The organism is Neisseria sp. MVDL19-042950, from assembly GCF_030504625.1.
GTDB lineage: Bacteria > Pseudomonadota > Gammaproteobacteria > Burkholderiales > Neisseriaceae > Neisseria.
On sequence record NZ_JAUKWH010000013.1, the window covers coordinates 1 to 57,671 of the forward strand.

Genomic DNA, 57,671 nt, shown 5'->3' on the forward strand with positions numbered 1-57,671 from the left:
TCGCTGGTGGAACTGGTGGAATTAAACCGCATAAAAACCGACAGGCCATCTGAAAATATTTCAACTTGCTTTTTTTGCCTTATCCTCATCAAACTGATAAACTACTGATTCTATTTAACTTGAGGCATACATCTTACTATGAAAGACGCGGAGCAGAGCATTTTTACCCGATGCCTTTCGTGTATGTGCCCCATTCAGGCAGCCTGACTTTTGTCGGGTTGCCTTTTGTTATGATGAAAAAAGGACAATAAGCATTATGGATTTCAGTTGGTTAGCCGAACCGAATACATGGTTGGGCTTTGCAACGCTGCTGGTTCTCGAAGTCGTGCTCGGCATCGATAATCTGGTTTTCGTGGCGATTTTGGCTAATAAAGTCAAGCCCGCCCTGCGCGATAAAGCGCGGATTACCGGCCTGATATTGGCCGTACTGATGCGTTTGGTAATGCTGGGTTTTATGGCGCACATCATCACGCTGACCAAACCGTGGTTTCACATCAACAACATGAGTGTGTCGGGCAAAGACTTGATTATGCTTATCGGCGGTTTGTTCCTGCTGTACAAAGCCACCACCGAGCTGCACGAGCGGATTGAAGGCCATAATCAGTTTACGATTGCCGACACCCATAAAAAACATTCGCTGTTTTGGGGTGTTGTCTTACAAATAATTGTTTTAGATGCCGTTTTCTCCATTGATGCCGTGATTACCGCCGTGGCGATGGTTGACCATATCATTGTGGCGATGGCTGCGGTTGTTGTGGCGATGACCATCATGATTATGGCCAGCAAACCGCTTACCGATTTTGTGGCCAAGCATCCTACCGTCGTAATGCTGTGTTTGGGCTTCCTGCTGATGATCGGTTTCAGCCTGATTGCCGAAGCCTTCCACTTCCAGATTCCCAAAGGCTATCTCTATGCCGCTATCGGTTTTTCCATCCTTATCGAAGCGTTCAACCAAATTTCGCAGCGCAATGCCCGCAAAAACGACTACATCAGCAGTTCGTGGCGCAAACGCACGGCCGATAACGTGCTGGGTATGATGGGCATCCGCGAAACCGTTTTGGCGCAGTCCGGCAACAAAGCCGAAGACGTTTCCCACTTTGAGGAAAACGAAAAATCCATGATACGCAGCGTGCTCACGCTGGCAGAGCGTCCGATTTTAGGCGTGATGATTCCGCGCCGCGACATCGAACGCTTGGACATTTCGCAAAGCAAAGAAGAGCAATACGCCCAACTGCAAAACACGCCATACAGCCGCCTGCTGGTGGTCGGCAAAGCGGGCGTGGACGAGCCGCTGGGTTATATCAATAAAAAAGACCTGCTCGCCCAATTGCTTGACGAAGGCGAAATGAACATTCAGGCGGCCCTGCGGCAACCGTTGGTATTGCCAGACAGCACTACCGCACTGGCCGCTATCGAGCTTTTCCGTAAAAACAGTGCCGATTATGCACTGGTGGTAGATGAATTCGGCGCAGTACTCGGCATGGCAACCATGAAAGACATGCTGGAAACCATCGCCGGCGAATTCCCCGAAGAATTCGAACGCGAAGAAGAACCCACCCTGCAAGCGCATGCAGACGAAAGCCTGACGGTAGACGGTGCGCTGGAATATGTCGAATTGGCTCCGCAACTGAATTTGCCGCCACAGGAAGAAGATGCCGATTTCCACACCGTTGCCGGTTTGATTATGGAAGAGTTGCAAAGCATTCCCGACGTCGGCGATTTTGCCGACTTCCACGGCTGGCGTTTTGAAGTGATTGAAAAAGAAGGGCAGCGCATCGAACGGGTAAAGATTACCAAGCTGCCGGAAGAATAGGTTTCTACATATTTAAAAGGCCGTCTGAAATATATTCAGACGGCCTTTCTTACTTACATAAACAAATTTGCCACCGAGCCTACCAGCACGATAATGCCCCGTACAAAAGGCATCATGATGGAGCCCAACACGCCCGTCATCAACAGCAGCAAAATCACCCAAGTGCCGTAAGGTTCGATTTTACGAAACTGCATGGATGCACGCGCAGAGAGGAAGCTGTCGACAAAACGCCCGCCGTCCAACGGCAGAATCGGAATCATGTTCAACACAAACAGCACGGCATTAATCAGCACGCCATATTTGGCCATTTCCGTCAACGGATATTGGAACGCCTCGGGCACATGCGGTGCCAATGCCACCGCCAGACCCCAACCGAAAGCCATGGCCAGATTGGACAAGGGGCCGGCAATCGCCACTGTTCTCATGCCCATACGCAAATCGCGGAAATTACGCGCCATAATCGGCACCGGCTTTGCCCAGCCGAACAAAAACGGTGTAAACAAAAACATCAACAGCGGCACAACAACCGTGCCCAGCAGATCGATATGTGCAATCGGATTAAGCGTGAGTCTGCCGAGTTGCTCGGCGGTGTGGTCGCCCCAATAGCGCGCTGCATAACCGTGTGCCGCTTCATGAACGGTAATCGCCAGCAACACCGGCAACAAGGCCAATAAAAATACGCCTAAATCAAAATTTTGAAACATGTTTTTCCTTTTTGAGTGTGGTGTGAAGCCGTTTGAAAATTTCAGACGGCCTGAGTGTTCATAACAGGCTTATCGCCATTTATTAATAATGCTTGTGAATTGGTAAGCGGGCAAAGAGGCAAATGTGCATATTGCTTCTTAATGATTCGGGTGATTTCCGCAAAAGGTTCTTCCCCGTCATGCGGCAGCGGGCAAACATCCAATACGCCCAAACCATGCTGTGTATCGTATTCGGCTTTGCCCACTTCATCCATTTCTCGCACGTAAGACAAATTACCCGCCAAAATCATGCTGCCTGCCGATTCGCCGATATAAGGCTTGCCGGAAGCAATCAAAGCCGCCAACACCTTATCTGCCTGCTTCAGCCGCAACTGTGCCAACAAATAAAAAGTATTGCCGCCGCTTACATAGATATAGTGGTTATGTTGCAATTTTCGAGCAATTTCTTCCGCTCTTAATGCCGCTATATCAATTTCGTCAATTTCTACGCCCCAAGCGCGCCAAACCTGACGGGCTTCTTCTACATAGAAATCCACGGTTTCCACATCCGCAGCCGTCGAGATGAAACTGACCGTTTTTCCTTGCATCGGTTCACTGAGAAACGGCGGTAACAAGGAAAACGTTTGTGCAAAATAAGAAGTTAAAAATAATTTCATGGTCTGTCTTTCTATCCGTTACCTGACTTAGTAGCCGGAAAACAGATACCGGTTCAGTCCTATTGCACAATAATTACAACTTCGTAGGGCGGGCATCTCTACCCGCCATCCAACTTATTTTATTAAGTTCTCGGCGGGCGGGAATGCCCGCCCTACATTTTCAGACGGCCTCGTTATAAACCGAACAACGCTATATCGCCTTTTCCTTCGCGAATCAGTTCCACGCCGTCGGTCATGTCGATGACTGAGGTCGGTTCGGTACCGCACCAACCGCCGTCGATCACTAAGTCTACGGAATGCTCCAAACGGTCGCGGATTTCATACGGATCGGTCAGAGGTTCGTCGTCTTCCGGCAGCATCAGTGTACAGCTCAACAGCGGTTCGCCCAATTCTGCCAGCAACGCCAACGCGATTTTGTTGTCGGGTACGCGCAGGCCGATGGTTTTGCGTTTGGGGTGCAACGTGCGGTTCGGCACTTCTTTGGTGGCCTGCAAAATAAAGGTGTAGCTGCCCGGTGTAGCGGCTTTAAGTTGGCGGAACTGGCCGTTATCCACTTTGGCATAAGTGCCCAGCTCGCTTAAATCGGCACACATCAGGGTTAGATGGTGCTTCAGATCAATTTGGCGGATACGCAGAATGCGCTCCATAGCTTCTTTGTCACCCAAATGGCAACCAAGCGCGTAACAAGAATCGGTAGGGTAAGCAACTACGCCTCCTTTTCTGATGATTTCCACCGCCTGCTTAATCAACCGCTCCTGCGGGTTGTCGGGGTGGATGACGAAAAACTGTGCCATATAGTGTTCCTTACTCGTTTTTATATTCGAATATATTTTATAAATTAGAATTATATAATGAATAAAGGCCGTCTGAATGCATTCAGACGGCCTTTATTATGTGTCAGCCCGAATTTTAATGGCGGCGGGGATTACAGCCTTTGAAAACAATTTCCTGACCGGGTGAAGTAATCATGATTGATTTAGAGCGGTGGTTGGCCCGAGTCATGTAGTCGGTGCTCAATTTGAAGTTGTCTTCATCACCGAAAATGGTATCTACATTGTCCGAGCGGTCCAAGTTAATTGGCATGTAGCGGGTTTTACCGTTTACATAAGCCGAAGCATACACAGGCAGGTTTTGTTTGTTGAAGCCGTAAGTTACTTTAACTCTTTTACCTTGTTGGCAGGTATAGTTGACTGAAGATTTTCTCACTGCAGGACCGGCATCAGCATGAGCAACACCGGCAACCAATGTAGCAGCCACCAATAACGCAGTAGATAAGATTTTCATATTTTTTCTTTCATTAAATTAAGATATCCGGCACAGCCTACTGTCTCAAAAAACAGACAGCGCATGCACAAAACGCATTATAAGTTTGTTCGGTTTTATAGAAAGACGGCCAAGTGTAATATTAAGTAAGATAAAAACAAGCTATTGATATTAATAATAAATTTTAAAAATCCCACTGTATTGGAAGCTGTTTTTATGTTGCAAACCGCCCTCATCAACGCCGTTTTCAAACCTTCCGAAAAGAGGCCGTAAAACAGCAAAACGGCTACACCGGTTTGAATTGCAGCCACACCGGCCGGCAGATTTCCGGCAACTCGGGGCACACACCCAATATCCCACCGCTGTAATCGTTGGCACGGTGGAAATCACTGCCTGCGCTGGACAACAAACTGTAGCGTTGCGCCAACAGAGCATAATTCAAACGGTCGTTTTTATCGCAATTGCCGCTGTGTACTTCAATGCCCTGCCCGCCCAACGCTTTGAATTCTTCAAACAAATTGCGCTTGGCCGTGGCCGAAAAGCCGTAGCGCATCGGATGGGCAATCACCGCGATACCGCCTGCGCCGTTAATCATGTTCACACAATCTGCCAACGTCGCCCATTCGTGCGGCACGGAAGCGGGTTTGCCATCGCCCAGATATTTGGTAAATGCCTGTTGCTTGTTGCGCACATGACCTTCGTTAATCAAAAATTCGGCAACATGGGTACGGCTGACCATTTCGGGATTTACTGCCAATGCCAACGCACCTTCATACGCGCCGCCTATACCCTTCTTTTCCAGCTTCGCAGCGATAGCCTCCAAACGTTTCAGACGGCCTTTGCGTACTTCCGCCAGCAGGTTTTGCAGCGGTTCGTTGTGTTCATCGAAATCCAGCCCAACGATATGTATCGTACGCTTGCGCCATGTTACGGAAACTTCCACGCCATTAATAAAACGCATGCCGAGCTTTTCCGCTTCGGCACGCGCTTCGGCCAATCCACCGGTATGGTCGTGGTCGGTCAACGCCAGCATGATGCAGCCGTTGGCATGCGCCAAACGCACAACTTCGGCGGGGCTTAACAGGCCGTCTGAAATATTGGAGTGGCAATGGAGGTCTATCATGACAATACTTTCAGACGGCCTCATCTTCAGAACCTTCTTTCAGGCCGTCTGAAAAGGTATCGGCTTTTGCGGCCGATTGTTCCCGACGGATTTTCTGCTGCTCGTCGTATTTGGCTTTTTCATTCCAATAAATGGTTTGGATGCAGGCATCGCCGCAATCGCTGCCGCAGCATTCCCATGATTCGGGGCGCACCGGCTCGGGGAGCAGGTCTTCCGGTTTAAGCTTCGGGGTCATAGCCGTCTACCACTTCGAGAATGGCACCGTTGAATTCGATGATGTCGCCGCCGCGGATTTTGGCCGTTTTGCGGGTTTCGGTTGCGCCGTTGCGCAACACTTCTCCTGCGGCAATGGCTGTTTTCGCCTGCCCGCCGCTGTCGGTAAGGCCGGCGAGTTTCAAGAGATCGCATAAGGCGATGTATTCGTTGTCTTCCAAATAAACAGTTGCTTGCATGGTTTTTATGTTATGGTGTGAAGGGCGTATATTTTACGCTAAAACAAGATGTTCTAAACAATTTTAAAATAAACTATCAATTTTTTATTTTCAATTTAAAATAACTAAAATCTATCGGAATCATAGTTTTAATAGCTTAAATCTTAGTGTATAGTCCGCTCCATAGATTAAAGCAAATGAACGGGAGGGTTGCTGCAATACCCGATTGAACCGAGATTCGCTGCTTCACGCTAACAAACACATACACATCATTTTTCAATAACCGCTGACATTACTTAAGGAGCACAAACCATGTCCAAATGTCCCGTAACCCATTTAACCATGAATAACGGCGCGCCCGTTGTCGATAACCAAAACAGCCTCACCGCCGGCCCGCGCGGCCCCTTGTTGGCGCAAGATTTGTGGCTGAACGAAAAACTGGCCAACTTCGTGCGCGAAGTGATTCCTGAGCGTCGTATGCACGCCAAAGGTTCCGGCGCGTTCGGTACGTTCACCGTAACCAACGACATCACCAAATACACCCGCGCGGCCATTTTCAGCAAAGTCGGCAAAAAAACCGAAATGTTTGCCCGCTTCACTACCGTAGCCGGTGAGCGCGGCGCGGCCGATGCCGAGCGCGACATCCGCGGTTTCGCCTTGAAGTTCTACACCGAAGAAGGCAACTGGGATATGGTGGGTAACAACACGCCGGTATTCTTCCTGCGCGACCCGCGTAAATTCCCCGATTTGAACAAAGCGGTTAAACGCGACCCGCGCACCAATATGCGTTCCGCCACCAACAACTGGGATTTCTGGACGCTGCTGCCCGAAGCCTTCCACCAAGTAACCGTTGTGATGAGCGACCGCGGTATTCCTGCTTCTTACCGCCACATGCACGGCTTCGGTTCGCACACTTACAGCTTCTGGAACGAAGCGGGCGAGCGTTTCTGGGTGAAATTCCACTTCCGCACCCAACAAGGCATTAAAAACCTGACCAACGAAGAAGCCGCCGCCATCATCGCCAACGACCGCGAAAGCCATCAGCGCGACCTGTACGAGTCTATCGAGAAAGGCGATTTCCCGAAATGGACCATGTATGTACAAATCATGCCCGAAGCCGATGCCGAAAAAGTGCCTTACCATCCGTTTGACCTGACCAAAGTATGGCCGAAAAAAGACTATCCGCTGATCGAAGTGGGCGAGTTCGAGTTGAACCGCAACCCTGAAAACTTCTTCGCCGATGTCGAGCAGTCTGCCTTCGCACCGAGCAACTTGGTTCCCGGCATCAGCGTATCGCCCGACCGCATGTTGCAAGCCCGCTTGTTCAACTATGCCGATGCACAACGCTACCGCTTGGGCGTAAACCACAACCAAATTCCGGTAAACGCACCGCGCTGCCCCGTACACAGCAACGCCCGCGACGGTTACGGCCGCGTTGACGGCAACTACGGCAGCACCCTGCACTACGAGCCGAACAGCTTCGGCCAATGGCAAGAGCAAGCCCAATACGCCGAACCGCCTTTGAAAATCAACGGTGATGCGGCACATTGGAACTACCGTGAAGACGACGCGGATTACTTCAGCCAACCGCGCGCGCTGTTCAACCTGATGAGCTGCGAACAAAAAGAAACCTTGTTCAAAAACACCGCCGCCGGCATGGGTGATGCGCTGGACTTCATCAAATACCGCCACATCCGCAACTGCTACGCTTGCGACCCGGCTTACGGCGAAGGCGTTGCCAACGCTCTGGGCATGACTGTGGCCGACGCGATGGCTGCCTACAAAACCGACCCGGCCATGGGCCAACCCGGTTTGCTGGACTTCAGCGACTACAAAGCATAAGCCGTTGCACAGTTTGAAACCTTATTGAGTTAAGGTTGATTGGAAAGGCCGTCTGAAAAGTATATTTTCAGACGGCCTTTGGTTTTTGAATATCAATTAAGTAGGGCGGGCATCCTTGCCCGCCTTTCTCCTCAACAATGCCCAACGGCGGGCAAGGATGCCCGCCCTACGCAGGCCGTCTGAAAACTTGCCGACAGGCTTTTCAGACGGCCTCTGTTTCTGCATTCGCGAATATTTGGATTCCGTGCCGGTTGGCAAATGCAGATGATGCATCCGCTCTGTTACAAATCAAACCGTTGCACACCAGTCCAAGCAAACCCCAACCGTAGGGCGGGCATCCCTGCCCGTCTTTCTCCCCAACAATGCCCAACGGCGGGCAAGGATGCCCGCCCTACGCAGGCCGTCTGAAAATATACTTTTCAGACGGCCTCTTTGTATACATTGGTTTTAGACAATGAGATTTAGGGCGTTATCAGACATTCATCATAAATATGGAAGCAAATAAGTGTGTTTGCGTGATAAAGGCATAAGTTTCCGGCATATATGATTATGCCTGATAGATGGTAGAGGTTGTGTAAGCCCCGTGTTTTCAAGCGAGATGACATTGCTCACATTTTTAAGAAGTTTGTGTAATTTCTTTTCATTTGTTAAACAATGCTTGAAATTTATTTTCATATAACTAATTTTGAGCTAAATTTTCCCTAATAAAATTCTCTCCCTGTCGGAAATAACGGTTTTATTCATTGCTTCCGATACGTCTTTTCTCATAGCGATATATAAAAATAAAAGCTTATATAGCAAGCAATTCAATGTTCAGCTGTTGTCGGCTGTAAAAATCAAATATCAAAAAACAATAAATACAAATCATGTTATGGCTCGGGGAGCTGAAATCGGCAGACCCCGCTAATCTTTACTCAATAGATTTAAAGTAGTTTTATTTTATCAATCCGCCCGGGTAAGTAGTTTTATTAGAAACGGTGATGGTTTCTATATCGACGGCTTGGAGCGGCGGACCACATTCGATTTTTTATCGTGAAGTGTTTTCAGACGGCCTCGTCTGGCGGCATTTCTTTTGCTCCGGCTTGTTGCGCCCGCGCGTTTGGCAGACCGGCCGGGGAGCTGTTACTTATATTTTTAATATTTTCATACCAACACAGAAAAAAGAGAGGTTTAAGATGAATACATCCTATCAAGTGATTTTTGAAAACAACGAGCGCTGGGCTGAAGAGAAAAAACGCCAAGACCCGCATTATTTTGAAAAGTTGGCAGAAACACAAATGCCCGAATATCTGTATATCGGCTGTTCCGACAGCCGTGTGGCCGCCGAAGAACTGATGGGCTTGGAGCCGGGTAAAGTATTTGTGCACCGCAACGTGGCCAATCTGGTTAACGGCATTGATTTGAATGCTTCTTCTGCCATTCAATATGCCGTTACCCATTTGAAAGTGAAGCATATTATTGTGTGCGGCCACTACAACTGCGGCGGTGTCCGTGCGGCCATGCTGCCTCAAGATTACGGTTTGATGAACCCGTGGTTACGCGGTATCCGTGATGTGTACCGTATCCATCAGGAAGAGCTGGATCAAATTGAAAACGAAGACGACCGCTACAACCGTTTGGTTGAGTTGAACATTCAGGAACAATGCCTCAACGTGATCAAAATGCCCTGCGTGCAAGAGCGTTATGCCGAAGGCGGTTTGCCTGTCGTACACGGTTGGGTGTTTGATTTGCGTACAGGCCGTCTGAAAGATTTGAACATCGATTTGACTTCTATTGTGAACGACATCCATAAAATTTACGACTTGACCGACAGTCAATGGGCAGTCAATTCGGAAATCGAAAATATGAAAAAAGTAGCCAACGGCTGATAATCATTTCATCACACAACACACACTGATAGTACAAATAAACTTATTTTTGATGCAAGGCGGCAGCCGCAGGGCCGTATGGGCGGTGCCGCAAGGCGCAGCAACGAGGCAGCAGAAATAAAGCTGATTTGCACCAGTTAGGAATATTGGGAGTATTTTTATTTATGGATTCTATTAACAAACAAGGGGCGGGCGGCCTGCTGAAATCCAATTTTGCATCCGGCCTTGTGGTTTTTTTGGTCGCTTTGCCGTTGTGTATGGGCATCGCCCTGGCTTCCGGAGCGCCGCCTTTGTCGGGCATCATTTCCGGTATCGTCGGCGGTATCGTAGTCGGCTTTTTAAGTACATCGCACATCAGCGTATCCGGCCCCGCCGCCGGTTTGGCCGCCATCATTTTGGCCGCCGTAACACAACTCGGTTCGTTTGAACTCTTTCTCTGCGCCGCTTTGGTAGCCGGCATTCTGCAACTGGCTTTGGGCTTTTTACGGGCGGGCAGTATCGCCGAATATATTCCGGCATCGGTCATCGAAGGCATGCTGGCAGGTATCGGCATCATCATTATTGCCAAGCAGCTGCCTTATGCGCTCGGCACCGGCGGCAGCATTACGGATGCGGACATTTTCAGCAACATCCACATGGGTTCCCTGTTGGTAGCGGCGGTGTCTATGGCCATTCTTATCGGCTGGGACAGCGTATCTGCACTGAAAAAAATCAAAGTATTGCCTGCCGCCCTGATTGCCGTGGCTGCCGGTATTGTGATGAACCAGATTTTTATCGCCACCGGAAGCAGCTTGGCAATTCCGGCCGGCCAATTGGTACAGCTGCCCATTCCGCAAACTGCCGCCGAATTTGCCAATCTGATTACTTTCCCTGATTTTTCGGGTTTTACCAACAGTTATGTATGGATAACCGGTATTACCATTGCCATCGTAGCTTCTATCGAAACCTTGTTGTGTATCGAAGCATCAGACCGCTTGGACACCCGCCGCCGTATCACCGACACCAATCAGGAACTGCGCGCCCAAGGCATAGGCAATATCGCCTGCGCGTTAATCGGCGGCTTACCGATGACTTCCGTTATCGTGCGTTCTTCAGCCAATGCCGATGCAGGTGCCACGCATAAATTGTCTGCGATTATCCACGGTGTTTTACTGCTGGTGTGCGTGCTGGCGATTCCGGTTGTGCTGAACAAAATTCCGCTGGCTACGCTGGCCGCCGTATTGCTGCTGGTAGGTTACAAACTTGCCAAGCCCGCTACCATCATGCATTTCTGGCACAAAGGGCTGTATCAGTTTATTCCGTTTATCGCCACCATGATTGCCGTGGTATCGCTCGACCTGCTCAAAGGTGTGGGCATCGGCTTGGCTATCAGCGTATTCTTCATTTTGCAGGCCAACATGAAACGCGCCTACTACCTCAACCGCGAGGAATTGGCCAATGCCGAAGAAATCACGCTGGATTTGGCTGAAGAAGTGTCGTTCCTCAATAAGGCGGCCATTAAGAAAACCCTGAAAAACGTGCGCCCGCATTCGAAGATTACAATTAATGCCGAACGCTCTTCCTATATCGCCAGCGACGTTTTGGAGCTGATTGAAGACTTTGCCAACATCTTCGCCAAAGAACACGACATCGACGTGATTCTGAAAGGTTTCAAACCGCAATACGACGAAGAAGGCAGCAACTACCATTCACATGTGCGTGTCGCCCATAGAAGCACGATTTAAACATGAAAAGCCGTAAGCTGCTTGACGTTTGAAGAGGCCGTCTGAAAAGCATTTTTCAGACGGCCTCTTCCCATTCACTTCATTCTGCTAAACAGCTATAAACTCTCCCGCAATTTGGAATACCCCAACGCACACAAAAACAGCGCCGCCTGCAACAAAATAATCACCGGCCCTGTGGCGGCATCGAGGTGGTAGCTCAGTATCGTGCCGGCCAAACCGGTGATAACGGAGCACGCCACCACGATAACCATCATGCGGTCGAAACGGTGGGTCAGCAGGGAGGCGGTGATGCCGGGCGAAATCAGCATGGCAATCACCAACACCACGCCCGCCACCTGTATCGCGCTGATGATGGTCAGCGCCAGCAGAATCAGCAGCCCGTAGTGGAGAACGCGGGGCGGCAAGCCGACGATGCGTGCTTGTACGGGGTCGAAACAATACAGCATCAAATCCCTTTTTTTCAGCATCACCACCACGAAGACGATGGTGCAGATAATCAGCGTGCGGATCAGCTCTTCATAGCTCACGCCGAGGATGTTGCCGAACAAAATATGCGTAAGGTGCTGATCGGTTTCCACTTTGGTAAACAAAACCAAACCGAAAGCAAACATGCCCGAAAACACGATGCCCATCACCGTATCTTCTTTCAGACGGCTGTTGTTTTTCAGATAGCCCACACCCACGGCGCAGGCCAGCCCGGAAACGAATGCGCCCACCACCAGCGGAATGCCGGTAACGAAGGCAACAATGATGCCGGGCAGCACGGCATGGGAAATGGCATCACCCATCAGCGACCAGCCTTTCAGCACCAGATAGCAGGACAAAATGCCGCACACCACCGATACGATCAGCGCGGTAAACAGCGCATATTGCATAAAAGGCAGAGACAGCGGCTCGACAAACCAATTGATGATGTCAGACATGTTCCGCTTCTCCTTGTGCCGCAACGGCTTGTTTCTGTTTCAGCAATCCGTATTTGGGCGCGAAGATAAAGGCCAGCAGAAAGAGCGCCGTTTGCAGGCAGACGATGATGCCGCCGGTGGCACCGTCGAGAAAATAGCTGGCATACGCGCCGATGCCGCCGGTAAAAAAGCCCAACGCTACGGCGATGCCCACCAGCTTGCTGAATTTGTCGGTGAGCAGATAAGCGGTGGCACCCGGGGTAATCACCATGGCAATCACCAGCACCGCGCCCACGGTTTGCAGCGCGGCCACCACGCAGGCGCTGAGCAGGGTGAAAAACAGGATTTTATAGCGCAGCGGCGACAAACCCACGGCAACGGCCTGTGTTTCGTCGAAAAACACCAGCAGCAGGTTTTTCCAAAACAGCAATAAAAAAGCCAAACACACCGCCATGATGATGCCTACCTGAAAAACATCTTCGTCGGCAATCCCTAAAATATTGCCCAACACGATTTCCTGCACGTTGACGGCGGTGGGATTGATGGAAACGATAAACAGGCCGAGCGCGAAAAACGTGGTGAAAATAAAGCCGATGATGGCATCTTCCTTCAATTTGCTTACCGCTTTGATCCACAAAATCGCCAAGGCCGCCAAGATGCCCGAGATAAAAGCCCCCACCGAATAAGGCAGGGAGAGCGAATAAGTGATGGCCACGCCGGGCACCACCGAATGCGACAAGGCATCGCCGATTAACGACCAGCCTTTGAGCATCAGATAAGCCGACAAAAACGCACATATCCCACCCACGGCGGCGCTGATGACCACGGCTTTGACCATATACTCGTAAGCGAGCGGCTCCAGTAATACGTCCAGCATGGTTCAGCCCTCTTTGCCGTTTTCCGTCGGCGTTTGCCCGGCTTCTTCGTCGCGGCTGCCGGCATATTTCGCCGCCGACGCGGGCGGGTCGATTTTGGTTTTGCCGTAGAACACGGCCGGACGCTCGTCGTCGGTCAATACCGTTACGGCGCGTTTGTCTTCATCTTCATGCAGATCGCTGCCGGCAAGCTGGAAGTGGCGCAACACGCCGCCGAAAGCATGTTCGAGATTATGTTGGTTGAACGTCGATTCGGTTGTGCCCGCTGCCAGCACGGTGCGGTTGATCATCACTACGCGGTCGCAAAAGTCGGGCACAACGCCCAGATTGTGTGTCGATACCAAAATCAGACGGCCTTCCGCACGCAACTGGCCGAGAAGATCCATAATCATGTTTTCGGTTTTTACGTCCACGCCCGTAAACGGTTCGTCCAGCAGAATCACCTTACTGTCTTGCGCCAACGCGCGGGCAAGGAAAACGCGTTTTTTCTGGCCGCCGGAAAGTTCGCCAATTTGCCGTTCGGCAAGATGGGCGATGTCGACGCGTTCCATGGCCGTCTGAACTTGCTGCTTATCCGTTTTACTCGGAATGCGCAGCATATTCATATAGCCGTAACGCCCCTGCATCACCACATCGTAAACCGAAACGGGAAACTGCCAATCCACTTCTTCACTCTGCGGCACATAAGATACGAGATTGCTTTGCAGCGCCTTGGCGATGGGCAGCCCGCACAGGCGGATATCGCCTTTGCGCGGCTTGAGCAAACCCATCAGGCTTTTGAACAAAGTGGATTTGCCGCTGCCGTTCACGCCCACCAGCGCACAGGTCATGCCGCCTTCCAAATCCAGCGAAAAGTCATAAATGGCCGTGTGGCCGTTGTTGTAGCGCACGGTAACGTCGTTAACGTGAATCGAAGCAGCGTTGGCAAGCATCATTATTTTCCGAATCCTTTGACAATCGTTGATACCGTCGTATTCAGCAGGTCGGCATAAGTCGGCACCGGGCCGTTTTTGGCGGAAAGCGAATCCACATACAATACGCCGCCGTATTTGGCACCGGTTTCCTTAGCCACCTGCTGCATCGGCTTGGGCGAAATGGTACTTTCGCTAAACACTACCGGAATTTTGTTTTTGCGCACCACCTCGATTACTTTGCGCACTTGCTGCGGCGTGCCTTGCTGCTCGGCATTAATCGGCCACAAATACACTTCTTTGAAGCCATAGTCCTTCGCCAGATAGCTGAACGCACCTTCGCTGCTTACCAAGAAACGCTGGTTTTGCGGCACCTGCATCAGTTTGGCGCGCAAAGGTTTGTCGAGCTGTTTGATTTTGCTGCTGTATGCCGCCGCATTTTTGGCGTACACCGCCGCATTTTTCGGGTCGTGTTTCGCCAAAGCGTTTTTGATGTTTTCGATATAAACCAAAGCATTGCTGGTCGACATCCAAGCATGGGGATTGGGCGTATCTTTATAAGGCCCTTCGTGAATCGACATCGGCGTGATGCCTTTGGTTACCACCACCGCCGGTTTGTTTTTCACATTTTGGAAGAAGCGTTCAAACCAGCGTTCCAGATTCAAACCGTTCCACAACACCAAATCGGCCGACTGCGCTTTAGCGATATCCTGCGGCGTGGGCTGATAATCGTGAATTTCCGCTCCCGGTTTGGTAATCGACTCCACCGTGGCCGCATCGCCTGCTACGTTTTGCGCGATGTCCTGAATCACGGTAAACGTAGTTACTACTTTAAATTTCGCATAAGCGGGTGATACTGCCAAAACGGTTAAAAACAAACATGTTGCTGTAACTAAACGACGCATAATAGATTCTCCTGCCAATATGAATAGAATAATTAAGCAGCAGACGGATAAAGCGTATCTGCCAACCGTTTTCATATTATCAATAATGAGAACTATTTTCAACAATAGCATAAATCATACAGCTATCCGATTAACAAAAGCTATCAACTGATTAGCCGTATGTTCTCCGCTTCGCACTCAAACCGCATAAACAAACCGCTAAACCGTTATTCCCCATACAGAAAAACAGCAGGCAGGGTTATAATCCTTTTCATCTCGATATAAAAAAGGAACCCTGCCATGCAATTCTCCGCTTTCGGCCAAAAATTCACCCGCAACAGCGGCATTCTGCAATTGATGGACGATTTGGGCAAAGCGCTCAACAGCGACAAACCCGTCAACATGCTCGGCGGCGGCAATCCTGCGCGTATCGGCGAAATCAACCGCGTTTACAGGCAAGTGCTGCAAGAGTTGGTCGATAACGAAGCCGCCGTAGAAAGCATAGGAAACTATTCCACCCCGCAGGGCGATGCCGGTTTGATCAATACGCTGGTCGAGTTTTTCAACCGCGAATACGGCTGGGGCATCACGGCCGACAATATCGTCTTAACCAACGGTTCGCAAAACGCCTTTTTCTATCTCTTCAACCTCTTCGGCGGACGCTTCGACGAAAACGGCGGCAGCACCGACAAATCCATCCTGCTGCCGCTCGCGCCCGAATACGTCGGCTATGCCGATGCACATGTAGAAGGCAAACATTTCATCTCCGTCGCGCCGCATATCGAAGAAGTCGAGCACGAAGGCGAGAGCGGCTTCTACAAATACCGCGTCGATTTCGAAGCACTGGAAAACCTGCCCGAACTGAAAGCCGGCAAAATCGGCGCCATCTGCTGCTCGCGCCCCACCAACCCCACCGGCAACGTCCTCACCGACGACGAAATGGCGCGTCTCGACAAGCTGGCGCAAGAGCACAGCATTCCGTTGATTATCGACAACGCTTACGGCATGCCTTTCCCCAACATCATTTACAGCAAAGCCACCCTGACTTGGCACGACAATATCATTCTCTGCTTCAGCTTATCCAAAATCGGCCTGCCCGGCGTGCGCACCGGCATCATCGTCGCCAGCCCTGAAGTCGTGAAAGCCGTTACCGCCTTGAACGCAATTGTGAACCTTGCGCCTACCCGCTTCGGTGCCGCCGTCGCCACGCCGCTGCTGCGCGACGGCCGTCTGAAAACCCTCTCCGATACCGTGGTGCAGCCGTTTTACCGCAAGCAGGCCGCCCTCGCCGTGTCGCTGCTGAAAAAAGAGCTGGCCGGCTATCCGATGAAAATCCACAAACCCGAAGGCGCGATTTTCCTGTGGCTGTGGTTTGAAGGGCTGCCGGTTTCCTCGCAAACCCTCTACGAACGCCTGAAAGCCGCCGGCACGCTGATTATTCCGAGCGAACACTTCTTCGTCGGCCTCGATACCGCCAACTACCGCCATGCCCACGAATGTATCCGCATGAGCATCGCGCAAGACGAAGAAACCCTGCGCAAAGGCATCGCCGCCATCGGCGAAACCGTGCGGGCGGTTTACGACGAAGCACGCTGAAATTTTTTTGCGCATAGGTGGGAGGCCGTCTGAAAAATATTGTTCAGACGGCCTTTTTCCGTTTCCTAATTTTCCACTAACTCTTTGCTTTTAATATATAGTCGGAAAACCGGCCGGCGGCACACAGCAAGAAACCGCAAACGGCGCGGATATCCGGTTTTCCGGCCATGCACCGCCTCTCGGCGAAATTCCATTTAAGGAGTAACCATGATCACCACACGCAAAATTTTCAACGGCATAGCGTTTCTCGCCGCTTTGTCGGTTGTCGGCGGTGCGCTTATCGCCGCCTTCTCTTTCGGCTTGTTCGCCCCCGTTTCAGGTAAAGAAGCGGCTGCCAACGCCGTGGCGCAAACCGGCGGTTACGCCAAAGAAGTGGAGTTTGAATACGACTACCACACCGGCGGCCGTTACGAAGTGGAAGTGTTGGCCGACGGTTTGAAGCACAAAGTTATCGTTGATGCCGACGACGGCAAAGTCTTAGGCGTTCACACCAAAGGCCACAAAAAATACCACTATCACAGCAATAATATGCCGGTGCAAATGTAAGCCCGCATAAGCGGCACCACACCTTAGAGGCCGTCTGAAAAACCGTTTGCCGTTTTTCAGACGGCCTCAAGACCTTTTCAAAACCCTCAGATGTGGATGCAGTTCAAGGCGTAGCAGCACAGCGAGTGCAGACATATCACACGATAGGCAAACGAGCGAGCAGCGCACAACGCAGAAATGCGCCGCAGATGAGGGTTTTGCAAAGGTCTCGGCCTAATTCTTGCCCCAAACCCTGCTACAATACGCCTTTATTTCCGCCGCACATTTTCCCGCCATGACCGATCCCATCTACATCCCCCTGCGCCTGCACACCGAATTTTCGATTACCGACGGCACGGTGCGCATCAAAGATGCCGTGAAAAAAGCCGTTTCAGACGGCCTGCCTGCGCTGGGCGTGAGCGATTTGATGAACATGTTCGGCTTGGTGAAATTCTACAAAGCCTGCCGCGGCGCGGGCATCAAGCCGGTAGCGGCGGCGGACGTGTGGATTGAAAACCCCGCCGCGCCCGACAAACCTTTCCGCGCCATGCTGATTGTAAAAAACGACAGCGGCTACCTGCGCCTGAGCGAACTGCTCACCGCCGCCTATGTGGGCAAAGACCGCAACGTCGATCATGCCGAACTGCGGCAGGCGTGGCTGGCCGAGGGCGACAACAGCGGCCTGATTTGCTTATCGGGCGCGCATTACGGCGAAGTGGGTGTCAACCTGATCAACGGCCACCCCGACGCAGCCAAAGCGGCGGCGCAGAAATACGCGGCGTGGTTTCCCAATGCGTTTTATCTCGAACTGCAACGCCTGCCCGAACGCCCGCAATGGGAAACTTCGGTATCCGGCAGCTTGGAAATCGCCGCGGAATTGGATTTGCCCGTAGTCGCCACCCATCCGACCCAGTTTCTCAACCAAGAAGACTTCAGCGCCCACGAAGCGCGGGTGTGCATTGCCGGCGGCTGGGTGCTGGCCGACAAAAAACGCCCGCACGAATTCACGCCGAGCCAATATTTCGCCTCGCCGGAGCAGATGGCGGAGCGGTTCGCCGACCTGCCCGAAGCGCTGCAAAACACGGTGGAAATCGCCAAACGCTGCAACCTCACGCTCACGCTGGGCAAAAACTTTTTGCCGCTGTTCCCCACGCCTGACGGCATGTCGCTCGACGATTATCTGACCCAACTTTCCAACGAGGGCCTGCAAGAGCGCATGATGCAGCTTTACCCCGACGAAGCGGAACGCGCCGAAAAAATGCCCGAATATCAGGCGCGTTTGGATTTTGAATTGGGCATCATCATCCAAATGGGCTTTCCGGGCTATTTCCTCATCGTACAAGACTTCATCAACTGGGCGAAAAACAACGGCTGCCCCGTGGGGCCGGGGCGCGGTTCGGGCGCAGGCTCGCTGGTGGCCTACGCGCTGAAAATCACCGACCTCGACCCGCTGAAATACGCGCTGCTGTTCGAGCGGTTCTTAAACCCCGAACGCGTTTCCATGCCCGACTTCGATATCGACTTCTGCCAAAGCAACCGCGGCCGCGTGATTGAATATGTGCGCGAAAAATACGGTGCCGATGCCGTGAGCCAGATTGTTACCTTCGGCACCATGTCGTCGAAAGCCGTCATCCGCGACGTGGGCCGCGTGCTGGAACTGCCGTTCGGCCTGTGCGACCGCTTGTCGAAACTGATTCCGCTCGAAGCCAACCGCCCCGTGAGCTTGGACAAAGCGATGGAAATGGAGCCGGAAATCAAAGAGCTGATTGAAAGCGAAGGTGCGGAAGATTTGATGGTGCTGGCGAAAAAGCTGGAAGACCTCACGCGCGGCCTCGGCATGCACGCGGGCGGCGTGTTGATCGCGCCGGGCAAAATTTCCGACTTCAGCCCCGTGTATCAGGCCGACGAATCCGCCTCGCCCGTGTCGATGTACGACAAAGGCGACGTAGAAGACGTGGGCTTGGTGAAATTCGACTTCTTGGGCTTGCGCAACCTCACCATTATCGAAATGGCGCAGGAAAACATTAAAAACACCGTCGGCGAAGAAATCGACGTGAACACCATTCCGCTCGACGACCAAGCCGCCTACAAAATTTTCCGCGATGCCAACACCACCGCCGTTTTCCAGTTTGAATCGACCGGCATGAAAAAAATGCTGAAAACGGCGCACACCACCAAATTTGAAGAGTTGATCGCCTTCGTATCGCTCTACCGCCCCGGCCCGATGGACAACATTCCCGATTTCGTCGCCCGTATGAAAGGGCAGGCGTTTGAATACATCCACCCGTTGCTGGAGCCGGTGCTGGAGCCTACTTACGGCATCATGGTTTACCAAGAGCAGGTGATGCAGGCCGCGCAGGTGATCGGCGGCTACTCGCTCGGCGGTGCGGACTTGCTGCGCCGCGCCATGGGTAAGAAAAAACCCGAAGAAATGGTGAAACACCGCGAAATCTTCGCCAAAGGCGCGGAAGAAAAAAACATTTCCCGCGAAAAAGCCGACGAAATTTTCGACTACATGGAAAAATTCGCCGGCTACGGCTTCAACAAATCGCACGCCGCCGCCTACGCGCTGATTTCCTACCAAACCGCATGGCTGAAAGCCCATTATCCCGCCGAATTCATGGCCGCCACCATGTCGAGCGAGTTGGACAACACCGACCAGCTCAAACATTTCTACGACGACGCACGCGCCAACGGCATTTCGTTCCTGCCGCCCGACATCAACGAATCGGATTACCTGTTCACGCCGAATAACCAAAAACAAATCCGCTACGCCCTCGGTGCCGTCAAAGGCGTGGGCGAAGGCGCGGTCGAAGCCATCATGCAGGCACGCAAAGAGAGCGGCAAATTCAAAGACCTGCTCGATTTCTGCGAACGCGTCGACAAAGCCCACCTCAACAAACGCACGGTGGAATCGCTGATACGCGCCGGCGCGTTCGACAACCTCAACCCCAACCGCGCCATGCTGATCGCCAATATCGACTTAGCCATCAGCAACGCCGAACAAAAAGCCGCCAACGCCAATCAGGGCGGGCTGTTCGACTTCGTAGAAGATGCCATCGAACCCGTGCAGATGGAAGAAACCCCCGCGTGGAGCGAATCGGAAAAACTCGCCGAAGAAAAACAAGTGCTCGGCTTCTACCTTTCCGGCCACCCCTTCGGCCCCTACGCCGAAGAAGTGCGCCAAATCGCCCCCACCCGCCTAAGCCGTCTGAAACCGCAAGACAACGTGCGCGTGGCCGGCTTTACCACCGCCGTGCGCACCATGATGGGCAAACGCGGCAAAATCGCCTTTGCCACGCTCGAAGACCAAAGCGGCCAAGTGGAAGTGATGATTACCGGCCCCGTGCTGGAAGAAAGCGCAGGCCGTCTGAAAGCCGACCAAGTGCTGATTATGGAATGCAAAATCAGCCGTGACGATTACAGCGGCGGCGATGCCCTGCGCATCATGGCCAATCAAGTGATGACCCTGCAAACCGCCCGCGAACGCTACGCCCGCAGCCTGAGCCTGAGCCTCAAACCCGAACACGACATCCCCGCCTTAGTGGCACTGCTGAACGCCCACCGCCTGCCCGACACCGGCCACATCCCGTTGCGCCTCTCATACAGCAACGCCGCAGCCGCCGGCGACTTGCAGATTCCGCCCAAATGGACGGTAACGCCGAGCGCGGAACTCTTCGGCAAACTGGAAACCCTTTTAGGCGGACGCTCCGTGCGGGTGAATTGGTAAGATTTGGGGGGGAAGATGGAGAAGGCCGTCTGAAAAACCGTTTGTAGTGATAAAATGGTTTTTCAGACGGCCTTTTATTGACGACAGCCCCGTAGGATGGGCATCCCTGCCCGCCTCTCCCTCCCAACAATGCCCAACGGCGGGCAAGGATGCCGCCCTACGCAGGCCGTCTGAAAACTTGCCGACAAACCTTTCAGACGGCCTCTGTTTCTGCATTCGCGAATATTTAGATTCCCTGCCGGTCGGCAAATTCAAATGATGAATCCGCTCTGTTCCAAACCAAACCGTTTCACACCAGCCCAAGCAAACCCCAACCGTAGGGCGGGCATCCCTGCCCGCCTCTCCCTCCCAACAATGCCTAACGGCGGGCAAGGATGCCCGCCCTACGCAGGCCGTCTGAAAACTTGCCGACAAGCCTTTCAGACGGCCTCTGTTTCTGTATGCACGAACATTTGGATTCCGTGCCGGTTGACAAATGCAGATGATGCACCCGCCCTGTTTCAAACCGAACCGTTTCAGACCAACCAAGCAAACCCCAACCGTAGGGCGGGCATCCCTGCCCGCCTTTCCTCCCAACAATGCCTAACGGCGGGCAGGGATGCGCGCCCTACCCGTGAAGAGGCCGTCTGAAAATCTACCAACGTGCTTTTCAGACGGCCTCTTTACATATTCGCCATGTCTATTCGGCATTCAAGTTCTGCAACAAAGGCCGCAGCAAGTCTTCAATCAGATTCAAAAACAGCGGCGTTTCTATGGGGTCGGTGCCGCCGAACACCAGCGCCACTTCGGTATAGCTTTTCTGGCCGGTGTTTTCTTTATTGCCGAGATATTCTTTATAGGCTCTGGAAAGGGCTTTTCCGCCCTCTCCGGTTTTATGCCATTCTTCGGCGGCGGCAAGGCTGGTTTTGGCGAAAAAGGGCAGCGGGCGGGCTTGGCCGAGCCGGTAGTATTCGAGCCACTTTTCCAAGAGTTCGCAAGCGGTTTGTCGGGGGATTTCGGGTAAGGTTTGGGGGTTGCCGGGCAGAAGCAGATGGGTGGCGCGGCAGTCGGTTTCAGACGGCCCCACGGCGCAGAAAATGAGGTGCTCGAGCATGCGGGCGATGCGGTCGGGGGCGGAGGGTGTTTTGTTTAAAAAATAAATCTGCCCGTGCCGGTAGAGGTTGTTGAGGCTGCCTTCGAGCGTGCCGTTTTCCAAAACGAGGGTGTAGGCGCGGGCAGGCAGTTTGGGGCTGCATACGAGTTCGCCGTCCAGCGATTTGGCATCGGTTTGATATCGGTTTTGCCACAATGTGCCGAGCTCGCCCGCGGGGAAAAGGCTGGCGGCTTGCAGGCGGCGGGCGGTTTGCCGGAAATCTTCGCGGTTGCGGCGGGCGGCGGTGTAGGCGGCGACGATGGCTTCCGGCTGCTGCGGTTCGAAAGGTTCGGCGGATTCCCATGCGCCGTCGCGGTAGGGTTCGCGCCAGCCGAGGGTGTGTTGCAGCCATGCGCGCACGGGGTTGCGCCAGAAAGCGATGAATTCGTGGTGGCCGATCATTTGCGGCCCGGTGGGGTCGGAGGCGTTGCCGAGCGGTTCGCTGAAAAACGGGGCGGTTTCGGCGGCGGGGGCGTTGAGGGCGGCGGCATAGTCTTTGCGGGAACTGATAAGGCCGTCTGAAAAGGCTTGCAGGGTGAAATAGCGGTGCGAGAAGGCTTGCAGGGGCTGCTGTTTCACCCATTGTTGGTGCAGGTCTTTGCTGCGCGTGCCGGTCATGGCGGCAACGGTGTCGATGAGTTCGTTGAGCAGGGCGGAAGGGGCGAGCGGTTCGTCGCTGTGGATGCTGCGCCCTACATAAGACAGATAGAGGATTTCGCGCGCGCTGATGATGGCTTCGAGGAAAAGGTAGCGGTCGTCGTCGCGGCGGGCGCGGTCGCCTTTTTGCGGGTGTTTGGCAATCAGGTCGAAGGCGGCGGCTTTGGTGTTGCGCGGGAAATTGCCGTCGTTCAGCCCGAGCAGGCAGATCACTTTGAACGGCAGGCTGCGCATGGGCACCATGCTGCAAAAGGTGATGCCGCCGCGTAGAAATCCGGCTTGGCTTTCGCTGTCGAGAAAGCGGCCGAGATGGCGGATAACGGTGTGTCGGGGCAGTTTGCCGCCGAAGCGGGCGAGCGCGGCTTCTTCCTGCCAGCGGGCAAGTGCCTGTTCGAGCTGTTGCAGGGCGTGTTGGTCGTCGCTGCCCGTGGCGAAAAGGTCGGCGAGCAGCCGGCGCACGCGTTCCGTCCATTCTTCTATGCCTGCGGGCTGCTGCCAGCGGCGGGCGGTGTCGGCCAGCGTGCGCACGAATGCGGCGAAGCGGCTGAACACGGCGGTTTGGTTGGGGTCGCCGTGCCATGCGCTGATGTTGCGCCACAAGGGGTTGCCGCTTTCGGGCAGCAGCCAGCCGAGCACGAGGCGTTCCAAGCCTTGCTGCCATGTGAAGAGGTTGTCGCTGCGGCCGCGCATGGTGCCGTCCAAGCCCCAATGTACGTTGAGTTGGGCGATGGTGTCGTGCAACAGCGGCAAGTCTTCGCGGCTGAGGCTGAAGCGGTCGAGCACGAGGCCGTTGTCCAACAGCGGCAGCAGGCGGTTTACTTCAAAGCGGCTTTCGAGCAGTGCGAGGGTTTGTTCGAGCGCATAGAGCAAGGGCTGGCGGCGGCTGAGTTTCACGTCGGAAACGGAATACGGCAATGCCTGCACGCCGTCTTGCGCCTGCCCGAACACAGCTTCGAGAAAGGGACTGTAAGGTTCGATGTTCGGGGTGAGTACGGCGATGTCGTGCGGCTGCCAATCGGGGTGTTCGGCAAGAATGTTCAGCAGTTGGTCTTTCAACACCTGCAATTCGCGCAAAGGGCTGTGGGCGGAAACCACGCGGACGGAGCCGTCGTCCAACATGGCTTTGTTTGTTTTTTCAGACGGCAGGGTCAGGGTTTGGATGTCGTACTGCAAACGGTGCAGCAAAGTAGGCTCGGAGGCCGTCTGAACGCTGTCCATGTCGGTGAAATAGTTGCGCTCTTCGGCGATCTGCGCTTCGGCAAGCGCGTCGAAAAAATCGCGCCCTTGTTTGCCCAGCGAGGCAAGCAGCGGGTGGCCGCTTTGCGAAAGGTCGATGTCGTCTTCGCTTTGCAGAATCTGCGCGGCTTCGATAACGTTGCCCCAGTATTCGCTGCTGGGATTGAGGGCGAAAATGTGTACGTCGCAATGCTCTGCCAGCGCCTGCAACAGTTGCAGATACATCGGTGCCATGGTTGCGATGCCGAACACGAAAAAGCGTTCGGGCAGTTTGTCGGCGCTCAATGCGTCGAGCAGTTGCCGCCACAAGGCCACGCGGTGGGGGGCGGTTTGCCGGCCGTCGTCGAGATAACGCCACAACTGCGCCTGCCAGATTTCGTCGCCGCCCAATCCCGCCAGCCCGCCGGCCTGCCAAGTGTTGATCCATTGCGGGCGGTAAACCAGATATTGGTCGAAAATATCGGCAAGCTGCCCCGCCAACTGATAGGCCGCCGATTCGCCGCTGCCGAGATAGCCGTGCAGCGCCGAGCGTGCCGCTTCGTATTCGGAGGCCGTCTGAAAAACGGGGCTTTGAAACAAATCGAGCAGCCGCCAGCGCATCACTTCGGGCGCAAACGGGCTGAGGGCGGGAATATCGGGAATCAGCCCGCACATCAGCCGCCAAGTCAAACCGGCGGGCAGGCTGAAATGCAGGTTGGCCGCCACGCCTAATTCGCGCGCGAGATACGTGTTCAGATAACGGCGCATGCCTTGGCTTTGCACCACAATCTGCTCTGCTGCCAGCGGGTTTTGCAGCGGGGCGAGTTGTTGCAGTCGGGTGAAAATGGCGGCGAGGTTTTCAAGGCGGTTGGATTGGTAAAGATAAAGCATGGTGGCTTTGGCGGTGTGGACGGATAGCGGGATTATGAATGAAGAGAGGCCGTCTGAAAACCGCAACGGCAGTTTGTGCAACCGTTTTTTCAGACGGCCTGCCGAACATACGGGAGGCCGTCTGAAAGGCGGAAAGATATGGCCGATAAACTTGCCTTGCTACAGCGTTGCCGCGCCCCAGCTTGAGGAGAATGATTTTGCAAGCCGCCCAACGGCAACGGAATCGGCTGCATGCTGCTTGTGCCGCCCGCGGTTTGCGCCCTATATCAGAAATAAGTTTATCGGCCCTATGGGGCTGCCAAGAGGCTAGAGACGGCTGCGGGCTTGGTGCGATTGCAACAGGCCGTCTGAAAATAAGTTTTCAGACGGCCTCTTTTTACACGATACGGTAGTGCAGCATGCGGCCCATGTTCCGCAGCGAGGCAAACCGTTTCAGCAGACACCCGCGCCAGCCCGCGCGTTTCCAAGTGTCGAAATCGCAGTAGCAGCGGCTGTCGATCAAACTCAGGTTTTCCGCCCAATTTTCCATTTCGCGGTCGCTGTCGCAGCCGTAATCGAAACGTGCGCCGTTTCTTCTCAATGCCGGATGGAGGTAGGTATGGCGGCAGCCCCATGTGCTGAGTACGTCAAACAATATTTCGCTGTTGCAGCGTTTGAAATGGGCGGCGATATTTTGAAAAAGTTTTGCAATCTGTTCGCGGGAAAAATACATCAACACTCCTTCGGCGATAATCAGGAATTGCGAATCGGGGTGCAGGCGGCGCAGCGTGCACATCCAATGTGTGTCCAATATCGAACTGCCGAGCAGGTCTTCGTTGCTCAATGCAGGCAGCAGGGCTGCTCTTAGTTTGATCACCGAAGGCAGGTCGATCTGGTAGAAAAAGGCTTTCTCGGCGGCCCTACCGATGCGGCTCATGCGGTCGTCCAAGCCGCAACCCAGCTCGATTACTACCGGCCGCCGGCGGGTTCGGATGAAATCGGCGGCTACGCGGTCGAAATAAGAAGCACGTATGGCCACGCCCAGCGCGCTTTTCTTGGCCTTGCGGAAAGTGTTGAAATCGAAATCTATCTGTTTTACCAGCCCGCAGGCAGTGGAATCGCAAATAACGGGGTCGTCTTTCTGCGATTCGAGAGACTTCATATACAGGGAAATCAGCGAAGTATCGGAAACGGCATCTTGAAAATCGGGTTGCAACATAACGTTTCTTTCAAAAAATGGCATTTGACTATATATTCTAATCACTTCCAAACGCTTGTCAAAAAAATGTAATTTTATTTGGCCGAGATTTGATTATATGCAATAAAATGCTCCGAAAACTTTACAAAAACCGATAACTTCGGCAGATTGCAGTATCATCCGCCCGCACGTTTGCACGCAATATAAAACCGCAGGCCGTCTGAAAACTTTTCAGACGGCCTGCGGTTTTAATGTCAATCAACCGAAGAAGCCCATCTTCACGGCAATCAGTTTTTCCAGTTCGCGCAGCACGCGGCGGCGGGATACGAAGAAGATGATGTGGTCGCCGTCTTCCATCACGGCATCTTCTTTATGCCCCATCACCACTTCGTTATCGCGCACGAGGGCGGCGAAATGGCAGCCCGACGGCCACTTGATTTCGGATACGCGGCGGCCGACCAGCGAAGAAGTGTGTTTGTCGCCGTGCACCACCACTTCGATGGCCTCCGCCGTGCCGCGCCGCAAAGGGTGGACGGCCACCACGTCGCCGCGGCGGATGTGGGCGAGTATCGAGCCGATGGTAATCAAGTGCGGCGAAACCACGATGTCGATTTTATTGCCCTCGAGCAAATCCACATAGCTGGAGCGGTTCACGATGGTAATCACCCGTTTGGCACCGCGGTTTTTGGCCAGCAGGCTCGACATGATGTTGCTTTCATCGTCGTTGGTGAGGGCGCAGAACACGTCGATTTCGTCGATGTATTCTTCATCAAGCAGCGTTTCGTCGGTAGCCGTGCCTTGCAGCACCAGCGTATTGTCGAGATGCTCGGCCAGCCATTCGGCACGGTTGCGGTTGTATTCGATGATTTTGATATCGTATTGGTTTTCAAGCTGTTTCGCCAGCCGGTAGCCGATGTTGCCGCCGCCGGCAATCATGATGCGGCGGTTGCTTTGCTCGCGCGGCCGCAGCTCGCGCATGATGGCGGCCACGTCTTCCGTGCCGGCCACGAAAAATACTTCGTCGCCTTCGATAATCACGGTTTGCGCGGAAGGCACAATCAGATGGTTGTTGCGGTAAATGGCGCAAATCTGGCAGTCCACACCGTCGGGAAGGTGTTGGTTGATTTGGGAAATTTCTTTATTCACCAGCAGTCCGCCCTTACGCGCCTGCACGATGACCATACACGCTTTGTCGTCGGCGAAACGCAATACCTGCAAGGCGCTGGTGTAGCTGAGCAGGCCGACCAAGCGTTCGGTAACCAGTTGTTCGGGGCTGATCGATTCGGTGATGTCGAACAAATCCAAACTGTTACCGTTGTCTTCGCCTTCGGTGCGGTAATCAAGGTAATCGGTGGAGCGGACGCGGGCGATGCGGCTGGGAATATTGAACAAATCCGCCGCCATTTTACAAGCCACGATATTGGTTTCGTCGCTGCGGGTAAGTGCCAGTAGCAAATCGGCATCGGCCGCGCCCGCGCGTTTGAGCACAAACGGCGACGCGCCATTGCCGAGCATGGTCTGCACATCGAGCTTGCTGCTCAAATTCTGCAAGGCTTTTTCGTTGATGTCGACGATGGTTACATCGTTTCCGGGCAGAGAGGCAAGGTTTTGGGCGACGGTCGAACCGACTTGGCCGCTGCCGAGTATCAGTATTTTCACGTTGGTTGCCGTATCAAAGCGGTAAAAGAAAGGTATTTTAAACCAAAAGGCACGGAAAAGGCCGTCTGAAAAAGTATTTTAAGCAGCCATGTCGGGCGGCGTTATGCAAAACATGCCGTCGCTATAAAACCGAACGGCAACCGCCGCGCACGAAAACGGCCGCACGATAAAAGTTCTGCAATGCGACGGAGGCCGTCTGCAAACCGATTACGCTTGACTTGCGTCATACCCGCCTGTCGGTAAAAACGGTAGAGTAGCGGGATATAACTTTAAAATACCTATTGATTAAATAGCTATCGATTCAAAGGACTCAAACAATGGAAAACTGGACCCAAACTTTAGGCACGGGTGAGTTGCTCGGCATTGCGGCGGGGGCGATTCTGCTGATTTTGGTGCTGATCATCAAATTCCGCGTGCACGCCCTGCTGACCTTGATGATCGTCAGCCTGCTTACCGCCATCGCCACCGGCCTGCCGATGGGCAATATCGTGGGCGACGTGCTGGTGAAAAGTTTCGGCGGTACGCTCGGCAATGTGGCCTTGCTGGTGGGTTTGGGCGCGATGCTCGGCCGTTTGGTGGAAACGTCGGGCGGGGCGCAATCGCTGGCCGATGCGTTGGTGCGGGCGTTCGGCGAGAAACGCGCGCCTTTCGCCTTAGGCGTGGCTTCGCTGATTTTCGGTTTTCCGATTTTCTTTGATGCCGGTTTGGTGGTGATGCTGCCGATTGTGTTTGCCACCGCCCGCCGCATGAGAGCACCGGTTCTGCCCTACGGCTTGGCTTCCATCGGCGCGTTTTCGGTAATGCACGTGTTTCTGCCGCCGCATCCGGGCCCGATTGCCGCATCCGAATTTTACGGTGCCAGCATCGGCCACGTGTTGCTGCTCGGTTTGCCGCTGGCTTTCATCACTTGGTATTTCAGCGGTTATCTGCTGGGTCAGTTTCTCGGCCGCCGCATTCATGTGCCGGTGCCGGACTTGCTCAGCGGCGGCAAACAGGATGACGACGAACCCAAAGCGCCCGCCCGAGCCGGCACGGTTATCGGCATTATGCTGATTCCGATGTTGCTGATTTTCCTCAACACCGGCTTGGCCACGCTGATTGCCGAAAAAATGGTCGACGGCAACGCCGAATGGGTGAAAACCCTGCGTATGATCGGTTCGACACCAATTGCGCTGCTGATTTCGGTATTGGTTGCGATGTTCGTGCTGGGGCGTAAGCGCGGCGAAAAAGCGTCGGCACTCGAAAAAACCATCGACGGCGCACTCGGCCCCGTTTGCTCGGTGATTCTGATTACCGGTGCGGGCGGTATGTTCGGCGGCGTGCTGCGTGCTTCCGGCATCGGTCAGGCTTTGGCCGACAGCATGGGGCAACTGGGTATTCCCGTATTGCTGGGCTGCTTCTTGGTGGCATTGGCTCTGCGTATCGCACAAGGTTCGGCAACCGTGGCTTTAACCACCGCCGCCGCGCTGATGGCTCCCGCCGTTGCCGCCGCCGGCTTCAGCGACTGGCAGCTTGCCGCGATTGTATTGGCGACTGCTGCCGGTTCGGTGGGCGTGAGCCACTTCAACGATTCCGGCTTCTGGCTGGTGGGCCGCCTGCTGGATATGGACGTGCCCACTACGCTGAAAACGTGGACGGTCAACCAAACCCTGATTGCCATTATCGGCTTTGCTTTGTCTACTTTGGCATTCAGCGTGTTGTAACGATAAAGGAGCGCCGAGATGAGCAAACCGACCGTGCATTTCGTGGTGATGGGTGTGAGCGGCTGCGGCAAAACCACCGCTGCGGTTGCCCTGCAACAACATTACAGATGCCCTTATGCCGAAGGCGACGATTTTCATTCGCAAGCCAACCGCAACAAAATGGGTTCGGGCATTCCGCTTACCGATGAAGACCGCTATCCGTGGCTGCGCAATCTGCGCGATTGGATGAGCAGGCAGGCACGCAACGGCGAAACCGTCAGCGTGGTAACGTGTTCGGCCTTGAAACGCCAATACCGCGATATTCTGCGCGAAGCCGAAGGCAAAGTGGTGTTCATCCACCTCGCCCCGCCGCACGATGTGAACTTAGAACGGATGATGGCACGCAAAGGCCACTATATGAAAGCGGATATGCTGGCTTCGCAGCTTGAAATTTTGGAAGACCTGCAAGCCGATGAAAACGGCGTGCGTATCTGCAATGCCGGCAACGCGGAAGATGTTCAGGCCGAAATCATAGCTTGGATTGAAGCGCAAAAGCTGGTTTGATAACCGGGGAAGAATGCCGTCGACGATACGGCATCGGAAAGGCCGTCTGAAACTTTTCAGACGGCCTTTTTTTCACGTTCATATCGGGAAATACTGCAAAGCACAGCTGTTGCTGTTTTATTCCGCCGTTACCGAATAAACCCGACCGATGCTGTTTTCATCGCCCAACACTTCGCACACGGCGGCGGCCAAACCGTTGCGGTTCATATATTGGCGGGGAATGTCGTTAAGGTTTTGGTGCAGCCGGTAAGCGTCGGAATCGCCGCTGCCCAAGCCGCACGGGCGCAGAATCGTCCAGCGCAGGTCGGTGCCGCGTAAAACGTTTTCCGCTTCGGTTTTCGCTTTCACGGCCTCACCCAATGCCTGCTTGAACGGTTCGCTCGTCCCCTCCCATTGTTCGCCGCAGCCCATGCCGGTAACGAATACGAAGCGGGCGGCGGGAACGTGGCAGGCGGCAGCTTCAATGATATTGATGTTGCCGGTTGCGTCGCTGCGGATGCCTTGTTCGTTTTTACCGCCGACGAAGCTGACCACCGTATCAGGGCGGTATTGTTCGATAACCGCTTCGCAAGCGCCTGCATCGAGCACATCGGCAGAGGCCGTCTGAAAACCGTGTTGTGCAAAAAAGCCGTCTTCGGCGGGTTTTCTTAAAACGGCAACGGCATCTTTGTTATTCAGGCGTTCCAGCAAGGCACGCCCCGAAGGGCCGTTGGCTCCGAAAATCAGCATCATGGTTTACGCCTCCGCGTTGTCGAACAAACGGCGCATCGCTTCGATTTGGTTCGCGCGCAATTCGCCGTTTTCATCGCGGCCGACAAAAATTTTAAACATCGCCCCGCCTTTGCGGTTGATGAAGTTGAGCGATACGGTTGATTTGCCCATAAACGGGCGTTCCAGCAGGTAGACGGCGGCGCAGTTTTCATAATAAATATGCCCGTGCACGCCGCCCTGCTCGGCATGCTCGAAGTTGTAGAAGCCTCTGCCGATTTTGCCTCCCGGCAATTTTCCGGTTACTTCCACAATCGCATCGGGCGTGTGGGCGATAAAGGTAACGGCTTCGTTCCATGAGGCAATGCTCTGCAAAATTTCAACAATACGGCTGCCTTCGGTTTTGCGTACCATGTTTTCGGGCAGGCAGCGGATTACCGACTCGAAACTGCATTGGTGTTGGCCTGCCAGCATTTCGAGAATCTGGCCGGGGATTTCGGCAAGCGAGTTGCGCAATACGGTTTGTTGTTCAGGGCTGAGTTCTGCGGTCATGTTTTCGTCCTTTTCATCGGTTTCCGGAAGGGCAAGCATCAGCTTGCGGATTAGGGTGGGCGACCAATAGCGGCCGCTGGTGTTCAGGCGGGCGATGCCGTCCGAACCGATTCGGAGCAGCGATTGCCGCTGCCATTGCTGCAAAAGTTTTTGAGCTTCGCGGTTGTCGGCAAATAAAGCGGTGTCCAGCGAACCCTGCTCCATGCTGTGCTGGATTTGCCCGAGCAGGTGTTTGTGCGGGCCGTGTTTGCTCATAAACGATAAATTTTTGGTGTTCGGCGGCGTGGCGAGATAGCTTTGCAAATCGCTCTGAACCTGATAGCTGTATCCGCGGAAATTGCCGCTCGCGCACGAACCGAACGGCAGGCAGGGCATGTTGGATTTTACCGAGGTGTTGTAGCGGTTGCGCTCTCCCCTGCCCGGATAGGCAAAATGGCTGTTGCTGACTTGCTGCCAGCCTTTTTCCGAAAGTTTTTCAACCGCATAAGCGTATTGGCAGGCTTGGGTATCAAATCCGGGCGGGGGCGGAAACGCGCCTTTTTCAATCATGCGGTTAATCGGCAGAAAGGGGTAGCAGTTGAAGGCATAGGTATCCAAGCCCGACAAAGGCAGGCTTGAAGCCAATTCGAGATCGTTTGCCCAGATTTCATCGCTTTGGCCGGGCAGGCCGAAAATCAAATCGGCAACGGTAACGACGTTCAGACGGCTTAGCTGTTCCAGATAGCGCAAGGCTTCCTCACCGCTGTGTTTGCGCCCCAAACGCCTGCGGATGGCGGAATCGAAAGTTTGGATGCCGATGGAAATACGGTTCACGCCTGCATCGATGCAAGCCTGCACTTTATCCAGCCCGAAATGGCTCATGCGGCCTTCGAGAGTGAATTCACAATCATCCGACAGCGGCAGATAGCGGTAACAGGCCTCTATCAAACGTACCAAATCGGCGGTTGCGAGCGCGGTGGGTGTGCCGCCGCCGAAATACACAGCCCGTATTTTGCCGCCGCCCTGCCGCAGCTCGGCTTCGTAGGCCAGTTCTTCGATAACTTTATCGGTGTAGGGGCGGCTGTGCTCTTCTTTCCACAGATTGCGGTAGAAACCGCAGAAAACACAATGGTTGGCGCAGAACGGAATATGTATGTAAGCCAAACCGTCTTCATCGAGCGAATGTACGACATTTTTGCGCCAAACGTTCTGCCACTGCGCGGGCGGCAACGGCACGCCGCCCCAAATCGGCATCAAAGCCTGTCTTTCGGGGAAAGCATCCGGCACAACTTGCTGGGGCCGCCATTGAATGGCCTGAATCATGGTCGGCAAACCTTTATGAATGATATTAATGATAATGAATTTCTTTATATATACTTGAGAGAAACGGTGCGTTGATATAAATCAAAATCGGAATAATAAATGAATCTTTTTATTCGGGATAAAGGAAACAAAATACTAATTCAAACTCAATGCTTTGTTTACTAAAAATATTTTACCTTTCAAAACAACTGTATCGGAAATGCGGTTTGAATAAAGCAAACAGAATAACGAGATAAACAGAGGCCGTCTGAAATCTTTTCAGACGGCCTGTTTTAAATGACGCTTGTACATCCGCACCGGTGGCACGCCACCACCTTTATGCTTTCGTACTTTGAACGGCATGGCCGCATGCTATTTCCACTCCGCACAAAATTCCGCCCAATGCGGTTTTTCTTCGCCCAAAGTTTTCAGATAGCTTTTCACGCGCTTGATTTCCATTTCGTATTCGTCGGCATCCAATGCGCCGCTCATCATGCGGAAACGCAGATACATCAGATAAGTGTTGGCGGCATCGGTTTCGCAATAATCGCGGATATCTTTCAGATTGCCGGCATGATAGGCATCCCACACTTTACTGCCGTCCATGCCGAGTTTGCCCGGGAAGCCGCAAAGTTTGGCCATATCGTCGAGCGGCACGCTGGCGCGCGGCTGGTAGAGGGCGAGCAAGTCCATCAAATCGCAATGGCGGTTGTGGTAGCGGCTGATATAGTTGTTCCATTTGAAGTCGCGGCTGTCGCCGAAATCGCCTTCGCCGGTATCCCAATAACGGGCGGCGGGAATACCGTGGATAAGGGCGCGGTAGTGCAGCACGGGCAGATCGAAGCCGCCGCCGTTCCAGCTCACCAGTTGCGGCGTGTGCGTTTCGATAAGGTCGAAGAACTTGGCAATCATGGTTTCTTCGCTGTCGTTCATTTCGCCGATGGTGCCGACGTGGATTTTATCTTGCCCCCAACGCATGCAGCAGGAAATCGCCACCACCTGATGCAGATGGTGCTGCATGAAATCATTGCCGGTTTGGGCGCGGCGTTTTTGTTGGGCAAACATAACCACATCGGCTTCGGCAACGCTCGAAGGCAGGTCGTACAGCAGGCGGATACCGTTTACATCGGGCACGGTTTCTATGTCAAACGCTAAAATCGGGGTCATGGCGGATGCTCCGTGATGGTTGCGGCATTGTGGCATGAAGTCGGGTATGCGCCAAGTATAGCGGAAAACCGCATCATGCTCTCTTGCCGTTGCGTTGGTTAAATCTAACGGGCATTGCCTTCGAAAGGCGGGAGATTTTTCAGACGGCCTTTTTGTTTGCTACAATCGCTTCTTTAGTTTTGAAGCAGTTGCTCAATCTTACTTTACGGAACCCTGTTTATTTATGAAAAAATATTTAACCCACACTTTACTGCCGTTGGCACTGCTGCCCTTGCTGGCTTGCGGTCAAACACCGGTAAGCAACCACGGCAAGGCTTCCGACGCGCCTGCCGCCTCTTCCGACATTAACGGCGCGATTACTACCAAATTGGAAAAAACCTACGCCGGTCAAAGCCTGAAAGTGCAAAGCGTACGCACCACGCCGGTTACTGGTTTGTATGAAGTGGTGGTAAACGGCAACCAAGTCGTGTATGTCAACGAAAAAGCCACCCACATGCTGGTGGGCGATTTAATCGACATCGACACCCGCAAAAGCCTCACCGAAGAGCGCAACTTGGAGTTGAGCAAGGTCGATTTCTCCGGCCTGCCGTTCGACAAAGCCATTAAAGAAGTGCGCGGCAACGGCAAATTGAAAGTCGCCGTGTTTTCCGACCCCGACTGCCCCTTCTGCAAACGCCTCGAACGTGAATTTGCCAAGATGAACAACATCACCATCTACAACTTCATGATGCCGATTGCCAGCCTGCACCCCGATGCCGCCCGCAAAGCACAGCAGATTTGGTGCTCGCCCAACCGCGCCGCCGCATGGACGGCATGGATGCGCGAAGGCAAAATGCCGCCTAAAGTTGCCGACTGCGAAAACCCCGTTGCAGAAACCACTTCTTTGGGCGAACAACTCGGCTTCAACGGCACCCCCGCCATCGTCTTCCCGAACGGCCGCACCCAAAGCGGTTACAGCCCGATGCCGCACTTGCAGGAAGCGATTGAGAAAAACCAATAAAGCATTTCCGCCGCTTTAACGAAAGGCCGTCTGAAAGCGAACCATATGAGCTTCGCTAAAACATTTCAGACGGCCTTTAATATTCCCTTACACCCAACACCTGTTAAGCCGCACTGCATTCGGGTAAACTCTCCCCTATTATCCACCCCGTTGCCGCTTCTCCATGAACCCCGCTACCCCGCTCAAACAAATCACCCTTATCGGTGTCGGCCTGATAGGCGGTTCGTTTGTGCTCGATTTAAAGCGCAAAGGGTTGGTGGAAAAAGTGGCGGGCATCGACATCAACAGCGAAAACCTCGAGCGCGCGCTGGAGCGGAAAGTCATCGACGAAGCATTCACCGGCATTGGTGCGGAAAGTATCGGCGGAGCGGATTTAGTCGTGATCGCCACACCCGTAGCCACCCTACCCGCCGTATGCACCGCCCTCGCCCCCGTGCTGAATAGCCGAACACTCGTTACCGATGCCGGCAGCACCAAGCAATCCGCCATTGCCGCATTCCGAAAACACCTGCCGAACCACCTGCCCCGCTGCATTGCCGCGCACCCGATTGCCGGTTCCGACCGCAGCGGCGCACTGGCCGCACAATTCGGGCTGTTTCAAGACAAAAAACTGATTGTCTGCCCGCATGGGCAAGAACATTCAGACGGCCTCGAGCAAGTAGAATCATTATGGCAGGCGGTGGGTGCACAAACCTACCGGATGCCGGCAGCCGAACACGATGCCATCTTCGCCGCCGTGTCGCACCTGCCGCATATGCTCGCATACGCCTACGTACACCAGATTGCCGACCATGCCGACGGCGCAACCTATTTCAACTTCGCCGCCTCGGGCTTCCGCGACTTTACCCGCATTGCTTCCAGCCACCCCGCCATTTGGACCGATATCTGCATGGCCAATAAAAACAGTCTGCTGGATTTGCTCGAAGGCCAGCAACGCCAGCTTGCCGGCCTGCACAAACTGCTGGAAGAAGGCGATGCCGCCGCACTTTACCGTTATTTTGCCGAAGCCAAACAAGCCCGCGACAACTGGCAGGCCTCGCAATAAAAAGCAGAGGCCGTCTGAAAACAATCGGACGGAGCAACATCCCGTTCTTTACCGCAACCGATTACGGAACCTCTCATCATGAACCTTTTCCGCAAAACCCTGTGGGGCATCGTATTTTTATCAGTGCTAACCACCATCGGCTCGTTTTATTCCCAATACGGCTTAGGACTGAACCCCTGCGTGCTGTGCATCTTGCAGCGGTTGGCAGTGCTGGCCGCAGGCATAGCCGCCCTGCTTGCCGCATTCGGCCGGCAAACCGGCAAAACCGGCCGCACCGTCAGCGCATTGCTGGTAAGCATCCCCGCCGTTTACGGCGCAGGCGTGGCGGTTTACCAACTGTACCTCCAAAGCCTGCCGCCCGGCACCGCCCCCTCATGCGGCGCACCCTGGACATTCCGCCTGCGGGATTGGCCGCTGTTCGACTTATACGAACCCGTTATCCGCGGCTTCGGCGACTGCGCCGTTCCGGATTATTTCTTAGGCGCACCCCTGCCGATCTGGAGCGTACTGTATTTCGGCTTCGTATTGCTGACCGTATGGTTCGCATGGGCAAAAACCCGCCCCTGAATTTTCAGACGGCCTCAAGCGGTTTGCTTGAGGCCGTCTGAAAAAACAAAACCGGCCCGAAAACCAAGCCGGTATAAAGCGAGCAAGATTCCATATCGTTCCACCCGCCTTTGCCATCGCGCAATATCGGCATTCCCCGATTACCCTCTTCCGCCGACCATAACCTGCAAAATGCAGCTACGGCATATAAATTCACCTTATTACGGTTTGTCATGCCCAGGCTTAACCCGATTATCTTGCGCTTTCAGTGAGGTTCGGACGTACTCAAGCCAAACCAGAATATCTCATATATTATTTTCACTATTATTAACTATAACTATATAAATCAAAAACCATATCCCTTCCCTCAAAAGCCCGTTACCACATCACGCATGCCGGCACACTCTGACAAAAATTGTTACATGACAAAAAAGTAACCTCCGGCTTCCGCATAACGGCAACAATGTGACAAAAAACGGCATCAAAAAACGGCACCAAAATACAAACGGCATTCTTAAAATCTTTTGTCATAGATAAATCTTAAAACTATAATTTTTTAAAATTATACACTTATTAAATTTCCTAACAAATCTTTACCAAATTGGCACGCCCGTTGCTTTATACAAAACATCCGCAGCAAGCCAAGCCGAAACAGAGCAGCGGCGAAGCCCAAAACGGATAAGCTGTATATTCCTTCTTCTTTTGGTTGTAAAAAGCAGTACCCGGGGCGTGCCCCCAAAGAGCGCGCCCCGTATAACAAAAAAAACGTGCCAAGCACATTACGGTTTTATAACGGTTACATAACAATAGGTTTTATCAAAAACCAAATTTATTCACTTTTTAAATTAAATTTTTAACTGGAGTTTTAAACATGAAAGCTATTCAAAAAGGTTTTACCCTAATCGAGTTGATGATCGTTGTAGCGATTATCGGTATTTTGGCATCAATCGCATTGCCTGCTTACCAAGACTATACCGCCCGCGCCCAAGTATCTGAAGCACTGACCTTAGCTGATGGCCAAAAAACAGCTGTTACTGAATACTATGCAGATAAAGGTGAATTACCCAGTGATAATACAAAAGCAGGTATTGCTCCTGCCGCAGACATTAAAGGCAAATATGTAACTTCCGTTACGGTAGCAAACGGTGTAATTACAGCAAAATTAAACTCAACAGGCTTGGCAGCTGGTATTCAAGGGGCTTCTGTAATATTAACTCCTGCAACCAATAATGGTTCAGTATCTTGGTCATGCTCAACCACAAAAGGTGATGGTACTGGTGGCGGTCCACTTGAGGCCAAATATATTCCTGCAGCTTGCCGCTCATAAGATAGCTAATCAAGCATAGCATATATAAGCGTACCCAATTTCAGGGTACGCTTTTTAATTAATTCGATTCAACATTAGCAAAGGCAATATCAAATATGAATAAACTTGACACTCGGAAAGGATTTACTTTAATCGAACTCATGATTGTTATTGCTATCGTTGGTATTTTGGCCGTTATTGCTTATCCCCAGTACAATAACTATAAAGCAAGGGCGCAAATAACAGAGGCTCTTGTATTTGCCAGCTCTATCAAAATGGATGTTAGTACATCTTATTTTGGACAAGGTTGGGTACCAATTGCCAGCTATAATGGAACCAACAGCCAATATGGACGTTATATCAAATCTGCACAAGTCAATTCTTCAGGTACCATCACCATAACGATGAATGACGAAGCAAACATCACTATCCGTAACAAAACATTAACTTTGATACCTACAGTCAATCCTTCAGGAGTAGCAGAAAATATCATTCAATGGGAATGTGATTCTTCCTCTAAAAATTCCATCCCCAAAAATTATCTGCCATCCCCATGTCGCTAAGGTAATAACATATAACGATATAAAGCTTATCTATTGATACTTTATTTTATTGATGCAGACTCATCCAGCGGCTTTAGCTTTCGATAAAGACCGTTTCTATGTGGCAACTGCTGTACAAATAGAACCCGAGCGTTTGGCAAAGGCACCAAAAGCTTTCCAAAAACTGCCTTTATTCGGCACTTATCAGGTGGGTACACGAAAACCTGCCAACGAAAAAGAATTTTTCGACAGCATGAATCTTGCCTTCGCAGGCATTCCTTCCTCCGCTCGGCCAGACTGGTGGCTACCGCGCGAAGATGTGGAAGACAGCATCACTAAAGCCAAGATTCCTTTGGCTTCTTTGATGGCTAAATATCCGGATCGTGCCCGAATTATCAATCGGCATCTGGGAGAGCTGGCAAAAGACAGGGCAAATTTATATTACCTGCCTCTTACGTCTGAAAAAACTTTAGATTGGATTATGGTAATAGACGATGGTAATAAAGCAGTGGCTTACATTCCCGTAGACGGTTTCTAACCAATCTTTCTGCCAAGCCTATGAGGGCCGTCTGAAACGTTATTTCAGACGGCCTTCGTTGTTCATGTCATCAGAAGACACTCTCTAGGCGCGATTCGTCTTTTTACAACTTACCGCACGGACCGCGTCGGTCTGCATCGTCCATGTACCCTTTATTGCTCCCTGCAATGTAGCCGAGCAAAATACCGCCGCCGATTTTACTGAACTCGATGGCAAAATCCATGTGTTCGGTTAATACCGAAGTGAGTAACACGATCAAGCAAGATGTAACTACGATACCGATCAGGATAAACCGTATTTTCGTGGCGCGGGCAAACATCATCGCTTCGTTAAGCCGTTTTTGATTTTCAGCTTCAATTTCGGCCAATGCGATTCTTTCTTCAGATTCGATTTTACGGCTTTCAAGTTGAAGCTCTTTGTATTTCAAATCAATATATCTTTGCTGGCTTGCCAACAATTCCTCCAGTGAATGGGTAATAACATTTTCAGTATCTGTTTTCGGCATCATTAAATCATTCATAATTCAGATTCCTGTTTCAGAAGTAAAGGTATAACATATCCGGTTTTCGCTATCTTCAGAAGTAGATTGCTATGCGGGATAAGCATATTAGGCTAAATTTTAATACAAATTCCTTTATTTTCAACCACTAAAGTAACAATTCCAGCCATTTTATTTCATAGAGCTTTACATCTAAACAATGAAATTCTTTATATTTCATGCGGTTATAAACAATATTATATATCGATAAATTTTTATGTAACTGTTGGTAATCGATGCCTCTCGGCTAATTTTATACCTTAAACGGCGGCTCATTTTGCATGAAGAAACCCGATAAATGCTTTTCTTCTGAGTTGCTGATTTTTGGCAACAGATTACTGTACTTTGTTAGTGGTCATTTTGCTTGTTATTGTTCGATTATTTCTATATTAACAATATCCTTTGTGATTTTGAAATATTATATCCCCATCTGAGGGGGATATCCAACGTGATAACAGAATATGTATTATACGACATCTGTACCGGTATACAGCCCTTTTAAGGCCACCTGAAAACAAACGCTTTTTATATTAGGCAATTAACCCGAATTAACGTATCATTCCTCATTATATTTACAGCCAAGCGACCGGATTTCGGAAGCCAATCTTCGGCTGATCGCTCAATTTCTTATAAAACCAAGGAAACAGGCAATGCCTCTGCCAAGCTCGGATAAACGGGCATCCTACTCCTGCTCCTTAGGGAAAATTAAGCAGAATTTAGTCTGCCTGCTGATTGACATGTTATACCTATAATTCGAGCCGCTCGGCTATATACTATATATATAAAAGCAAAAGGCCGTCTGAAAAGCGGCTGAAAAAACCAACCCTTCAAAGGAACACGCCATGACCGTTATCAAACAAGAAGACTTTATCCAAAGTATTGCCGATGCTTTCCAATTCATCAGCTACTACCACCCCGTCGATTACATCCAAGCCTTATATAAAGCATGGCAAAAAGAGGAAAACCCTGCCGCTAAAGACGCAATGACGCAGATTCTGGTCAACAGCCGCATGTGCGCAGAAGGCCGCCGCCCCATCTGCCAAGATACCGGCATTGCCACCGTGTTTTTAAAAGTGGGCATGAACGTGCAATGGGACGCACAAATGAGCGTGCAGGAAATGGTCAACGAAGGCGTGCGCCGCGCCTACACCCACCCCGACAACACTCTGCGCGCCTCGGTTTTGGCCGATCCTGCCGGCAAACGCCAAAACACCAAAGACAACACGCCGGCGGTGATCCACATGGAAATCGTCGCGGGCGATAAAGTGGAAGTAACCTGCGCGGCCAAAGGCGGCGGTTCGGAAAACAAATCCAAACTCGCCATGCTCAACCCTTCCGATTCGATTGTCGATTGGGTGCTGAAAACCATCCCCACCATGGGCGCAGGTTGGTGTCCGCCCGGCATCTTGGGCATCGGCATCGGTGGCACGCCCGAAAAAGCGGCTTTATTGGCGAAAGAATCGCTGATGAGCCACGTTGATATTCACGAATTGCAGGAAAAAGCCGCTTCGGGCGCGGAACTCTCCACCACCGAAGCCCTGCGTTTGGAGTTGTTTGAAAAAGTGAACGCGTTGGGCATCGGCGCACAAGGTTTGGGCGGCCTGACTACCGTTCTCGACGTAAAAATTTTGGATTACCCCACCCACGCCGCGTCCAAACCCGTGGCCATGATTCCGAACTGCGCCGCCACCCGCCACGTTGAGTTTGAGTTGGACGGCTCCGGCCCCGTGAAACTCGACCCGCCTTCATTGGAAGACTGGCCGGACATCACATACAGCCCCGACAACGGCAAGCGCGTGGACGTAAACAAGCTCACCAAAGAAGAAGTTGCCACTTGGAAAATGGGCGATGTGCTGCTGCTCAACGGCAAAATCTACACCGGCCGCGATGCCGCCCACAAACGCATGGTCGATATGCTCAACAAAGGCGAGAAACTGCCGGTGGACTTTACCGACAAACTGATTTACTACGTCGGCCCGGTTGACCCCGTGCGCGACGAAGTAGTCGGCCCCGCCGGCCCCACCACCGCTACCCGCATGGATAAATTCACCCGCCAAATGCTGGAGCAAACCGGCTTACTCGGCATGATCGGTAAATCCGAACGCGGTGCCGCCGCCTGCGAAGCCATCGCCGACAACAAAGCGGTTTACCTGATGGCGGTAGGCGGTTCGGCCTACTTGGTAGCCAAAGCCATTAAAGAAGCCAAAGTGGTGGCCTTTGAAGACTTGGGTATGGAAGCGATTTACGAGTTTGAAGTGAAAGACATGCCCGTAACTGTGGCGGTGGACAGCAGCGGCCAATCCGTGCACGCCATCGCGCCGAAGCAATGGCAGGCGAAAATCGGCATTATTCCGGTTGAAGCATAAAGCCGCTTTTGCTTGAACGAGGCCGTCTGAAAGCGAACTTCATGAGCTTCGCTTTCAGACGGCCTTTTATTACTATAAGAAATTCAATCTCCACCACAAGGCGGCGAATCCGTACTACGGTGATTCAGTTTTCGGCCGCATCTTCACATATCTTATCAAACAGCATTGCGGGCTTGTGCTAAATTATTGTTTATTTATTATTTTCCAATAAGGTTTGAATTATGTTGAAACCTGCCCTGATATTGGCTGCCGTTGCCTCCACTGCCCCGCCCGCCGCCGTTGCGGAACCTCTGAATTACAATATCGTCGAATTTGCCGAAAGTGCTTCGCTCGAGATACCGCGCGATACCATGAGCGTGTTTTTGCGCGTGCATGAAGAAGGCCGCAACCGAAACGCCGTTAATACGGCATTTATGAAAAAATTCAACAATCTGAACCGCAAAACGGCAACCGGCAGCGATTTTAAAACCGAATTGCTTTTCCGCAAGGCGTTTCCTCGTTACGAATATACCAATAACAAGCGGGTGCAGTCCGGCTGGGAAGAGGAAGCGCTTATTAAAGTAACAGGTAAAAACTTCGATGCGCTCAATAATTTAATCGCTTCGGCACAAAACGAAGCCAACCTCGACGACATCAGATTCAGCGTATCGAAAGAAAAACGTGAAGATGCGGTAGACCGAGTCAGCAAAGCCGCCCTGCTCCGCTTTAAAGACCGTGCCTCCACGCTGACTAAAATAATGGGCTTCAACCATTATAAAATCGTCCGCATTGATTTGGGGCAGATCGGCAACCGCTCCGCGGAGGAAACCGAACCGATGATGATGCGGTCTGCCAAGTCCGCCATGGCCGAAGACGCTGCCGCGCTGCCCGAAACCACAAGCCCCGGTATGGAAGAAATCAGCATCACGGTGCGCGGTTCCATCCAAATGTAGTTTTTTCAGACGGCCTGCGGTACTTATGCCGTCTGAAACAAGTACTGTTTATTCCATATGTATAGAATTTTCTAAAATTGCGTTATAATTAATAACGTAACTTCCTAATTTTTAAATTTGGAGTTTATTTCGATGAAATTACCGACCGTTTCCCGTCTGCCCGCCTTGATGGTTTCCGCCGCATTAGCCTTATCAGGTTGCACTTCCGTTGCCGATATGGTCGGCTACGATTCGGCCACTCTGAACGAAAGTGCTGCCAAAAGCTACACCCAAGTGATGCAGCAAGCCAAGAGCAAACGTATTTTGGACACCACTTCGCACACTTCGCGCCGCATTCAAACCGTGTTCAACCGTTTGAAACCCTATGCCGAGCAAGCCAACCAAACCGGCGTGCCGTTCCGTTGGGAGATGAGTGTGATTAAATCCGACGAATTGAACGCATGGGCCATGCCGGGCGGCAAAATGGCCATGTACACCGGCATGGTCGACCGTTTGAAATTGTCTGACGACGAAATCGCCGCCGTCGTCGGCCACGAAATGACCCACGCCCTGCTCGAACACAGCAAAAAAGCCATCGGCCAACAAGTGTTAACCGGTTTGGCAGCCGACATCGGCGGTTCGTTAATCAGCGGCAAAGCAGGCGTAAGCAGCGATGTTGTCGGCCTCTCTTCCAATATTCTCAGCCAATACGGTGTCAACATGCCGTTTTCCCGCAGCCAAGAGCGCGAAGCGGATGCCGGCGGCGTGCGCCTGATGGCCCAAGCCGGCTACAACCCGCAGGCAGCGATTACCGTATGGGAAAAAATGAACCGTATCAGCGACAACAACAATACTTGGAACGCCATTACGTCCTCGCATCCGACCAACAATGCGCGTATCCAAGCGATTCGCGATATGCTGCCCGAAGTGATGCCGATTTACGAGCGGAACAAACGCGGCCAAAACATACCCAAGCGCAGCCGTTAAGATTTAGTTTTTAACCGGAAGAAGAAATAAGGCCGTCTGAAAAGTTGTTTTCAGACGGCCTTCCGCTTGTGCATCATGCTCCGCGTGCTTCAAAAGGCTTGGCAGGAGATATGAAGCTGCTGCGGTATAAAAAAACGACGCATTCTTGATTAAGAGGCCGTCTGAAACATTTCAGACGGCCTCTTCCCATCATCAGCGATTGCTTGTTTACAGCGTTCCCGAACCGTCGACTTCGATATTCACGCGACGGTTGGGTTGCAGGCAGTCGACTAATGCCCGATGCGGAAGATCGTTACCGCATTGTTTTACCGGCATGCTATCTCCCAAACCTTGCGCACTCATCACTCCGGCCGACACGCCGCGTGAAACCAGATACCGGCGCACGGTTTCCGCGCGGCGCTCCGACAAAGCACGGTTGTAATCCCGACTGCCCAAGCGGTCGGTGTGGCCGGTGATACGTACGGCCTTGATTTTATCAAAGCGTTTCACTTTAGCGGCAAACTCGTCCAGCTTGGTTTTTCCCTCGGCATGAATATCTGACTCGCCGCTTTTATCAAACGCAAATAAGGCTTCCGCATTCCATGAAACTTGCTGCGTAGACGCATCGGCCTTCCCGTTAACCGGACAAACCGCATCTACCGGATCAACTGCTTTCCAATGGAAACTGCGGGCGATTTTTTTGCTGTCGTAAATGATTTTGAATTGGCAAGTCGTTACATTATCCGTGCCTTGGCCGGGCGTATGGAAATGAAACACATAATCCCATTCGCGCACATTAAACATACCTTCGTTGAAATGCGGGCGGCCCAAGAGTTTGTAAAACTGGTCTTTGGTCATCCCTGCTTTAACCTGAGCCAATTCGTCAACCGTGGGGAAAGTGCCTTTTTTATGGTCGAAAGAAGGAGAAATGCGCTTCACATCGGGAAATACGGGGTTATCGGTGGTGCCGTCGCGTTTGACTGCGCTTTTGGTGGCACAGGCCGACAATACCGCCAACAACATCAGGCTTGTACCTGCTTGGATGATTTGTTTTGCTTTCATGTTTTTTCCTTGTTGTTTCAGACGGCCTTTTGTTTCAAGAGGCCGTCTGAAAACCTGATTTACCACTGATAACCCACACCTGCGGTTGCACCGTAGTGGCCGCGCGAATTGCCTGAAGCCGTACCTTTGATGATCCAGTTGCCGTTATCGGAAATGCTGGATACGCCTAAGGCATAGCCGCTTTCGCCGCGATAAGTGCTGCCTGCAACGGCAACCATGCTCTTACCGGGCAAATAAGCCTGCGGCAAACCGGCCATCGCCATCGCAGATGCCGTACCCGCATTGGCGCGGCGGCCCGTGTCTTCAATACGTTGGTTCAGATGGTTCCCTACCGCCATCAACTGGCCTACGTTAACGGCATCAGTCGGAGCGGAACCTGCGCCTACGTTATGAATCACAACCGGCGCATTGGGATTGCCGCCAACCAAAGTTACGTCGTTAGATGCTGTGCCTCCGTTCGGCTGGGTCGGATTCGCAGGGCTGCTGTATTGAACAATACCTGCACCGCCGCCTTTCACTTCTTCAATGGCTTTATTGGTGTAGTAAAGCTGGCTGCCGTTGATAGCATCGGTGCTGGTTGCGGAAACCACACCTGCCGCTACGTTTTGGATCTGACGGGTTTGCCCGTCTTTACCCACGCTTACCACGCCGACAACATCTTTCACCCCCGCCACATTGGCATCGTTCTCACCTTTATAGGTGTAATTGCTGCTGCCCGCTACGGCTTTGTGTACTTCAACTGCGGCAGATTCGTTACCCAATACAACTGAATTAGCAACGGTTTGTGCTACCGAGTTACCCAAAACAAAGGTGTTATCGGTTGCAACAGTATTATTGTTACCCAATGAATAGCTGTTGTTGCCACTGATGGTGCTCGGGTCGCCGATGGCACCGGAGTTGCGACCGGAAACAACGTTACCCGTACCAATGGCCAAGGCGTTTTCAGCCAGTGCTTTGGCACCTTTACCGATAGCCAATGCGTTTTCCGAGTTGGCTGCCGCATTGAAACCTACTGCGGTAGAAAATTTACCGGATGCGCTTGAGTCGTCAGTAGCGTGAACCACCCCGCCGGTAGTTTGGCCTGAATCGTCGTTGGTATGGAAGTATTTGATACCGCCTTCGTTCATGTTTTTAATGGCCGAAATCACAGTATTGTCATTTGTTGCAGTTTGACCGGACACGTCATACGTTTTCAGTGCCAATTTACCGGCTTCGGTCAGCTCACCTTTCGTGTCGGTGTAGGTATTGCCTTTACCATCATCCGTACCCAAAATGTTGTTGGTAACATTAGTGATATTGGTTACGGTATTTTGTACCGATGCCAAATCGCCTACGGTAGCAGCGTTGTTCCATTGCGCACTACTGCTGCCCTCGGTTTTAATCTGATCGATGGTTTTACCGTCCAAACCACTCTTCAAACCGGTAATTTGCTGATTTTTCATCGCAATACCGTTGTTATTGATGGTTGGGCCATCGGCAACCTGAACCTGTTTTACCAAGATTCGGTCATTCAACGCCACTTTCACACCATCAGTAGTAGCCTCAGTGCGGATGTTGCTACCGTCGCCGTTCACATTAAATGTGCTGCCCAGCTTGCGCTCGACATTGCTGCCGCTATCGGCCGCAAAGGTTAACGGTGCATTAACTGCTTTATTCAAGCCGTCCAACGCATCACCTACATTATTGTAAGTTTTGCTTTCGCCCTTGGCCGGGTTACCAGCGGTTAATGCATAAGTGGGTGCAGTAACATTGCCGTTGGTATCTACTTTTGAACCACCACCCAAAGCATCAGCCACTTTTTGACCGGCATTGAACAGCTGGCTGCCGTTAACCGCATCGGTGCTGGTCGCGCTGATGTTGCCAGCCGCAACATTGCTTACTTTCTGATTATTGGCATCAATACCACGGGCGCTGATGTAGGTGTTGCCACCTACATTCACACCGCTGTCGTCAAGCACCACTTGGTTGGCACCGTTACCGCTGGCCACACGGGTAAACTCAACTTCATCTTTGGTAGCCACTTTGTAAGTGGTGCTGCCATCGGCATTTTTCTCAGGCGTAATTTCAACGTTTTTACCGGCCGCCACTTTGTTGCTGGATGCAGCGGCAAGGTCTTTCAACTGTTTCAGGTTAACCGCATCAGTATCGTTTTCGGCATCGGCCACATTGCCGATCGTTTTATTGCCTGCATTAATGCCTGCTTTGCTCACACGCACATCGCCGGCCCTCAAACCATCTGCAGTCAGAGCAACTTCATTGCCCACTGCAACACCGTCATTGTTCACAACGGTATTTCCGGCAGCAAGGCTGCCATCTGCACCCAACTTGATGTTTTTCGCCAGTTTCACTTCCAACGTACCGTTGCCGTCTGAAACGACACCGATATTATTGTCGGTGAGTTTGTCGGCCTCGGTTACGCCGCCTTTCACCGTTACGGTAGAGCCCAATTTGCGTTCAGACAGGCTCCCTGTATCACCGGCAAAAATCAGCGGTGTGTTGGCTACTGCCGCCAATTGGTTTTCGGTGGCCGCTTGGCCGGTTACAGGATTGGCAGCATCGAAGGTTGTGTTGGTCAACCCGCCGATTGTGCCGGCTTTACCGTTAATGCTGATCGGTTTGGCTTTACCGATGTTGATGTTTTCGGCCAAGTCAAAAGTCACATTGTGGCTGTCGGCTGTTTTGCTAATCACAATATTGCTATCGGCATTATTGAAGTCAACTTTGTTACCGGGAACCACTTTGCTTTCAGCCTTACCGTTGGCGGAAATATTCCAGCCGTCGCCCACTAAAGTACGAACCTCATCCAACTGCGATTTATTAACTGCATCATTCGGATTTTCACCTGCGCCTACATTGGTGATTTTCTCACCACCTGCGTCCAAACCTCGGGCGCTGAGTTTACCCTTGAATGTGGGGGCATCTGCCAGTTGGATTTCCACTTGGTTGTCGCTGACAACAGTGCGTACATTATCGGCAGATGCCGTGCCGTCAACGGATGCACCTCGAATGCTTAATACGGAACCCAGCTTTTGATCGCTGCCGTTGTTCACGCGTGTGCTGGTGCCTTGGTTAGTATTGCCTGTAATGGTTATCGGATCCTGCATCACTGAATTCAACTTAGTCAGAGCATCCTTAACATTGCCCACCCTCTCTAGGGTTGTGCCGTCAGCACGCTGAATTTCGTATACGGGGTCTGTAATCGAACCGTCTGCTTCATTGAATTGGCCACCTAATACACGGACAGTATCACGCAGCTGGCTAACCGCTACTGCATCCGTATTTGCCGTACCTTTGGCAAGATTGGTAACACGGGTAGGTGTGGCAGTTTGCGGATCCACGGCATTCAAGGCGCTGATAGTAATATCTTTACCATCATATTTCGTTTTATCTTTAGCCTTTTCAAAGTGAACGGTACCATCAGGATCAACTTTGCGGATAAGCTGCTCACCGGCACTATTCACATAAGAGAATGGCGAGTTTGCCTCTACAAGCGTTTGGTTCTCGACAATAATGTCTTCCATTGCTCTTTTCAGTTGAGCCATATTGACAGCATCACGATCTTGTTCGCCTTCGGCAACGCCGGTAATTTTCTGATTACCCGCATCCAAGCCGACAGCGCTTACTTTGCCTTTAAAGGTAGGCGCATCAGCCAGCTTAATTGTGATGGTGCCATTGCCGTCGTTGCTGGTAATTAAATTGTCGGCAGAAGCGGCGCCATTGAAATTACCCGCTTTAATGGCCATAGTCGAACCCAATACGCGCGTACTGTTTTGACCGTCATCAGCGCTGAATGTAATCGGTTTCACGATTTCATCGTTGAGGTTGGTCAATGCCTCCTGAACGGTATTTACCGACTGCTTAGCTTGGCCGTCTGCCGATTTGGTTGCAAAAGACGGTGGGGTATAAGTGTTGGTAACAGGATCATATTTACCGCCCAAGGCTTGCATATTGCCTTCAACATTCTTATTCACGCCTTTCAGTTGCGCCATATTTACGGCATCCTGATCATCCTGGCCGGCGGTTACTCCGGCAATTCTTCCGCTGCCTTCCGTATTTACTACAACATTGCCGAAGGTTGGGCTTTCAGCCAGCTCAATCAACATCTCGCCGTTGTTGCCTACTTCGGTGCGGATATTTTTGCTCGAAGCATTAGCCGTTGCAGCCAAGCCGCCTTTCACAGTGAAGGTATCCCCCAAACGCTTGGCTGTATTACCAGTGTTGCCAGCAAAATTAATCGGTTTTTGGATTTCAGTACCAATATTGTTCAACGCATCCTGAACGGTAGATACACCGTCGTATTTGCTGCCGTCCGCTTTGGTAACCACCCAAGAAGGCGCTGCCACAGTTCCCGTGTTCGGGTTTACCGGCACACCCAGAGCTTCGGCAATCGGGTTCAGCTGTGATACGTTTACCGCATCCTCTGCCTGTTTACCGGCTGCAACATTACTGATAGCTTTGTTATTGGCATTCAAACCGGCATCGCTAACGTAAGTTTTACCGTTAACTTTCACACCATTGCCATCCAAAGTAACCGCATCTACGCCTGTGCCCGCAACCACGCTGTTGAAGTTCACATCGGCTTTAGTGGCTACGCTAACGGTTTTGCCGGTTTGGGTAAGCTTAATGTTGCTACCCGCATCTACAGTAATCGTTTCACCGGCTTTAACCACAGCCTCTTTGTTGTTGCTAACTTCTCCGCCACCATCATTGGAAGTGTTCAGTTTAAAGCCTTGGGCAACATGTTTGATGGCTTCATTTACCGTATTCTGACCGGTACCACCGATATCTGATATCGCAACATTACCGTCTGCGCCGACCGCCGCATTACCACCCAAAGTTTGGGCGATGCTGTTGGCCGTACCGTATAGCTGGCTGCCGTTTACCGCATCTTTACTGCTGTCGCTAACATTGCCTTTAGCAATATTGGTTACTTTCTTGCCGCCGTTATTCAGGCCGGATGTCGTAAGTTTTACAGCATCGGAACCGTCAACCGGCTGAATGGTGACGCCGTCACCGTTTACAGTGGTTTGATTGCCGGCTCCATCTGTAAATTGCGCGCTGGTCAGACCGGTTAAGTCTTTCGCCAGATCGAAAGTTACGTTGTCGCTGGTTGCCGTTTTGCTGATCACAATGTTGTTATCATTGCTGCTCAAGTCGACCGTATTACCTGGCGCAACTTTGCTGCTGTTGGCACCTTCGGCAGACAGATTCCAGGCTGCACCCACGCTCGTATTAATCGCACGGATGGCCGCATCGATATTGTTTTGGCCTGTACCTCCAATATCGTTATTGGTAAACGTGCCGCTATCCGGATTGTAAACGGTTGAACCGCCCACAATGCTTTCAACACCTTTACCCGCTTTATATAACTGGCTGCCGTTTACTGCTTCTTGACTGTTGTTATTCACAGCACCTTCAGACAGGCCTGTAATCTTACCTGCGCCATCTGCATTGATAGTAAGGTTGCCAAATTGCGGACGCTCGGCCAATTCAATCTGCATCACACCATTATCTACTTTTGTGCGGATGTTTTGTGTTGATGCCGCCGCTGTGTCACCCAAACCGCCTTGAATGTTTAAGGTATCGCCTAAGTGTTTCTCGGTTTGACCGATATTGCCGGCAAAGGTAATCGGTTTTTGAATTTCCTTGCCTACATTGGTCAATGCTTCTTGCACAGTCGATGCCGGCGCATACGGTGTGCCGTTTGCCTGCGTAACCGTAAATGAAGGCGCAGCAACTGTACCGGACGCCGCATCAACATTCATACCTAAGGCCTGTGCAATCGGCGTCAGCTGGGATACATTAACTGCATCAGTATTTTTGGTACCCGCGGCAACATTACCTACTTTGGTTGCAACCGTTGTTTGCGGTTTATTCGGATTCAAAGCGGCTATCGTAATATCGTTGCCGGCATAAGGTTGATTATCTTCAGCAGTTACAAACGTAACCTGCCCTTGTTTATTCACTTTGCGGATCAATTGCTTGCCATCACCGTTGACATACGAGAACGGTGAGTTGGCTTCAACCACGGAAAGATTGGATACCGATAAATCTTTCAACGCATCTTGCAACTGTTTAACGTTTACCGCATCGCTATCCTGATTACCTGCCAACACATTGGCAATTTTGTTACCACCGTTGTCCAAGCCATTTTCAGACAGGCGTACCTGTTGGTGTCCGGCAGGTGCAATATTTATGCCATTGCCATTAACAGTGGTTGTGTTGCCTGTACCGTCAGTAAATGCAGCGCTGGTCAGGCCGGTCAGATTTTTAGCCAGCTTAACATTTAATGTGTTGTTACCATCAGATTCCACTGCGATATTGTTATCGCTCAGTTCCCCTGTTGCCCCGCCTTTCACAAATACTTCTTTGCCCAGTTGACGTGTTAAGTTAGTACCCTTATCACCGCCGAAAGTTAAAGGCTTCTGGATTTCTTCACCGATATTGTCTAATGCAGTTTGAATAGTCGACACGCCATTGTGTTTGCTGCCGTCAGTTTTAGTGACAACAAAATTCGGCGCATTAACGATACCGGTTGTCGGATTAACGCTTACATCCATCGCTTGGACTAACGGTGCCAATTGCGAAACATTAACAACCTCTTTTTCCGTCTTACCTGCGGCTACATTAGCGATCACTTTATCGTTGGCATTCAAGCCAGCATTGCTGATATAGGTGCTGCCGCCTACTTTGACACCATCATTACCCAATTCAACCTGGTTATCGCCTTTACCCGCAGTTACGTCGTCAACTGTAATATTTTTCGCCAAGTCGAAAGTTACATTGTTTGAGTCTCCCGTTTTATTGATAACGATATTGCTGTCGGTATTACTCAAATCAACGGTGTCATTTGGAGCTACCTTGGTGCCATTTACTTTCTGAGCAGTCAAGTTCCAACCTACATTAGCAGAAGTGTTGATAGCACGAATGGCTTCATCTATCGAGCCTTTACCTGTACCACCAATATTATTGTTCGTATATGTGCCAGTATCGGGATCAAACTTGGTGGCGCCACCAACGATGCTTCTTACACCTTCTCCTTGCTTATACAGCTGATCGCCGTTTACCGCTTCTTTGCTGTCATTTAACACTTCACCTGGAGCAACATTGGTAATCTTGTTACCACCGTTATCTAAACCGTTTTCAGATAGGCTTAAAGATGCTTTACCGTTAGCAGGAGTGATGAAAATACCGTTGCCGCGAACAATTGTGCTGTTACTTGAGTCATCAGTAAATGCAGCGCTGGTTAAATTGGTCAATTGTTTAGCCAGTTTGACTTCCAACGTGTCTCTCGTATTAGAAACCACCGCAATATTGTCATCACTTAACTGGCCTCGTGCACTGCCTTTAATAAACACTGTACTACCTAATTTACGCGTGAAATTAGCACCTTGGTCACCACCAAAGGTCAACGGCTTGTTGGCTTGCTCATTAACGGCTTTAATCGCATTGTGCATATTATCTGCACCAGTACTACCAATATCAGACATCGTAATATTGCCGCTTGCATCCATAGTGGCATTGCCGCCCAAAACATTGGTAATACTTTTACCAACATTGCCCAGAGCCTGTTGTGTCATATAAAGCTGACTACCATTGATAGCATCAGTACTATCCTCATTGATACGACCTGCTGCTACATTAGTGATAGTTCGTTTAACATTTTTGCTGCCCACACTAACTGTAGCTACTGGATTAATACCAGCAAAATTACCATAACTAATGTTATTAACCTCAGCTGATAATGTACTTTCAGCTGCTTCACTAACAGAATCTGCGCCCAAAGCAACATCTTTAGTATTATTAGCTTTACTATTACTACCAATAGCAAGGCTACTCTCACCAGAAGCAATCGCCCCTGTTCCTGGCAACTTACTATTATTAACAGAATCTGATCCAGTAAGAGACGTCGCACCAATAGCAATAGCATTAGCTGCATTGGCACGAGCGCCCGCACCAAGAGAAACAGCAGCCTCACCTTTTGCTTCTGTATTTGCTCCCATTGCAATGGTATTGTTGAAATTTAAAGGAGCAGCACTCGTACCACTACCAGCTTGCTTACCAATAGCAATATTATTATTGCCATTAACATAACTACCAGCTTCAATCAAACCGGCAAAATTATCTGCTCCCTGTACATATTGTCCCGAACGTGAACCAAATGCATAGTTTGTATTACCTACGACACCTAGGCCTGCTGCATTGCCAATAGCTACGTTTTCGGTGCCTGTTACGTTTTTGCCTGCATCATGCCCAACACTAACACCCAATCTATTATTATGAGAATTAGCGCCTGCATTCGTGCCGATAGAAACAGCTAAAGAAGCATTATTTCCAGCGAAGAAGCCAAATGCTACTGATTGATCCCCTCCCGCTGTCGCTTTGTAACCAGCAGCTAATGATCGTTCTGTAGCTTCACTATATGCCCCCACGGCAATACCGTCTTGATTACCTGTGACTTGCGCTCCATTACCAATGGCCAACGCATTACGTCCTTGAGCATTCGCTGCCCCACCAATAGCAATGGCTGGGCCATATTTTTCAGCCCTTACATCGTTTCTATCTGCCTTAGACAAAGGATGGTTACCAACCCCATTAGCAGTAGCATTTTGCCCAATAGCAATATTCCCATCCAACACCGCCTGAGCAGATGTACCGATCGCTATGCTATTATCCTTTCCCGCTCGCCCTTTTGATCCGATAGCAATAGCATTTTTACCATTAGCTTGAGTATTAGTTCTTCCATCAAATTCAGTAATTGATCTATTTGAAACCGAAGAGGGAATAACATGAGAACTACCGATGGCAATAGACTGATGGCCATTTGCCTGTGCAGAATGGCCTATTGCCAAACTGCCTTTCCCTTTTGCCCAAGCTACTGTGCCAATTGCCATTGCATAGTCGTCTGTTGCCGCAGCCTGTCGCATCATTGCCAAAGCATTAAATCCTGATGCTAAGCTTGCAGTACCGATTGAAGTGGCTCCTGTATTAATTGCTTTAGAGAAACTCCCGAATGCCAATGATGACCCGCTTCTTGATTGTGCATGATCTCCAATAGCAATATTTCCATAACCCCTTATTCCATCATAATCAGTTGCCGCTGCATTAGCATATCTTCCGATTGCAATTCCTTCTGCAGCAGTTCCTGCTGGAGAATAGAATCTTCCACTTGAAGGCCCTATTTTATTTGAGTCAACGTAAGATAAGTTACCTGGATTTTTATAATTTAATATCCCTGCTGCCTCCTTCTTAGGATCAACTACTGCTGCATCCTCCCCTTCATTTTTGGTAATACCTTCCTCTGTTACAGTATTAAAAGCAATAGCCGCATAAGCATTACCCGAAAAGCCAAAAGTCATGCAAACCAGCAATGAAATAACACGCAGCGATGTTTTGATTCCCTCAAAACATGTGGAAACTCTATTTATATCCCTGCTTCCTCCCGCAGGCTTCCCCTTAGCATTCTCAATTTCCGAAACCGCTACCCATGCTCCCAAAGCGTCATTCCAAATACTGCGATAACTCTTATTCATAATGTGTTTTTCCTAATTAATTTATATAAACCAGCATATCTAAAAATTTCAAACTGACATTTATTGTCACTTAACGACAAAATACAACTTTAGTTTTTATACCTTAGATAATAATATTTGAAGATACATAAAAACCGGTTATACATTAAAACATCCGATTATCGATATATCATTGCCTTAAATATTCGTATTTTTACGTTTCTTAAAAAAATTATTCAAATATAAACATGCAATTCCAATGCCAGAATCGTAATTCGACTGATAAATATTGCACAATTATGCTTAAATCATATTCATTCTGAAAATTCAAAGCATTGCAAATAAATCAAATGTCATTTATTTAAAGGAAAACCATCACCTTAAAAACAATCCGGGCCAACATTAATAAGTATTTCAGGTGCCCTCTGAAGAAAACATTTAAATATTACATTCGAAGCAACATTCAACTCTTCAAAACGGTGATCCGGCAGAGGTTCGAGAAACATCTAAACGTGAATACTCTTAAACTGCCTCTCAAAAGTTTCTCCTTTCAACGCAAAGAACTGTAAATATCAAATAGATAAGTAGTGCAGCAGGTAAAAAGAGGTATAGGCGGTTGCAGGGGAATCGGCAGATGTTTAGCATGCAGCCATCTTGGTAAACGGTTGTGTTCTGCAATGCGCAATCCGAAGCGAAGGAGTTTTTTATGAACAAATCCAAAACCGTGCTGCTCACCGGCATCATGGCTCTGTTTTCTGCCAGCGTAATGGCGGCGGAACTGCCGGGCGAAATCTACAAGCCCCGCGGTGCGGAAGTGGTTAAGGCGGACGATCAGGGTAATGGAGAGTTTGAAGCGGAATTCAGGCTGCACGGAAACGGTAACAGTGTTAAAAACTTGGCCGATCAAGTGCGTGCTCATGCGAAGCGGCATGGCTTCAACGTGATTGAAGCTAAGGTAAAAGCGGGAGATGCGGATTTGAAATTCAAGCGTCGTAATCAGGAATTGGACGTGTCTATCGAACAGATAGAGCAAGGTATGATTCAGTATAAGGCTGATTTGGATACAGATAAGCCCTAAGTATCCGGCCGTTGATGTTGCTCTTGCACGAATCGATGAGGCCGTCGAGGCCGTCTGAAACCGTGTTTTCAGACGGCCTTCCTCCACGGCGGCTTTGCGAAAACCATGCGTTTCGCGTATGATTACAGGCGGCAACAAACGATAAAAAACACTTTTGCAACCGGCTTTCGAAGCTGAGATTCGGTTGCAAAAGTATTTTTATATTCAGAGAATGATTATGTTAACAGGTATCCCTTTACCTAAAGACACCGTTCGCCCGCCCGAAACGGTGTTGGTCAATATCACGCCGCAGGAAACGCGGGTGGCGATGCTGGAAGAAAATAATATCTGTGAGCTGCACATTGAGCGCAACAGCGGCCACGGTTTGGTGGGCAATATTTATTTAGGGGTGGTTCGCCGCGTTTTGCCGGGCATGCAGAGTGCTTTTGTCGACATCGGTTTGGAGCGTGCCGCTTTCCTTCATATCGTAGACGTATTGGAACAACGCCGTAATCCCGAAGAAACTCAGCGCATCGAGCATATGCTGTTTGAAGGCCAATCGGTACTGGTGCAGGTGATTAAAGACCCGATCAATACCAAGGGTGCACGCCTTTCCACCCAGATTTCCCTTGCCGGCCGCTTTCTGGTGCATCTGCCGCAAGAAGAGCATATCGGCATTTCGCAGCGCATTGAAGACGAAAGCGAACGCAACGGCCTGCGCGACCGTCTCAACAACCTGCTTCCCGAAAATGCCTGCCGCGGCTATATCATCCGCACCAGTGCGGAAACGGCAACCGATGCCGAATTGCAGGCCGATATCGATTATCTGACCAAAGTATGGGAAAACATTCTGCATCAATCCAAAACCCAGCCGCCTGAAACGCTGCTGTATCAGGATCTGCCGCTCAGCTTACGCGTATTGCGTGATTTGTTCAGCGAAAACACCCGTGAAATTCTGGTCGATTCCAAAGAAAACTATCTGCGTATGCGCGAATTCGCCGAGCAGTATGTGCAAGGAGCCACGGATAAAATCACCTTGTTCAAAGGCGAGCGGCCGCTGTTTGAAACCCACAATGTTGAGCAGGAAATCAACCGTTCCCTGCAACCGCGCGTCAACCTCAATTTTGGCAGCTATCTGATTATCGAATCCACCGAAGCGATGACTACGATAGATGTGAATACCGGCGGATTTGTAGGTGCGCGCAATTTTGAAGAAACCATTTTCAGAACCAATCTCGAAGCCTGCCACACCATCGCCCGCGAACTGCGGCTGCGGAATCTGGGCGGCATCATCATCATCGATTTTATCGACATGCTGTCGGAAGAGCACCGCGAAGCCGTGTTGCAGGAGCTGGCCAAAGCCCTGAGCTTCGACCGCACCCGCGTTACCCTCAACGGCTTTACCAGCTTGGGCTTGGTCGAGCTGACCCGCAAGCGCACACGCGAAAATCTGAACCAAGTGTTGTGCGAGCCCTGCCCTTCCTGCCAAGGTCGAGGCCGTCTGAAAACACCGCAAACCGTGTGCTATGAAATCCAACGCGAAATCGTGCGCGAGGCCCGCCGGTATGATGCGAAAAGTTTCCGCATCCTTGCTGCACCGAATGTGATCGATCTGTTTCTCGACGAAGAGTCGCAATCGCTTGCCATGTTGATCGACTTTATCGGCAAGCCCATTTCGCTGGCGGTGGAAACGGCTTATACGCAAGAGCAATACGATATTGTGCTGCTGTAAAGCCACAGGCCGTCTGAAAACGGTTCTTCAGACGGCCTGAAGCATTCTGCCACTGATGGCGAACCCCATTCAGCTTTCAACTTTCTAAGCCCTCTGTCTGGTGCTAAAATCCTGACCCATCAGACAAAACAAACCACAGGCCGTCTGAAGAACCGTTTTCAGACGGCCTGACAACAACGGAACAGCCATGACCCCGCCCTGCCCGCTCTGCCACCCCGAAAACGAAGACGTATTGCTGCAAAACGAACACTTGCGCGTGATTGCCGTACACAACGAGCCGAACGCACCGGCGTTCTGCCGCGTTATCTGGCAGCGGCATACGGCGGAAATGACCGACCTGCTCCCCGCCGAACGCCAAGAACTCATGGATATGGTGTACCGCGTAGAAGCGGCCATGAGACAAGTGCTGCGCCCCGTTAAAATCAATCTGGCCAGCTTGGGCAATGTCGTGCCGCACCTGCACTGGCATGTGATCGCCCGCTTTGAAAACGATGCCAACTTCCCCGCTCCCATCTGGGCGGCGGCGCAACGTGAAGCGGGCATGACACTGCCGGACGGCTGGGCACAGCAGGTAAAAACACTGCTTCAGGCCGTCTGAATACATTGAACACCAGCAAACAAGGAAAACTTATGACCTGGCAACCTTCGCGACGTAATTTTCTGAAAGCATCCGCCGCCGCGGCAGGTGCAGGCATTCTCACGGCCTGCGGCAGCAGCGGAACCACCCAGCCAACCACCCAATCGACCAAAGCCAAACCCGTGCAACCCAAACGTATCCCCCCCCGCTCCGGCGACAACGTGCTGCGTGTCGTCGCTCCATCCGGATTCGCCGACAACAGCAGCCGCACCGAAACCGGCCTCACCCGTCTTTACAACGCCGGCTTTACCGTAACCAACCAGCAAGCGGGTTACCGCCGCTACCAGCGTTTCGCCGGCACCGATGCCGAACGTATCGCCGACTTCCAAGATGTCGCCGCCGGCCGCGTCGCCACGCCCAAAGTATTGATGGGGCTGCGTG

Annotated in this window: 45 protein-coding genes and 3 pseudogenes (1 of these 48 running past the window's edge); 23 read left to right on the forward strand and 25 right to left on the reverse strand. The window is 51.5% G+C overall.

The window, feature by feature from the left end; translation table 11 throughout:
• Positions 1–256: 256 nt before the first annotated feature.
• Positions 257–1,813 carry a TerC family protein gene (locus tag Q0X97_RS10125; RefSeq protein ID WP_302067334.1) on the forward strand — a complete coding sequence of 519 codons (1,557 nt, stop codon included), beginning with the start codon at positions 257–259 and terminating at the stop codon, positions 1,811–1,813.
• Positions 1,814–1,866: 53 nt separating this feature from the next.
• Here Q0X97_RS10125 and Q0X97_RS10130 read toward each other — a convergent pair whose 3' ends face one another.
• The 7 genes from Q0X97_RS10130 to Q0X97_RS10160 all read right to left on the reverse strand — a co-directional run bounded on the left by Q0X97_RS10130 (position 1,867) and on the right by Q0X97_RS10160 (position 6,011).
• Positions 1,867–2,517, reverse strand: a complete 651-nt coding sequence (locus Q0X97_RS10130; RefSeq protein ID WP_302067335.1) for a site-2 protease family protein — start codon at positions 2,515–2,517, stop codon at positions 1,867–1,869.
• 41 nt (positions 2,518–2,558) lie between these two features.
• The gene (locus Q0X97_RS10135; protein ID WP_302067727.1) at positions 2,559–3,173 is read right to left on the reverse strand and encodes a Type 1 glutamine amidotransferase-like domain-containing protein; all 615 of its coding nucleotides are present in this window, start codon (positions 3,171–3,173) and stop codon (positions 2,559–2,561) included.
• 173 nt (positions 3,174–3,346) lie between these two features.
• Positions 3,347–3,967 (reverse strand): L-threonylcarbamoyladenylate synthase, encoded by a 621-nt coding sequence (locus tag Q0X97_RS10140; RefSeq protein WP_302067338.1) that lies wholly within the window; start codon positions 3,965–3,967, stop codon positions 3,347–3,349.
• A 115-nt stretch (positions 3,968–4,082) separates the two neighbouring features.
• Positions 4,083–4,457, reverse strand: a complete 375-nt coding sequence (locus Q0X97_RS10145; protein ID WP_302067340.1) for an adhesin — start codon at positions 4,455–4,457, stop codon at positions 4,083–4,085.
• 265 nt (positions 4,458–4,722) lie between these two features.
• A complete protein-coding gene (locus tag Q0X97_RS10150) occupies positions 4,723–5,559 on the reverse strand; it encodes a PHP domain-containing protein (RefSeq protein ID WP_302067341.1) in 837 nt (278 codons plus the stop codon).
• A 10-nt stretch (positions 5,560–5,569) separates the two neighbouring features.
• On the reverse strand, positions 5,570–5,794 hold the full coding sequence (locus tag Q0X97_RS10155) for a hypothetical protein (RefSeq protein WP_302067342.1): 225 nt from the start codon (positions 5,792–5,794) through the stop codon (positions 5,570–5,572).
• Positions 5,778–6,011: an RNA-binding S4 domain-containing protein gene (locus Q0X97_RS10160; RefSeq protein WP_302067344.1), complete on the reverse strand. Its 234-nt coding sequence runs from the start codon at positions 6,009–6,011 to the stop codon at positions 5,778–5,780. The genes Q0X97_RS10155 and Q0X97_RS10160 overlap by 17 nt, the downstream gene beginning before the upstream one ends.
• Before the next feature lie 291 nt (positions 6,012–6,302).
• Here Q0X97_RS10160 and Q0X97_RS10165 point away from each other — a divergent pair, with 291 nt between their 5' ends.
• Positions 6,303–7,832: a catalase gene (locus Q0X97_RS10165; RefSeq protein ID WP_302067345.1), complete on the forward strand. Its 1,530-nt coding sequence runs from the start codon at positions 6,303–6,305 to the stop codon at positions 7,830–7,832.
• A gap of 96 nt (positions 7,833–7,928) precedes the next feature.
• Here Q0X97_RS10165 and Q0X97_RS10170 read toward each other — a convergent pair whose 3' ends face one another.
• Entirely contained in the window at positions 7,929–8,105 is a 177-nt protein-coding gene (locus tag Q0X97_RS10170; protein WP_302067346.1) for a hypothetical protein, read from the reverse strand.
• 902 nt (positions 8,106–9,007) lie between these two features.
• Here Q0X97_RS10170 and Q0X97_RS10175 point away from each other — a divergent pair.
• Both Q0X97_RS10175 and Q0X97_RS10180 read left to right on the forward strand, forming a co-directional pair.
• The gene (locus Q0X97_RS10175) at positions 9,008–9,700 is read left to right on the forward strand and encodes a carbonic anhydrase (protein WP_302067347.1); all 693 of its coding nucleotides are present in this window, start codon (positions 9,008–9,010) and stop codon (positions 9,698–9,700) included.
• A gap of 164 nt (positions 9,701–9,864) precedes the next feature.
• The gene (locus tag Q0X97_RS10180; RefSeq protein WP_302067348.1) at positions 9,865–11,424 is read left to right on the forward strand and encodes a SulP family inorganic anion transporter; all 1,560 of its coding nucleotides are present in this window, start codon (positions 9,865–9,867) and stop codon (positions 11,422–11,424) included.
• Between the two features lie 95 nt (positions 11,425–11,519).
• On the opposite strand, the gene Q0X97_RS10185 is transcribed toward Q0X97_RS10180, so the two are convergent.
• Genes Q0X97_RS10185 through Q0X97_RS10200 form a run of 4 tightly spaced genes read right to left on the reverse strand, consistent with a single transcriptional unit; the run spans position 11,520 to position 15,017 of the window.
• Positions 11,520–12,347 (reverse strand): metal ABC transporter permease, encoded by an 828-nt coding sequence (locus Q0X97_RS10185; RefSeq protein ID WP_302067349.1) that lies wholly within the window; start codon positions 12,345–12,347, stop codon positions 11,520–11,522.
• On the reverse strand, positions 12,340–13,203 hold the full coding sequence (locus Q0X97_RS10190; RefSeq protein ID WP_009116391.1) for a metal ABC transporter permease: 864 nt from the start codon (positions 13,201–13,203) through the stop codon (positions 12,340–12,342). The genes Q0X97_RS10185 and Q0X97_RS10190 overlap by 8 nt, the downstream gene beginning before the upstream one ends.
• 3 nt (positions 13,204–13,206) lie before the next feature.
• Complete coding sequence (locus tag Q0X97_RS10195) at positions 13,207–14,136, reverse strand: ATP-binding cassette domain-containing protein (protein ID WP_302067350.1); 930 nt, start codon at positions 14,134–14,136, stop codon at positions 13,207–13,209.
• Entirely contained in the window at positions 14,136–15,017 is an 882-nt protein-coding gene (locus Q0X97_RS10200; protein WP_302067351.1) for a metal ABC transporter substrate-binding protein, read from the reverse strand. The genes Q0X97_RS10195 and Q0X97_RS10200 overlap by 1 nt, the downstream gene beginning before the upstream one ends.
• Before the next feature lie 279 nt (positions 15,018–15,296).
• On the opposite strand from Q0X97_RS10200, the gene Q0X97_RS10205 reads away from it, so the two are divergent.
• Positions 15,297–16,592 (forward strand): valine--pyruvate transaminase, encoded by a 1,296-nt coding sequence (locus Q0X97_RS10205; RefSeq protein ID WP_302067352.1) that lies wholly within the window; start codon positions 15,297–15,299, stop codon positions 16,590–16,592.
• Positions 16,593–16,799: 207 nt separating this feature from the next.
• A complete protein-coding gene (locus Q0X97_RS10210) occupies positions 16,800–17,138 on the forward strand; it encodes a PepSY domain-containing protein (protein ID WP_302067353.1) in 339 nt (112 codons plus the stop codon).
• Positions 17,139–17,204: 66 nt separating this feature from the next.
• Here the strand turns inward: Q0X97_RS10210 and Q0X97_RS10215 are convergent.
• Positions 17,205–17,341: pseudogene (locus Q0X97_RS10215) on the reverse strand (lipoprotein signal peptidase).
• A gap of 71 nt (positions 17,342–17,412) precedes the next feature.
• Here Q0X97_RS10215 and dnaE point away from each other — a divergent pair.
• Positions 17,413–20,847: a DNA polymerase III subunit alpha gene (gene dnaE, locus Q0X97_RS10220; RefSeq protein WP_302067390.1), complete on the forward strand. Its 3,435-nt coding sequence runs from the start codon at positions 17,413–17,415 to the stop codon at positions 20,845–20,847.
• Here dnaE and Q0X97_RS10225 read toward each other — a convergent pair.
• Complete coding sequence (locus tag Q0X97_RS10225; protein ID WP_302067354.1) at positions 20,815–21,102, reverse strand: hypothetical protein; 288 nt, start codon at positions 21,100–21,102, stop codon at positions 20,815–20,817. The genes dnaE and Q0X97_RS10225 overlap by 33 nt on opposite strands.
• Between Q0X97_RS10225 and Q0X97_RS10230 the strand changes: the two genes are divergently transcribed.
• Positions 21,103–21,477 carry a hypothetical protein gene (locus tag Q0X97_RS10230; protein ID WP_302067355.1) on the forward strand — a complete coding sequence of 125 codons (375 nt, stop codon included), beginning with the start codon at positions 21,103–21,105 and terminating at the stop codon, positions 21,475–21,477.
• Positions 21,478–21,526: 49 nt separating this feature from the next.
• On the opposite strand, the gene recC is transcribed toward Q0X97_RS10230, so the two are convergent.
• The 3 genes from recC to trkA form a co-directional block, all read right to left on the reverse strand.
• Positions 21,527–24,742: an exodeoxyribonuclease V subunit gamma gene (recC, locus tag Q0X97_RS10235; protein WP_302067391.1), complete on the reverse strand. Its 3,216-nt coding sequence runs from the start codon at positions 24,740–24,742 to the stop codon at positions 21,527–21,529.
• A 376-nt stretch (positions 24,743–25,118) separates the two neighbouring features.
• A complete protein-coding gene (locus Q0X97_RS10240; RefSeq protein ID WP_302067356.1) occupies positions 25,119–25,940 on the reverse strand; it encodes a class I SAM-dependent methyltransferase in 822 nt (273 codons plus the stop codon).
• 237 nt (positions 25,941–26,177) lie between these two features.
• Positions 26,178–27,578, reverse strand: a complete 1,401-nt coding sequence (trkA, locus tag Q0X97_RS10245; RefSeq protein ID WP_302067357.1) for a Trk system potassium transporter TrkA — start codon at positions 27,576–27,578, stop codon at positions 26,178–26,180.
• Between the two features lie 317 nt (positions 27,579–27,895).
• Between trkA and Q0X97_RS10250 the strand changes: the two genes are divergently transcribed.
• Together Q0X97_RS10250 and Q0X97_RS10255 are read left to right on the forward strand one after the other, a co-directional pair.
• A complete protein-coding gene (locus Q0X97_RS10250; protein WP_302067728.1) occupies positions 27,896–29,281 on the forward strand; it encodes a GntP family permease in 1,386 nt (461 codons plus the stop codon).
• 18 nt (positions 29,282–29,299) lie between these two features.
• Positions 29,300–29,824: a gluconokinase gene (locus Q0X97_RS10255; RefSeq protein ID WP_302067359.1), complete on the forward strand. Its 525-nt coding sequence runs from the start codon at positions 29,300–29,302 to the stop codon at positions 29,822–29,824.
• A gap of 117 nt (positions 29,825–29,941) precedes the next feature.
• Here the strand turns inward: Q0X97_RS10255 and Q0X97_RS10260 are convergent, their stop codons facing one another.
• The 3 genes from Q0X97_RS10260 to Q0X97_RS10270 form a co-directional block, all read right to left on the reverse strand.
• The gene (locus Q0X97_RS10260; RefSeq protein WP_302067360.1) at positions 29,942–30,556 is read right to left on the reverse strand and encodes an NAD(P)-dependent oxidoreductase; all 615 of its coding nucleotides are present in this window, start codon (positions 30,554–30,556) and stop codon (positions 29,942–29,944) included.
• A 3-nt stretch (positions 30,557–30,559) separates the two neighbouring features.
• Positions 30,560–32,386, reverse strand: a complete 1,827-nt coding sequence (gene hutW, locus Q0X97_RS10265; RefSeq protein ID WP_302067361.1) for a heme anaerobic degradation radical SAM methyltransferase ChuW/HutW — start codon at positions 32,384–32,386, stop codon at positions 30,560–30,562.
• A gap of 351 nt (positions 32,387–32,737) precedes the next feature.
• Positions 32,738–33,532, reverse strand: a complete 795-nt coding sequence (locus Q0X97_RS10270) for a 3'-5' exonuclease (protein ID WP_302067362.1) — start codon at positions 33,530–33,532, stop codon at positions 32,738–32,740.
• Between the two features lie 223 nt (positions 33,533–33,755).
• On the opposite strand from Q0X97_RS10270, the gene Q0X97_RS10275 reads away from it, so the two are divergent.
• The 3 genes from Q0X97_RS10275 (at position 33,756) to Q0X97_RS10285 (ending at position 36,144) form a co-directional block, all read left to right on the forward strand.
• Positions 33,756–34,532 carry a DsbC family protein gene (locus tag Q0X97_RS10275; protein WP_302067363.1) on the forward strand — a complete coding sequence of 259 codons (777 nt, stop codon included), beginning with the start codon at positions 33,756–33,758 and terminating at the stop codon, positions 34,530–34,532.
• Positions 34,533–34,695: 163 nt separating this feature from the next.
• Entirely contained in the window at positions 34,696–35,577 is an 882-nt protein-coding gene (locus Q0X97_RS10280; RefSeq protein ID WP_302067364.1) for a prephenate dehydrogenase, read from the forward strand.
• Between the two features lie 78 nt (positions 35,578–35,655).
• Positions 35,656–36,144 carry a disulfide bond formation protein B gene (locus Q0X97_RS10285; protein WP_302067365.1) on the forward strand — a complete coding sequence of 163 codons (489 nt, stop codon included), beginning with the start codon at positions 35,656–35,658 and terminating at the stop codon, positions 36,142–36,144.
• 4 nt (positions 36,145–36,148) lie between these two features.
• Here the strand turns inward: Q0X97_RS10285 and Q0X97_RS10290 are convergent, their stop codons facing one another.
• Positions 36,149–36,358 carry a hypothetical protein gene (locus Q0X97_RS10290; protein ID WP_302067366.1) on the reverse strand — a complete coding sequence of 70 codons (210 nt, stop codon included), beginning with the start codon at positions 36,356–36,358 and terminating at the stop codon, positions 36,149–36,151.
• A gap of 636 nt (positions 36,359–36,994) precedes the next feature.
• On the opposite strand from Q0X97_RS10290, the gene Q0X97_RS10295 reads away from it, so the two are divergent.
• The 3 genes from Q0X97_RS10295 (at position 36,995) to Q0X97_RS10305 (ending at position 38,509) form a co-directional block, all read left to right on the forward strand.
• On the forward strand, positions 36,995–37,450 hold the full coding sequence (locus tag Q0X97_RS10295) for a pilin (protein ID WP_302067367.1): 456 nt from the start codon (positions 36,995–36,997) through the stop codon (positions 37,448–37,450).
• 95 nt (positions 37,451–37,545) lie between these two features.
• Entirely contained in the window at positions 37,546–37,992 is a 447-nt protein-coding gene (locus Q0X97_RS10300) for a pilin (protein WP_302067368.1), read from the forward strand.
• A 52-nt stretch (positions 37,993–38,044) separates the two neighbouring features.
• Complete coding sequence (locus tag Q0X97_RS10305; protein ID WP_302067729.1) at positions 38,045–38,509, forward strand: hypothetical protein; 465 nt, start codon at positions 38,045–38,047, stop codon at positions 38,507–38,509.
• Positions 38,510–38,612: 103 nt separating this feature from the next.
• On the opposite strand, the gene Q0X97_RS10310 is transcribed toward Q0X97_RS10305, so the two are convergent.
• Complete coding sequence (locus Q0X97_RS10310) at positions 38,613–39,029, reverse strand: hypothetical protein (protein ID WP_302067370.1); 417 nt, start codon at positions 39,027–39,029, stop codon at positions 38,613–38,615.
• Between the two features lie 860 nt (positions 39,030–39,889).
• Between Q0X97_RS10310 and Q0X97_RS10315 the strand changes: the two genes are divergently transcribed.
• The 3 genes from Q0X97_RS10315 (at position 39,890) to Q0X97_RS10325 (ending at position 43,311) form a co-directional block, all read left to right on the forward strand.
• A complete protein-coding gene (locus Q0X97_RS10315; RefSeq protein ID WP_302067371.1) occupies positions 39,890–41,413 on the forward strand; it encodes a fumarate hydratase in 1,524 nt (507 codons plus the stop codon).
• 221 nt (positions 41,414–41,634) lie between these two features.
• Positions 41,635–42,345, forward strand: coding sequence for an SIMPL domain-containing protein (locus tag Q0X97_RS10320; RefSeq protein WP_302067372.1), 711 nt, complete (start codon positions 41,635–41,637; stop codon positions 42,343–42,345).
• 132 nt (positions 42,346–42,477) lie between these two features.
• Positions 42,478–43,311, forward strand: coding sequence for a M48 family metallopeptidase (locus tag Q0X97_RS10325; RefSeq protein WP_302067373.1), 834 nt, complete (start codon positions 42,478–42,480; stop codon positions 43,309–43,311).
• Positions 43,312–43,518: 207 nt separating this feature from the next.
• On the opposite strand, the pseudogene Q0X97_RS10330 reads toward Q0X97_RS10325, so the two are convergent.
• The 3 genes and pseudogenes from Q0X97_RS10330 to Q0X97_RS10340 form a co-directional block, all read right to left on the reverse strand.
• Positions 43,519–43,848 (reverse strand): annotated as a pseudogene (locus Q0X97_RS10330) (OmpA family protein); the annotation flags it as partial.
• Between the two features lie 84 nt (positions 43,849–43,932).
• Positions 43,933–44,352, reverse strand: a pseudogene (locus Q0X97_RS10335) (outer membrane protein assembly factor BamE); the annotation flags it as partial.
• 59 nt (positions 44,353–44,411) lie between these two features.
• Positions 44,412–53,885, reverse strand: coding sequence for a YadA-like family protein (locus Q0X97_RS10340; RefSeq protein ID WP_302067374.1), 9,474 nt, complete (start codon positions 53,883–53,885; stop codon positions 44,412–44,414).
• Positions 53,886–54,570: 685 nt separating this feature from the next.
• On the opposite strand from Q0X97_RS10340, the gene Q0X97_RS10345 reads away from it, so the two are divergent.
• From Q0X97_RS10345 to Q0X97_RS10360, 4 genes are all read left to right on the forward strand, one after another.
• Positions 54,571–54,942 (forward strand): hypothetical protein, encoded by a 372-nt coding sequence (locus Q0X97_RS10345; RefSeq protein WP_302067375.1) that lies wholly within the window; start codon positions 54,571–54,573, stop codon positions 54,940–54,942.
• 217 nt (positions 54,943–55,159) lie between these two features.
• Complete coding sequence (gene rng, locus Q0X97_RS10350) at positions 55,160–56,653, forward strand: ribonuclease G (protein WP_302067730.1); 1,494 nt, start codon at positions 55,160–55,162, stop codon at positions 56,651–56,653.
• A 187-nt stretch (positions 56,654–56,840) separates the two neighbouring features.
• Positions 56,841–57,251 (forward strand): HIT family protein, encoded by a 411-nt coding sequence (locus Q0X97_RS10355; RefSeq protein ID WP_302067376.1) that lies wholly within the window; start codon positions 56,841–56,843, stop codon positions 57,249–57,251.
• A gap of 32 nt (positions 57,252–57,283) precedes the next feature.
• On the forward strand, positions 57,284–57,671 hold the start of the coding sequence (locus Q0X97_RS10360) for an LD-carboxypeptidase (protein ID WP_302067377.1). The gene runs 782 nt beyond the window's last position; 388 of the gene's 1,170 nt are visible here — the first part of the coding sequence; it begins with the start codon at positions 57,284–57,286; its stop codon lies off the right edge, out of view.

Coding starts and splice junctions, on each gene's coding strand:
- Q0X97_RS10185 (WP_302067349.1), bottom strand. CDS start 12,347: ATGTCTGACATCATCAATTGGTTTGTCGAGCCGCTGTCTCTGCCTTTT.
- Q0X97_RS10315 (WP_302067371.1), top strand. CDS start 39,890: ATGACCGTTATCAAACAAGAAGACTTTATCCAAAGTATTGCCGATGCT.
- Q0X97_RS10150 (WP_302067341.1), bottom strand. CDS start 5,559: ATGATAGACCTCCATTGCCACTCCAATATTTCAGACGGCCTGTTAAGC.
- Q0X97_RS10320 (WP_302067372.1), top strand. CDS start 41,635: ATGTTGAAACCTGCCCTGATATTGGCTGCCGTTGCCTCCACTGCCCCG.
- rng (WP_302067730.1), top strand. CDS start 55,160: ATGTTAACAGGTATCCCTTTACCTAAAGACACCGTTCGCCCGCCCGAA.
- dnaE (WP_302067390.1), top strand. CDS start 17,413: ATGACCGATCCCATCTACATCCCCCTGCGCCTGCACACCGAATTTTCG.
- recC (WP_302067391.1), bottom strand. CDS start 24,742: ATGCTTTATCTTTACCAATCCAACCGCCTTGAAAACCTCGCCGCCATT.
- Q0X97_RS10195 (WP_302067350.1), bottom strand. CDS start 14,136: ATGATGCTTGCCAACGCTGCTTCGATTCACGTTAACGACGTTACCGTG.
- Q0X97_RS10300 (WP_302067368.1), top strand. CDS start 37,546: ATGAATAAACTTGACACTCGGAAAGGATTTACTTTAATCGAACTCATG.
- Q0X97_RS10255 (WP_302067359.1), top strand. CDS start 29,300: ATGAGCAAACCGACCGTGCATTTCGTGGTGATGGGTGTGAGCGGCTGC.
- Q0X97_RS10295 (WP_302067367.1), top strand. CDS start 36,995: ATGAAAGCTATTCAAAAAGGTTTTACCCTAATCGAGTTGATGATCGTT.
- Q0X97_RS10230 (WP_302067355.1), top strand. CDS start 21,103: ATGATGAATCCGCTCTGTTCCAAACCAAACCGTTTCACACCAGCCCAA.
- Q0X97_RS10135 (WP_302067727.1), bottom strand. CDS start 3,173: ATGAAATTATTTTTAACTTCTTATTTTGCACAAACGTTTTCCTTGTTA.
- Q0X97_RS10290 (WP_302067366.1), bottom strand. CDS start 36,358: ATGACAAACCGTAATAAGGTGAATTTATATGCCGTAGCTGCATTTTGC.
- hutW (WP_302067361.1), bottom strand. CDS start 32,386: ATGATTCAGGCCATTCAATGGCGGCCCCAGCAAGTTGTGCCGGATGCT.
- Q0X97_RS10130 (WP_302067335.1), bottom strand. CDS start 2,517: ATGTTTCAAAATTTTGATTTAGGCGTATTTTTATTGGCCTTGTTGCCG.
- Q0X97_RS10260 (WP_302067360.1), bottom strand. CDS start 30,556: ATGATGCTGATTTTCGGAGCCAACGGCCCTTCGGGGCGTGCCTTGCTG.
- Q0X97_RS10180 (WP_302067348.1), top strand. CDS start 9,865: ATGGATTCTATTAACAAACAAGGGGCGGGCGGCCTGCTGAAATCCAAT.
- Q0X97_RS10205 (WP_302067352.1), top strand. CDS start 15,297: ATGCAATTCTCCGCTTTCGGCCAAAAATTCACCCGCAACAGCGGCATT.
- Q0X97_RS10165 (WP_302067345.1), top strand. CDS start 6,303: ATGTCCAAATGTCCCGTAACCCATTTAACCATGAATAACGGCGCGCCC.
- Q0X97_RS10175 (WP_302067347.1), top strand. CDS start 9,008: ATGAATACATCCTATCAAGTGATTTTTGAAAACAACGAGCGCTGGGCT.
- Q0X97_RS10155 (WP_302067342.1), bottom strand. CDS start 5,794: ATGACCCCGAAGCTTAAACCGGAAGACCTGCTCCCCGAGCCGGTGCGC.
- Q0X97_RS10340 (WP_302067374.1), bottom strand. CDS start 53,885: ATGAATAAGAGTTATCGCAGTATTTGGAATGACGCTTTGGGAGCATGG.
- Q0X97_RS10280 (WP_302067364.1), top strand. CDS start 34,696: ATGAACCCCGCTACCCCGCTCAAACAAATCACCCTTATCGGTGTCGGC.
- Q0X97_RS10190 (WP_009116391.1), bottom strand. CDS start 13,203: ATGCTGGACGTATTACTGGAGCCGCTCGCTTACGAGTATATGGTCAAA.
- Q0X97_RS10345 (WP_302067375.1), top strand. CDS start 54,571: ATGAACAAATCCAAAACCGTGCTGCTCACCGGCATCATGGCTCTGTTT.
- Q0X97_RS10275 (WP_302067363.1), top strand. CDS start 33,756: ATGAAAAAATATTTAACCCACACTTTACTGCCGTTGGCACTGCTGCCC.
- Q0X97_RS10125 (WP_302067334.1), top strand. CDS start 257: ATGGATTTCAGTTGGTTAGCCGAACCGAATACATGGTTGGGCTTTGCA.
- Q0X97_RS10160 (WP_302067344.1), bottom strand. CDS start 6,011: ATGCAAGCAACTGTTTATTTGGAAGACAACGAATACATCGCCTTATGC.
- Q0X97_RS10355 (WP_302067376.1), top strand. CDS start 56,841: ATGACCCCGCCCTGCCCGCTCTGCCACCCCGAAAACGAAGACGTATTG.
- Q0X97_RS10145 (WP_302067340.1), bottom strand. CDS start 4,457: ATGAAAATCTTATCTACTGCGTTATTGGTGGCTGCTACATTGGTTGCC.
- Q0X97_RS10325 (WP_302067373.1), top strand. CDS start 42,478: ATGAAATTACCGACCGTTTCCCGTCTGCCCGCCTTGATGGTTTCCGCC.
- Q0X97_RS10200 (WP_302067351.1), bottom strand. CDS start 15,017: ATGCGTCGTTTAGTTACAGCAACATGTTTGTTTTTAACCGTTTTGGCA.
- Q0X97_RS10305 (WP_302067729.1), top strand. CDS start 38,045: ATGCAGACTCATCCAGCGGCTTTAGCTTTCGATAAAGACCGTTTCTAT.
- Q0X97_RS10140 (WP_302067338.1), bottom strand. CDS start 3,967: ATGGCACAGTTTTTCGTCATCCACCCCGACAACCCGCAGGAGCGGTTG.
- Q0X97_RS10285 (WP_302067365.1), top strand. CDS start 35,656: ATGAACCTTTTCCGCAAAACCCTGTGGGGCATCGTATTTTTATCAGTG.
- Q0X97_RS10270 (WP_302067362.1), bottom strand. CDS start 33,532: ATGACCCCGATTTTAGCGTTTGACATAGAAACCGTGCCCGATGTAAAC.
- Q0X97_RS10310 (WP_302067370.1), bottom strand. CDS start 39,029: ATGAATGATTTAATGATGCCGAAAACAGATACTGAAAATGTTATTACC.
- Q0X97_RS10170 (WP_302067346.1), bottom strand. CDS start 8,105: ATGCATCATCTGCATTTGCCAACCGGCACGGAATCCAAATATTCGCGA.
- Q0X97_RS10250 (WP_302067728.1), top strand. CDS start 27,896: ATGGAAAACTGGACCCAAACTTTAGGCACGGGTGAGTTGCTCGGCATT.
- Q0X97_RS10240 (WP_302067356.1), bottom strand. CDS start 25,940: ATGTTGCAACCCGATTTTCAAGATGCCGTTTCCGATACTTCGCTGATT.
- Q0X97_RS10210 (WP_302067353.1), top strand. CDS start 16,800: ATGATCACCACACGCAAAATTTTCAACGGCATAGCGTTTCTCGCCGCT.